The sequence below is a fragment of the Microbacterium halophytorum genome, from assembly GCF_002970975.1.
Taxonomy (GTDB): domain Bacteria; phylum Actinomycetota; class Actinomycetes; order Actinomycetales; family Microbacteriaceae; genus Microbacterium; species Microbacterium halophytorum.
Genome location: NZ_PNFA01000008.1, coordinates 171,317 through 215,227, shown reverse-complemented (window position 1 = coordinate 215,227; position 43,911 = coordinate 171,317). Strand labels below are relative to the sequence as shown.

38 protein-coding genes (1 of these 38 running past the window's edge) are annotated in these 43,911 nt (G+C 72.4%); 15 read left to right on the top strand and 23 right to left on the bottom strand.

Annotated elements, in window-relative coordinates:
• Positions 1-188: 188 nt before the first annotated feature.
• Positions 189-3,017, bottom strand: a complete 2,829-nt coding sequence (locus tag C0010_RS10295; RefSeq protein ID WP_105566986.1) for an FAD-binding and (Fe-S)-binding domain-containing protein — start codon at positions 3,015-3,017, stop codon at positions 189-191.
• 142 nt (positions 3,018-3,159) lie between these two features.
• Entirely contained in the window at positions 3,160-4,086 is a 927-nt protein-coding gene (locus C0010_RS10290; RefSeq protein WP_158685433.1) for a LysR family transcriptional regulator, read from the bottom strand.
• A gap of 76 nt (positions 4,087-4,162) precedes the next feature.
• On the opposite strand from C0010_RS10290, the gene C0010_RS10285 reads away from it, so the two are divergent.
• From C0010_RS10285 to C0010_RS10265, 5 genes are all read left to right on the top strand, one after another.
• Positions 4,163-5,230 (top strand): YeiH family protein, encoded by a 1,068-nt coding sequence (locus C0010_RS10285; RefSeq protein WP_105566984.1) that lies wholly within the window; start codon positions 4,163-4,165, stop codon positions 5,228-5,230.
• Between the two features lie 156 nt (positions 5,231-5,386).
• On the top strand, positions 5,387-6,403 hold the full coding sequence (locus tag C0010_RS10280) for a 2-keto-3-deoxygluconate permease (protein ID WP_105566983.1): 1,017 nt from the start codon (positions 5,387-5,389) through the stop codon (positions 6,401-6,403).
• The gene (locus C0010_RS10275; RefSeq protein ID WP_105566982.1) at positions 6,390-7,640 is read left to right on the top strand and encodes a four-carbon acid sugar kinase family protein; all 1,251 of its coding nucleotides are present in this window, start codon (positions 6,390-6,392) and stop codon (positions 7,638-7,640) included. Before C0010_RS10280 ends, C0010_RS10275 begins: the two co-directional genes overlap by 14 nt.
• Complete coding sequence (pdxA, locus tag C0010_RS10270) at positions 7,637-8,674, top strand: 4-hydroxythreonine-4-phosphate dehydrogenase PdxA (protein ID WP_105566981.1); 1,038 nt, start codon at positions 7,637-7,639, stop codon at positions 8,672-8,674. The genes C0010_RS10275 and pdxA overlap by 4 nt, the downstream gene beginning before the upstream one ends.
• 32 nt (positions 8,675-8,706) lie before the next feature.
• On the top strand, positions 8,707-9,594 hold the full coding sequence (locus C0010_RS10265) for a GntR family transcriptional regulator (protein WP_105566980.1): 888 nt from the start codon (positions 8,707-8,709) through the stop codon (positions 9,592-9,594).
• 37 nt (positions 9,595-9,631) lie between these two features.
• Here the strand turns inward: C0010_RS10265 and C0010_RS10260 are convergent, their stop codons facing one another.
• The 8 genes from C0010_RS10260 to C0010_RS10225 all read right to left on the bottom strand — a co-directional run bounded on the left by C0010_RS10260 (position 9,632) and on the right by C0010_RS10225 (position 19,769).
• Positions 9,632-10,267 carry a Maf family protein gene (locus tag C0010_RS10260; protein WP_105566979.1) on the bottom strand — a complete coding sequence of 212 codons (636 nt, stop codon included), beginning with the start codon at positions 10,265-10,267 and terminating at the stop codon, positions 9,632-9,634.
• A gap of 17 nt (positions 10,268-10,284) precedes the next feature.
• A complete protein-coding gene (gene ilvD / locus C0010_RS10255) occupies positions 10,285-12,021 on the bottom strand; it encodes a dihydroxy-acid dehydratase (protein ID WP_105566978.1) in 1,737 nt (578 codons plus the stop codon).
• Positions 12,022-12,091: 70 nt separating this feature from the next.
• Positions 12,092-13,615 carry a carboxyl transferase domain-containing protein gene (locus C0010_RS10250; RefSeq protein WP_199286024.1) on the bottom strand — a complete coding sequence of 508 codons (1,524 nt, stop codon included), beginning with the start codon at positions 13,613-13,615 and terminating at the stop codon, positions 12,092-12,094.
• Complete coding sequence (locus C0010_RS10245) at positions 13,612-14,814, bottom strand: CaiB/BaiF CoA transferase family protein (RefSeq protein ID WP_105566976.1); 1,203 nt, start codon at positions 14,812-14,814, stop codon at positions 13,612-13,614. Before C0010_RS10245 ends, C0010_RS10250 begins: the two co-directional genes overlap by 4 nt.
• Complete coding sequence (locus C0010_RS10240; protein WP_105566975.1) at positions 14,811-16,496, bottom strand: FAD-dependent monooxygenase; 1,686 nt, start codon at positions 16,494-16,496, stop codon at positions 14,811-14,813. The genes C0010_RS10245 and C0010_RS10240 overlap by 4 nt, the downstream gene beginning before the upstream one ends.
• Positions 16,493-17,812, bottom strand: a complete 1,320-nt coding sequence (locus C0010_RS10235; RefSeq protein WP_105566974.1) for an MFS transporter — start codon at positions 17,810-17,812, stop codon at positions 16,493-16,495. Before C0010_RS10235 ends, C0010_RS10240 begins: the two co-directional genes overlap by 4 nt.
• Positions 17,809-19,053, bottom strand: coding sequence for a DUF3500 domain-containing protein (locus tag C0010_RS10230; RefSeq protein ID WP_105566973.1), 1,245 nt, complete (start codon positions 19,051-19,053; stop codon positions 17,809-17,811). The genes C0010_RS10235 and C0010_RS10230 overlap by 4 nt, the downstream gene beginning before the upstream one ends.
• Entirely contained in the window at positions 19,050-19,769 is a 720-nt protein-coding gene (locus C0010_RS10225) for a FadR/GntR family transcriptional regulator (protein WP_105566972.1), read from the bottom strand. The genes C0010_RS10230 and C0010_RS10225 overlap by 4 nt, the downstream gene beginning before the upstream one ends.
• A 108-nt stretch (positions 19,770-19,877) precedes the next feature.
• Here C0010_RS10225 and C0010_RS10220 point away from each other — a divergent pair, with 108 nt between their 5' ends.
• Both C0010_RS10220 and C0010_RS10215 read left to right on the top strand, forming a co-directional pair.
• Entirely contained in the window at positions 19,878-20,735 is an 858-nt protein-coding gene (locus C0010_RS10220; protein ID WP_232531909.1) for a fumarylacetoacetate hydrolase family protein, read from the top strand.
• Positions 20,736-20,826: 91 nt separating this feature from the next.
• Positions 20,827-21,471, top strand: coding sequence for an NAD(P)-dependent oxidoreductase (locus tag C0010_RS10215; protein ID WP_105566970.1), 645 nt, complete (start codon positions 20,827-20,829; stop codon positions 21,469-21,471).
• Here C0010_RS10215 and C0010_RS10210 read toward each other — a convergent pair.
• On the bottom strand, positions 21,455-23,113 hold the full coding sequence (locus C0010_RS10210) for a helix-turn-helix domain-containing protein (protein WP_158685431.1): 1,659 nt from the start codon (positions 23,111-23,113) through the stop codon (positions 21,455-21,457). The two genes, C0010_RS10215 and C0010_RS10210, sit on opposite strands and share 17 nt — an antisense overlap.
• A 105-nt stretch (positions 23,114-23,218) precedes the next feature.
• On the opposite strand from C0010_RS10210, the gene C0010_RS10205 reads away from it, so the two are divergent.
• The 6 genes from C0010_RS10205 (at position 23,219) to C0010_RS10180 (ending at position 30,106) form a co-directional block, all read left to right on the top strand.
• Entirely contained in the window at positions 23,219-24,325 is a 1,107-nt protein-coding gene (locus C0010_RS10205; protein ID WP_105567003.1) for an alcohol dehydrogenase catalytic domain-containing protein, read from the top strand.
• 74 nt (positions 24,326-24,399) lie between these two features.
• Positions 24,400-25,770: a hypothetical protein gene (locus C0010_RS10200; protein ID WP_105566968.1), complete on the top strand. Its 1,371-nt coding sequence runs from the start codon at positions 24,400-24,402 to the stop codon at positions 25,768-25,770.
• An 81-nt stretch (positions 25,771-25,851) separates the two neighbouring features.
• On the top strand, positions 25,852-27,123 hold the full coding sequence (locus C0010_RS10195; RefSeq protein WP_105566967.1) for a class I SAM-dependent RNA methyltransferase: 1,272 nt from the start codon (positions 25,852-25,854) through the stop codon (positions 27,121-27,123).
• Between the two features lie 40 nt (positions 27,124-27,163).
• A complete protein-coding gene (locus C0010_RS10190) occupies positions 27,164-27,826 on the top strand; it encodes a response regulator (RefSeq protein WP_105566966.1) in 663 nt (220 codons plus the stop codon).
• Positions 27,816-29,093 carry a sensor histidine kinase gene (locus tag C0010_RS10185; protein ID WP_105566965.1) on the top strand — a complete coding sequence of 426 codons (1,278 nt, stop codon included), beginning with the start codon at positions 27,816-27,818 and terminating at the stop codon, positions 29,091-29,093. The genes C0010_RS10190 and C0010_RS10185 overlap by 11 nt, the downstream gene beginning before the upstream one ends.
• A complete protein-coding gene (locus tag C0010_RS10180; protein WP_105566964.1) occupies positions 29,090-30,106 on the top strand; it encodes a hypothetical protein in 1,017 nt (338 codons plus the stop codon). The genes C0010_RS10185 and C0010_RS10180 overlap by 4 nt, the downstream gene beginning before the upstream one ends.
• Before the next feature lie 40 nt (positions 30,107-30,146).
• Here C0010_RS10180 and fdxA read toward each other — a convergent pair whose 3' ends face one another.
• From fdxA to C0010_RS10120, 12 genes are all read right to left on the bottom strand, one after another.
• A complete protein-coding gene (fdxA, locus tag C0010_RS10175; protein WP_105566963.1) occupies positions 30,147-30,473 on the bottom strand; it encodes a ferredoxin in 327 nt (108 codons plus the stop codon).
• Positions 30,470-31,861 (bottom strand): FAD-dependent oxidoreductase, encoded by a 1,392-nt coding sequence (locus tag C0010_RS10170; protein WP_105566962.1) that lies wholly within the window; start codon positions 31,859-31,861, stop codon positions 30,470-30,472. Before C0010_RS10170 ends, fdxA begins: the two co-directional genes overlap by 4 nt.
• Before the next feature lie 12 nt (positions 31,862-31,873).
• Positions 31,874-32,629 (bottom strand): uroporphyrinogen-III C-methyltransferase, encoded by a 756-nt coding sequence (cobA, locus tag C0010_RS10165; RefSeq protein WP_105566961.1) that lies wholly within the window; start codon positions 32,627-32,629, stop codon positions 31,874-31,876.
• Entirely contained in the window at positions 32,626-33,555 is a 930-nt protein-coding gene (locus C0010_RS10160; protein WP_105566960.1) for an ABC transporter permease, read from the bottom strand. The genes cobA and C0010_RS10160 overlap by 4 nt, the downstream gene beginning before the upstream one ends.
• On the bottom strand, positions 33,545-34,366 hold the full coding sequence (locus tag C0010_RS10155; RefSeq protein WP_105566959.1) for an ABC transporter ATP-binding protein: 822 nt from the start codon (positions 34,364-34,366) through the stop codon (positions 33,545-33,547). Before C0010_RS10155 ends, C0010_RS10160 begins: the two co-directional genes overlap by 11 nt.
• Positions 34,363-35,418, bottom strand: a complete 1,056-nt coding sequence (locus C0010_RS10150; protein ID WP_232531908.1) for an ABC transporter substrate-binding protein — start codon at positions 35,416-35,418, stop codon at positions 34,363-34,365. Before C0010_RS10150 ends, C0010_RS10155 begins: the two co-directional genes overlap by 4 nt.
• A gap of 39 nt (positions 35,419-35,457) precedes the next feature.
• On the bottom strand, positions 35,458-36,765 hold the full coding sequence (locus tag C0010_RS10145; RefSeq protein WP_105566958.1) for a sulfate adenylyltransferase subunit 1: 1,308 nt from the start codon (positions 36,763-36,765) through the stop codon (positions 35,458-35,460).
• Positions 36,765-37,688 (bottom strand): sulfate adenylyltransferase subunit CysD, encoded by a 924-nt coding sequence (cysD, locus tag C0010_RS10140; protein ID WP_105566957.1) that lies wholly within the window; start codon positions 37,686-37,688, stop codon positions 36,765-36,767. The genes C0010_RS10145 and cysD overlap by 1 nt, the downstream gene beginning before the upstream one ends.
• On the bottom strand, positions 37,685-38,428 hold the full coding sequence (locus tag C0010_RS10135; protein WP_105566956.1) for a phosphoadenylyl-sulfate reductase: 744 nt from the start codon (positions 38,426-38,428) through the stop codon (positions 37,685-37,687). The genes cysD and C0010_RS10135 overlap by 4 nt, the downstream gene beginning before the upstream one ends.
• Complete coding sequence (locus C0010_RS10130) at positions 38,425-40,143, bottom strand: nitrite/sulfite reductase (protein ID WP_105566955.1); 1,719 nt, start codon at positions 40,141-40,143, stop codon at positions 38,425-38,427. The genes C0010_RS10135 and C0010_RS10130 overlap by 4 nt, the downstream gene beginning before the upstream one ends.
• Positions 40,144-40,549: 406 nt before the next feature.
• Complete coding sequence (locus C0010_RS10125; RefSeq protein WP_232531907.1) at positions 40,550-40,780, bottom strand: acyl-CoA carboxylase subunit epsilon; 231 nt, start codon at positions 40,778-40,780, stop codon at positions 40,550-40,552.
• Positions 40,777-42,369 carry an acyl-CoA carboxylase subunit beta gene (locus C0010_RS10120; RefSeq protein WP_232531906.1) on the bottom strand — a complete coding sequence of 531 codons (1,593 nt, stop codon included), beginning with the start codon at positions 42,367-42,369 and terminating at the stop codon, positions 40,777-40,779. The genes C0010_RS10125 and C0010_RS10120 overlap by 4 nt, the downstream gene beginning before the upstream one ends.
• Positions 42,370-42,469: 100 nt before the next feature.
• On the opposite strand from C0010_RS10120, the gene C0010_RS10115 reads away from it, so the two are divergent.
• Positions 42,470-43,243: a biotin--[acetyl-CoA-carboxylase] ligase gene (locus C0010_RS10115; protein WP_105566953.1), complete on the top strand. Its 774-nt coding sequence runs from the start codon at positions 42,470-42,472 to the stop codon at positions 43,241-43,243.
• A 93-nt stretch (positions 43,244-43,336) separates the two neighbouring features.
• Positions 43,337-43,911, top strand: partial view of a PH domain-containing protein gene (locus C0010_RS10110; RefSeq protein WP_105566952.1) — the 5' portion only. The gene runs 7 nt beyond the window's last position; the window shows 575 of its 582 coding nt (coding positions 1-575); the start codon lies at positions 43,337-43,339; the stop codon falls past the right edge of the window.

The following is a 43,911-nucleotide window of genomic DNA, read 5'->3' as shown; positions in this document are numbered from 1 at the left end:
ACCCTGATCGAAGGCGTCCCCGCGATCAACGCACGATACGCCGCCAACCGGACCGACCAATCAAACACGACACCCATCAACAACCCCATCCCCATCAGGAGCGTTGCACTAAGAATCTGAAACGGCCCCAGGTTATAGGGCAAAATCTGCGACTCGGGCGAGCTGTGGGGCGGCCGGAGCGGGCGCGGCTACAGGCGCGAGGCGAGCAGCTCCGCCAGGTGCATCGTCGGACGGCCGGCGAGGTCGTCGACCTGGATGCGGCAGCTCATGCCGTCGGCCAGCACCACGGCATCCGGATGCGCGCGGAGGCCGGGCAGCAGATTGGTCTCCGCGACGGCGACGCTGACCTCGTAGTGCCCCTTCTCGACGCCGAAGTTGCCCGCCAGGCCGCAGCAGCCGTCGACCTTGGTGACGGTCGCGCCTGCTTCGCGGAGCAGCTTCTCGTCGGCCGCCCATCCGAGTACGGCGCTCTGGTGGCAGTGCGGCTGGGCGACGACCTCGACGCCCGTGAGGTCGGGAACGGGAAGCCCGAGCCTCGCCACCAGCTCGGCGAACGTGAGCACGCCGTCGGCGACGCGGCGGGCATCCTCGGAGTCGGCGAGCTCGACGACGTCGGACCGGAGGGTCGCGGTGCAGGAGGGCTCGAGGCCGACAACCGGCACGCCGGACGCGACGTAGCCGGCCAGGCGCGCCACCGTCCGCTCGACCATGGGCTTCGCGCGGTCGAGCTGGCCCGTCGTGATCCACGTGAGGCCGCAGCAGGCGTCGTCCTGGATCACCCGCGCGTGAAGCCCCTGTGCCCGCAGGTACTCGAGCGCGGCCACCCCCGAGCTCGGGAAGAAGTGATCCGTGAACGAATCGGCCCAGATCCACACGTCGGGTGTCGGGCTCGTCGCATCGGCCGTGCTCCGCGCGGCGCCGCGGCGCCTGTCGCCGCGGCGCAGCGTCCTCGTCGCGAAGGTCGGCACCGAGCGGCGCCCGTCGATGCCGACGACCCACTTGCCGAGGGCCGCGAGCGGCGGGACCCTCATCGTCAGGTTCGCGACCGCCGCGAACGGCGCCGCGAGGCGGGCCCACATCGGCAGGCGGCCGAGCGAGAGGTGCGAGCGCGGGCGGCGCTCGCCCCGCACATCGTGCTTCTGGTGCAGCGCCTCCGACTTGTAGGTCGCCATGTCGACGCCGCTCGGGCAATCGGTCGAGCACCCCTTGCACGCGAGGCAGAGGTCGAGCGCATCCGTGACCGCGTCGTCGGCGAGCCCGCCGCGCAGGAGGCCGCCGTCGAGCGCCTCCTGCAGTACGCGGGCGCGACCGCGGGTCGAGTCCTTCTCGTCCTTGGTCGCCTGGTACGACGGGCACATCACGCCGGTCGGGTGCGGCGCGACGCACTTCCCGACGCCGGTGCAGCGGTGCACCGCGGCGCCCAGGTCGCCGTCGTCGTGGAGCAGCTTCAGCGCCGTGCGCGGCTTCGCGCGCGGGCGCACGGGGCGCAGGTCCTGCGTGATGTCGGCGGCTGCGTGAGCGGCGGGCGCCGTGATCACGCCGGGGCCCATCAGGTCGCGCGGGTCGCAGATCCGCTTGACCTGCGAGAACAGGGCGAGCGCATCCGGCTCGTACATGTGCTGCAGCAGCTCGCTCCTGGCGCGGCCGTCGCCGTGCTCGCCGGAGATCGTGCCGCCGTACCTCTTCAGCTCCTTCGCGGCGTGGTGCATGAAATCGCGGAAGGGCCGCGCCGAGGCCGCCCGCCCCGGCTCGAACGGGAAGTCGATGCGCACGTGGATGCAGCCGTCGCCGAAGTGGCCGTACGGGATGCCCTGCAGGTCGTGTTCGACGAGCAGTCGCTCGAAGTCGCGCAGCCACGAGCCGAGGTGCTCCGGCGGCACCGCGGAGTCCTCCCAGCCCGAGTGCGCCGGTCGCGCGAGGCTGCGCCCGGCCAGGCCGCCGCCGTCCTCCCGGATGCGCCAGAGCGTCTCCTGCTCGGCGACGGAGGTCACGACCCTGGCCCCGAGCGCGTCGGACGCGGCGATCAGTCGGGGCGCCGCGGCCTCGAGCTCGGCCGCGTCGTCGCCGACGAGCTCCGCGAACAGCCACCCGGACCCGCGCGGCAGCTCGGGCACGGGCTTGCCCTTCTGCCGCACCAGGTCGATGATCCGGTTGTCCATGCCCTCGAGCGCCGTCAGCCGCAACCCGGGGCCCTCGGCGCCTGCGAAGCCGCTCCGGATGCCGGGCACGGCATCCGCGGCGCCCGCCATATCGGCGTAGCCGAGCGCGACGAGGATCTTCGCCTTCGGGGTCGGCACCAGGTTCACCGTCGCCCGCGCGACCGTTGCGAGCGTGCCCTCCGTGCCGACGAGGAATTTCGACAGGTTTCGGCGCTCGGGCAGCAGGTGCTCCAGGGAGTAGCCGGAGACCTGGCGGCCGAAGCGGCCGAACTGCGTCCGGATCGTCGCCAGGCTCGCGTCGCCGACGGCGTGCAGCTGCCGGACGATCTCGTCGGGGTTCGCGTCCGATCCCCAGATCGGGTCGATGTCGACGACGTTGTCGACGGTGCGGCCGTAGCCGAGGGCACGGGAGCCGCAGGCGTTGTTGCCGATCATTCCGCCGATCGTGGCTCTGGTGTGCGACGAAGGGTCGGGCCCGAAGCGCAGGCCGAAGGGCGCGGCGGCCCGCTGCAGCGAAGCGTGGACGACGCCCGGCTCGACGACGGCGGTGCGCGATTCCGGATCGATCTCGATCACACGGTCGAGCCCGCGCGTGTCGACGACGATGCCGGGGCCGATCGCGTTCCCGGCGATCGACGTGCCGGCGCCGCGCAGCGTCAGCGGAACGCCGAGGCGGCGCGACGCCTCGTGCGCGGCCCGGAGCTCGTCGGCGCTGCGGGCGCGCACGACGGCTTCGGGGACGACACGGAACAGCGACGCATCCGAGGAGTACATCGCGCGGTCGACGTCGGTGATCGAGACGTCCCGGAGGCCCGAGGAGCGCAGCTCGGCGGCGATGTCCAGCGCGGTCTCGATCATGTCGGCGGCGGTCCCTTCGTTGCGGCGGCGCCCGTGAGCCGCGGCGGCCCTGCGCGGCCGGAGCGGGGCCGCCGAGAGGTGGAGCGCGCCGTCGGCAGTGACGTTCGCGGGTCACGATAGCACCGGTGCGCGGCGCCCCCGTTCACGCCGACGCGGCGACCGCGACCTCGACGAGCTCGCGGCTGGTGGCGCCCAGGTCGCGTGCTCCTCCCCGCCACAGCGCCGTGATCGGGCGGGCGATCGGCGGGCCGGCGAGCGGCACCTCGACGAGCCTGCCGAGCCGGATGTCGTCGGCCACGGCGAGGCGCGAGAGCACCGCGGGCGCGAGGCCGCCGGCGACGGCCGCCCTTACGGCGGCTGAGGTCGGGAGAACGGCCGCCGGGTCCGCGCTGCCGTGCCCGAGGCGCTCCCTGACGGCGTCCTCCCACGTCCGGCGCGTGCCGCTGCCCGCCTCGCGGACGACGAGCGGTGTGAGCGCCGCCTCATCCGGATGGACCTCGTCCTTTGTCGCCCAGTCGTGGTCGGGGGCGACGACGAGAACCAGGGGATCGACGCCGACGGTCGTGTGCGCCAGCCCGTCGGGCAGCGACGACGACTCGATGAACCCGAGGTCGGCCGGGCCGCTGCGCACCAGCTCGGCGACCTCGGCGCTGTTCGCGGTCATCAGATGCACGCTCGTCGGCGCCCTCCCCGCGAGCACCTGTCGCTCGCGCAGCGCGACGAGCCACATCGGCACCATGTGCGCGGCGACGGTCTGGCTGGCCGCGACCGAGAGCTCGCGCCGCCGCTCGTCGCGCAGAGTCTCGACGCCGGCGCGGAACCGCTCGGCGCCGGCCAGCACCTGCTCGGCCCACGACGAGACGATCTCGCCCTCGGGCGTGGGGGAGACCCCTCGCGGTGTGCGGCGGAGCAGCTCCATGCCGACCGTGCGCTCGATGCCGCGCAAGCGCGCCGACGCCGACTGCTGCGCAACGCCGCACTCGCGCGCGGCGGCCGAGATCGACCCGAGGCGCACGGCCGCGGCGAGCAGCTCCATCGCGTCGAGATCCGGGACCCCGTGCATCGCCATGCCCACAGTCTGCGCCTGTATCCCTATCGATCGCAACCGGCTACCGCGCCGGCCGCGCTCGGCCGACGCTGGAAGCATGCAGGTCACCCCCGTCGCCACGCTGCCGAGCCGCCTCGGCGCTCGTGCGGTCGGCGTCGCCCCCGGCGTCGCCCTCACGGCGGCGATCGCCGGGGTCGCGACCGCGATCGGGCACGTCGTCCCGCTCGCCGGCTCGGCCCTGCCCGCGATCGCGATCGGCGTGCTGCTCTCGCTCGTCCGGCCCCGGATGATGCGGGGGCGCGGCGCGATCGACGAGCGGCTCCGACCGGGCATCGGCTTCTCGGGCACGTTCCTGCTCCAGCTCGCCGTCGTGCTGCTGGGCGTCCAGCTGTCGCTCGGGAGCATCGTCCGGGTGGGTTGGGAGTCGTTGCCGATCATGCTCACGACCCTCGTCGCGTGCCTCGGCGGCGCATGGCTGTTCGGCCGGCTGCTGGGCACCGAGCGGAAGGTCACGACGCTGATCGGCGTCGGCACGGGGGTCTGCGGCGCTTCGGCCATCGCGGCCGTCTCTCCCGTGATCGGGGCGGCCGGCGCCGAGATCGCCTACGCCGTCTCGACGATCTTCCTGTTCAACATCGTCGCCGTCGTGGTGTTCCCGATGATCGGCCACGCGCTGAGCCTCGACCCCCACACGTTCGGCCTGTTCGCCGGAACGGCCGTCAACGACACCAGTTCGGTCGTCGCGGCGGCCGGCGTCTACAGCACGGCCGCGCTCGGCTTCGCGGTCGTCGTGAAACTCGTGCGCACGCTCATGATCATCCCGATCAGCGTGGGGCTGTCGATCATGGAGGCCAGGCGCAGCTCCGACGGGCGGCGCCTGACGGCGCGCGGCATCGCGAAGCTCGTGCCGTGGTTCCTGATCGGATTCATCGTCGTCGCGGTCGTGAACTCCGCGGGCGGGATCCCGGACGGGCCGCGCGACGCTCTCGTGCAGGCGAGCGTCTTCCTCATCGCGATGGCGCTCGCCGGCATCGGGCTCTCGACCGACATCGCCGGGTTCCGCAGGGCAGGGTGGCGGCCGCTGCTCCTCGGCGGCATCCTGTGGGCGCTCGTCACGACGACCTCGCTCGCCGTGATCGGCCTCTCGGGCGGTATCGGCTCCTGAGCCCCGCGCCTCATCGGCCTCCGCGGTGGGGCGTCATCGGCTCTCGAGCGGACCCGCTTCCGACGCGCGCGTGCGTTCGGGAGCAAAAGTAGGTACTCTAAGTACGTACATAAACCCCGCGAGCCGCGGGGCATGCGTCGAAGAGGAAGGTTCGCCATGGGTGTCGAATCGAAGAGGAAGTTCTCCGTGCCGTTGTTCGACGGGATGAATCGGATTCCCGGCGGGATCATGCTGATCCCGCTCGTGCTCGGATCGATCGTCGGGACGTTCTTCCCCGGCTTCCTCGAGATGGGGAACTTCACCACGGCGCTGTTCCGCGACAGCGCGCTCCCGCTGATCGCGCTGCTGATCTTCGCGACGGGGATGCAGATCACGCTGCGCTCCTCGGGAGCGGTGCTGGCGACGGCGGGAACGCTCCTGCTGACGAAGTCGATCATCCCGGCGACGCTGGTTGTGCTGCTGGGAACGCTCGTCGGCCTGGACGGCATCCTCGGTGTGTCGATCCTGGCCCTCATCGTGATGATGGACAACAGCAACGGCGGCCTGTGGCTCGCGTTCACCGGCCGCTACGGCGATGAGCGCGACCGCGGTGCGTACATCGCCTCGGCGGTCAACGACGGTCCCTTCTTCTCGATGCTGTTCCTCGGGGTCGCCGGGCTCGCCGACATCCCGTTCACGCTGCTCCTCGCGGCGGTGATCCCCCTCATCCTCGGAATCATCGTCGGCAACCTCGATCAGCGATGGACCGAGATCATGCGCCCCGTGCCGAACATCGTCATCCCCTTCTTCGCCTTCGCGCTGGGAACCGGCATCGACCTCGGCAACGTCGTCACGGGCGGTGCGACGGGTCTCGTCGTCGGCGCGATCGCCACGGTCGTCACGGGGACGTTCGCGTACTTCGGGTACCGCTGGATCCTCCGCCGCGGCAAGCAGTCGGGTGTGGGGATCGCGGCGGCGACCACGGCGGGCAACGCGATCGCGACTCCCGCGATCATCGCCGCCGCCGATCCGGCCTTCGAACCGTATGTCGAGGTCGCGACGGCGCAGGTCGCGTCGTCGGTCCTGGTCTCCGCCGTGCTCGCGCCCCTGCTCGCCGCGTGGGTGCTCAAGAAGCAGGGCGGGATGCCCGAGGACGTGGATCGGTCGGCCGTGAGCGACGATGTCGAGCTCTGAGGCCGCGCTGGGGATCGTCGCCGACGACCTGACGGGCGCACTCGACTCGGCCGTGAAGTTCGCGCGCAGCGGCTGGAACGCGGACCTCGTGCTGGGCCGGGTGCAGGACCTCGCCGTCCGCACCGGCAGCGCGTTCACCGTCACGACGGACGCGCGCACCCAGAGCGCCGACGTCGCGTCGGCGGCGACGGCGAACGCCGTGCGCGGGTTCGTGCAGGCCGGGGTCGAGCGCATCCTCGTCAAGATCGATTCGACGATCCGCGGGAGCGTCGCGGCGCAGATCGACGGCGCCCTCGCCGTGTGGCGGGCGCACCGGCCCAACGCGATCGCCGTCGTCTGCCCCGCCTATCCGGCGATGGGACGCACGGTCAGCGGCGGCATCGTGCACGTAGACGGGGTGAGGGTCGACCGGACCTGGATGGCGGACGATCCGGTCACGCCCGTGACGGACGCCGACCTGCGCGGACTCCTTCCGAATGCGGCCGTGCTGGGCGCCGGTCCTGAGGAGGAGCTCGCGGGGCGGATCACCCAAGCGCGGCTGAGCGGCCACGACGCGGTCGTCGTCGATGCGGCCGACGAAGCCGCGCTCGAGTCGATCGCCGCCGCGGCCCGTCGTCTCGGGCCGGACGCGGTGCTCGTCGGCGCGGCGGGGATCGCTCAGGCCTTCGCGGGCGAGGCGGCGCGGGGCGCGGGTGGTCAGCGGAACCCCGATGTGGCGCGTCCGCTGGTGATCGCCAGTTCGCTCCACGAACGCACCCATGAACAGCTCGATCGCCTCATTGCCGAGCGCGAGGTGCTGCAGGCGTACGAGCCCTCGCTGCCCGATCTGCGCACGGATTCCGACGTCGAGGCATGGGTCGCCGCCCTCCCGATCGCGGAAGTCGACGGGATCACGATCCTGCGCACGCCCACCACACGGACGTCGGATGACGGCGCCGCCGTCGCCGTCTCGGCGCGGCTGGCGCTCGCGGCCGACCTGATCGCCGCGAGGTCCGTCCCCGACCTGCTCCTGCTCATGGGCGGCGAGGGGGCGAGGGCGGTGCTGCGGCGCATCGGCGCGCAGCGGGTCCAGATCCAGCGCGAGATCCGCGAGGGCATGCCCCTCGGGCGCGTCGTCGGCGGTTTCCTCGACGGCGCACTCATCATCACGAAAGCGGGCGGCTTCGGCCGGCCGGAGGACATCTCGGACGTGCTCGCAGAGCTGACCGGGACGACACAGGAAAGGCACGCATCATGACGCTTCCCACTCTCGCCATCACCGTCGGCGACGTCGCGGGCATCGGCCCGGAGATCACGGTCAAGTCGCTCGTCGGCCACGACGAGCTTCGGGCGATCTGCCGCCCGGTCGTCATCGGCGACGCGGCGACGCTCCGCCGCGGTGCCGCCGCGGTCGGCGTCGACCCGGCGGTCGTGCGCGAGGTCGCGACGCCCGCGGACGCCACGGGTGAACCGGGCATCGTCGAAGTGATCCAGGTCGGCCCGTCGCTCGCCGACGTCCCCGTCGGAGAGCTGTCAGCGGCCGCAGGGGACGGAGCGTACCGATTCGTCGTCGAGGCCTGCCGCCTCGCGCGCGAAGGCGCGGTGGACGGCATCGTCACGGCACCGCTCAACAAGGCGGCGATGCACGCGGGCGGCCACGACTTCCCCGGCCACACGGAGCTCCTCGCCCACGAGTTCGGCGTCGACAACTTCTCGCTCGTTCTGTCGGCCGGCGAGCTGTACTTCTTCCACCTCACGACGCACGTGTCGATGCGCCGGGCGATCGAGGACATCACCTACGAGCGCACGCTCAACGTGCTCCGCCTCGCCGACTCGTTCGCGACGGCGATGGGGCGCTCCGGTGAGCGGGTCGCGCTCGCCGGGCTGAACCCCCACGCCGGGGAGAACCGCCTGTTCGGCGATGAGGACGCCGACGTGCTCGCGCCCGCCGTCGCCGCGGCGCGCGCCGAGGGGCTCAACGCGGACGGGCCGCTGCCCGGCGACGCGGTCATCCCCGCGGCGGTCAGGGGCAAGGTGAACCTCGTCGTCGCGTGCTACCACGACCAGGGGCACGCGCCGTTCAAGGCGGTGTACGGCGACGACGGCGTGAACATCACGGTCGGGCTTCCCGTCGTCCGCGTATCCGTCGACCACGGCACGGCCTTCGACATCGCAGGACAGGGCATCGCGCGCGAGGCGAGCCTCGTGCTGGCGATCGAGCGCGCCGCCGCGCTCGCCCCCGGCTGGGATCACGTGTGGCGCGTCGCGCAGGGGGACGCCGTCGCGAACTAGGCTGGGGCCGAGCGAGCAGAAGGGCGCACGGCATGTGGCTTGACACGATCGCCGCCGACAGCGTCAGCGCGGGCGGATCAGCGCCGCTGCACCGTCAGCTCAGCGATCTCCTGCGCCGCGCCGTCGTCGACGGCGATCTCGGTCCGAGAGATCGATTCCCGACCGAGACCGAGCTGCAGGGCCATTTCGGGGTCTCCCGTTCGGTCGTGCGCCAGGCGCTCGCGACCCTGGCGGCGGAGGGGCTGATCCAGCGCGGCCGCGGCCGGGGGACGGCTGTTGCCGTCGGCGTCGCCCAGCACCGCTCGCTGCAGCGCACCGCCGGGCTCCAGACGCAGTTCGCCGAACACCGCGTCGCTGTGGGCACGGAAGTGCTCGCGTTCGGGCGCGGCGCGGACCCCGTCGCCGCCTCGAGCCTCGGCACCATCGCCCTCGTCGAGATGGAGCGCCTGCGCCGCGTGGGCGGCGAGCCGATCGCGTACATCCGCACGTGGGTGAAGCAGGCCGACGTTCCGGGGCTCCGCGGCGACGAACTCGCGGACGCCTCGCTGCACGAGACCCTGCGCAGTCGCTACGGCATCGACGTCTCGGCGGGGCGCCGGCAGGTCCTCGCGGTCCGAGCGGACGACCGCATCGCCGCCCTCCTCGAGATCGAGCCGGGTTCCCCCTCGCTGCTCCTCGAGGGCACCAGCCTCGGCAACGACGGCCTTCCGTGCGAGTATTTCCGCACCTGGCACCGCGCCGATCGCGTCGTGTTCGACGTCGACGCGGCGGAGCCGTCGGCGATCGGCACTGAGGGCGGTCAGCACGCTCCGCCGGCGGCGCGGGAGCGGGAGAGCCTCGATGCGTGGGCGCTCCGCCTCGCGCACGAGATGGAGTCGCTGTCCGCCGCCCTGGCCGCGCGGGTCCCGCCCTCGGGCTGACTCCGCGCAACCGGCGCCGGCGCCGGAACCCTGCGCCTCACCTGTTCCAGAGGGCCGTCCAGTCCACGCCGAGGTCGCGGACCAGGCGCCGGATGGTCGACAGCGACATGCCGACGACCGTCGACGGGTCGCCCTCGACCGACTCGATGAAGGCCCCGCCCAGGCTGTCGACCGTGAAGGCTCCCGCGACGTGCAGCGGCTCGCCCGTCGCGACGTAGGCGTCGATCTCGTGGTCGGTGATGTCGGAGGCGAACCTCACGCGCGCCTCGGCGACGGCGTGCGCCTCGTACGAGCCGTCGGGCGTCACGTGGTACACGCTGTGCCCGGAGTGCAGCACGCCGGTGCGGCCGCGCATGTCGTGCCACCGCGCCGTCGCCCGCTCCGGGGTGTGCGGCTTGCCGTACACGACGCCCGCGAGCTCGAACATGGAGTCGCCCCCGATGACGAGCCCCGAGAAGCCCTCGTCCGCGAGGCGCCCCGCGACGTCCTCCGCCTTCCGCCTCGCCAGCAGGAGCACGTGCTCGCTGGGTGCCAGGGTGCGGCCCTCATCGGCCTCGACCGCGGCGACGACCGCCTCCTCGTCGACGCGGGGCGACTCGAGCCGCGGCTCGATGCCGGCCTGGCGCATGAGCATGAGGCGGGCGGGGGAGGTGGAGGCGAGGCAGACGTCCATGCCGTCAGCCTAGAACGTCAGCCGCACACGGCGCCGACGGAGGCCGACTGCACGAGCTTGCGGTACTTCGCCAGGACGCCCGTGGTGTACCGCGGCGGCAGCGGTTCCCAGCCCTCCGCGCGGGCGGCGAGCTCGGCGTCGTCGACCTGGAGGTCGAGGGTGCGCTTCTGTACGTCGACCCGGATGACGTCGCCGTCGCGGACGAAGGCGACGGGCCCGCCGTCGACGGCCTCGGGCGCGACGTGCCCGATGCACAGCCCCGTCGTGCCGCCGGAGAAGCGCCCGTCGGTCAACAGGAGCACGTCGGCGCCGAGGCCGGCGCCCTTGATGGCGCCCGTGATGGCCAGCATCTCGCGCATGCCCGGCCCGCCCTTCGGACCCTCGTACCGGATGACGATGACGTCGCCGGCCGTGATGTCGCCGGACAGCACCGCCGCCATGGCCGGCTGCTCCTGATCGAATACGCGCGCCGTGCCCTCGAAGACCGTCGAGTCGAAGCCCGCCGTCTTCACCACGGCGCCCTCTGGCGCGAGCGACCCGTGCAGGATCGTGATCCCGCCCGTCGGGTGGATCGGGTCGGCCACGGCGCGGAGGATCTTCCCGTCCGGATCCGGCGGCCTGACGTCCGCGAGGTTCTCGGCGATCGTCCTGCCCGTGACGGTGAGGCAGTCGCCGTGCAGCAGCCCGGCGTCCAGCAGCGCCTTCATCACGACCGGCACGCCGCCGATCCGGAACACGTCGTTCATCACGTATCGGCCGAACGGCTTGAGGTCGCCCAGGTGCGGGACCCTGTTGCCGATCCGGTCGAAGTCGGCCAGGCGCAGGTCGACCTCGGCCTCGTGCGCGATCGCCATCAGGTGCAGGACGGCGTTGGTGGAGCCTCCGAAGGCCATCACGACGGCGATGGCGTTCTCGAACGCCTCCTTCGTCATGATGTCGCGGGCCGTGTGTCCTCGCCGGAGCATGCCGACGACGGCCTTGCCGGATTCGACCGCGTACGCGTCGCGCGCGCTGTCGACGGCGGGAGGGGCGGCGGAGCCCGGCAACGACATGCCCATGGCCTCGGCGGCGGATGCCATGGTGTTGGCGGTGTACATGCCGCCGCACGCGCCCTCGCCGGGGCAGATGGCCTTCTCGATGCTGGTGAGGTCCTCGAGCGACATCCGCCCGGCGCGGCAGGCGCCCACGGCCTCGAAGGCGTCGATGATGGTGACCTCGCGCTCGGTGCCGTCGGAGAGCTTCGCGTATCCGGGCATGATCGAGCCGTTGTAGAGGAACACGCTGGCGAGGTCGAGCCGTGCCGCCGCCATGAGCATGCCGGGGATCGACTTGTCGCAGCCGGCCAGCAGCACGGAGCCGTCCATGCGCTCGGCGCTCATCACGGTCTCGACGGAGTCGGTGATCACCTCACGCGAGACCAGCGAGAAGTGCATGCCCTCGTGACCCATCGAGATGCCGTCCGACACGGAGATCGTGCCGAATTGCAGGGGGTAGCCGCCGGCGGCGTGCACGCCCTCCTTGACGCCCTTGGCCAGACGGTCGAGCGACAGGTTGCACGGGGTGATCTCGTTCCACGACGAACCAACGCCGATCTGCGGCTTCTCCCAGTCGTCGTCGCCCATGCCGACGGCGCGGAGCATGCCGCGCGCGGCGGTCCGCTCCAGGCCGTCGGTGACGTCGCGCGAACGCGGCTTGATATCGGGCGCGCCGCCGCTGGTCGTCGAGCCCTCCGGAGTCCCGCTGCCCTCGCTCATGGGCCGAGTCTAGGGCGGAGCGGCCCCGCAGGGGAGGGGGCAGGTCGGATCCGTGCGCTCCGCTCCGGGCTCAGCCCACCTCGCCGAGCCTCCGGTAGCGGTCGTGGCGGAGCACCCGGCGCCGCTCCGGCCGCACCAGCTGCAGGGCGGCGATCTCCTGTGCGATCGCATCGCCCATCCGGATGCAGAACGCCTCGCGCTCCTCCGCGGCGTCAGGGCGCTCAGCGACGATCCGGTCGACGATGGCGTTCTCGCGCAGGCGTGCCGAGGCGACGCCCTGCTGCTCCGCCAGCTCGGCGGCGTGCTCCGTGTCGCGGTGCACGATCGCCGATGCGCCCTCGGGCGGCAGCGGCGACAGCCAGGCGTGCTCGGCGGCGATCGTGCGGTCGGCGGGCAGCAGCGCGAGCGCCCCGCCGCCCGTGCCCTCGCCCAGGAGCACCGAAAGCGTCGCGCCGCGGTGCGTTGCGAGATCGGCGAGGCAGTGCGCGATCTCGCTCGCGAGCCCGCCCTCCTCGGCCGTCTGGGACAGGGCGGCGCCCGGCGTGTCGATCACGGTCACGAGCGGCAGCCTCAGCTCCTCCGCGAGCCGCATGGCGCGCCGCGCGGCGCGCAGCGCGCCGGGGCCCAGCGGCGCGAGGGCGCGCTGGGTGCGCCGGTCCTGGCCGACGACGACGCACGGGATGCCGCCGAATCGGGCGAGCCCGAGCGAGAGCCCAGGGTCGCGCTCGCCCTGGCCGGTCCCGGAGAGCGGCACGACGTCGGTGGCCGCGTGGCGCAGGAGCTGGCGCAGGCCGGGGCGGCGCGCGTCGCGCGTGCGGGTGATCGAGGCCCAGGCATCGGTCGCCCCCTCCGGATGCTCGGCCGCGGAGCCGGGATCTCCCGCACGCGCGGTCAGTTCCGCGTGCGTCGGCCGCTCCAGCAGGCGCAGGGTGCGGCGCACGACGTCGCGCAGCTGCTCGGGAGGCAGGACGCCGTCGATGATGCCGTGCGCGGCGAGGTTCTCGGCCGACTGCACGCCGTCGGGGAACTCCTGGCCGTAGAGCGCCTCGTACACGCGGGGCCCGAGGAAACCGACGAGAGCCCCCGGCTGCGCGACCGTCACCTGCCCGAGCGAACCGAACGAGGCCAGCGCGCCACCGGTGGACGGGTGGCGCAGGTAGGCGAGGTACGGCAGCCCGGCGTCCTGGTGCGCCGCGACGGCCGTGGCGATCTTCACCATCGCCACGAACGCCAGGGTTCCCTCCTGCATCCGGGTGCCCCCGGATGCCGTGGACGCGAGAACCGGCAGGCCCTCGGCGGTCGCCCGCTCCATCGCCGTCACGAAGCGGTCGGCCGCGGCCGTGCCGACCGAGCCGGCCAGGAACGCGAACTCGCACGCGATCAGGGCGACGCGGCGCCCGTCGACCATGGCCTCGCCCGTCACGATCGATTCGTCCGTCCCTGCCTTCTCCGCGGCGGCCGCGAGCTCCCGACGGTAGCCCTCGCCCAGGTCGGGCTCGCGGGGCGGTGCGTCCCACGAGCGGAACGTGCCCGCGTCAGCGATGAGCGCGATCAGCTCGCCCGCCGACACCCTGCGGCGCCCCGACGCGCTCACCGTCGGCCGCCGTCCGAGGTCGCGCCGGCGAGCCACGCACGGATGGCGTCCCCGTGCTGATCCAGCACGGGCGGGGCCTGGTGCGACGGCCGGACCCGCTCGTTGCCGCCGTCGGCGTCGAAGAAGCGCAGGACGGGGCCGGGCAGGCTGATGCTGCCGAGGGCCGAGTGCTCGGCATCGACGACGAGGCCCTGCGAGCGCACCTGGTCCCATTCGTAGACCTCGGCGAGGTCGCGCACCTTGCCCGCAGGCACGCCTGCGGCGGCAAGGCGCTCGAGCAGGGGCTCGGCATCCTGGTCGGCGAACGCTCCCTCGACGCACGAGATCGTCTCGCCGCGGTGCGCCACGCGCTCGGCGTTCGTCGCGAGCCCCTGCGCGTCCGGATCGAGGCCGAACTCCCGGCAGAACGCCTGCCACAGCCTGTCGCTGCCCACGCTGATCTGCACGGCGCCGTCGCGGCAGCGGAACAGCCCGTACGGCGCGATCGACGGATGGTGGTTCCCCTGAGCGCGGGGCGTCTCGCCGGCCACCGTGACGCGGGTGCCCTGGAACGCGTGCACGCCCACGATCGATGAGAGCAGCGAGGTGCGAACCACGCGCCCCTCGCCGGTCCGCTCGCGCTCGTACAGGGCCGCCAGGACGCCCACGACGCCGTGGATGCCGCCGAGCAGGTCGGCGATCGGCGTTCCGACGCGCTGCGGGTCGTCCGGCGCCGATCCGGTCAGGGACATCAGCCCCGCCTCGCCCTGCACGATCTGGTCATAGCCGGCGCGGCCCCCCTCGGGCCCGTCGTGGCCGAACCCCGTGATCGACAGCTGTACGAGGCGCGGGTTGAGCTCCGCGAGGGCCTCGGCACCGAAGCCGAGGCGATCCATCACCCCCGTGCGGAAGTTCTCGATCATGACGTCGGCCCGTGCGAGCAGCTCGGTCAGCACGGCCCGCCCGTCGTCGGACTTGAGGTCGAGCGCGATCGACTCCTTGTTGCGGTTGCACGACAGGAAGTAGGTCGAGTGCTCGGCCCCGTCGGAGCCGGCGACGAACGGCGGCCCCCAGGATCGGGTGTCGTCGCCGCTGCCCGGCGCCTCCACCTTGATCACGCGGGCGCCGAGGTCGCCGAGGAGCTGGCCGGCGTGTGGGCCGGCCAGGGCGCGGGACAGGTCGACGACCAGCACGCCGTCCAGAGAGCCCTCGTAAGTCATACCGATTCCTTCTTCCTGATCGCGAGCGCCCGTTTCAGAGCCGGCAGCGCCTGGTTCGGGTCGTCCCCGCGCCAGGCGACCATCTGATCTGGGCGGACGAGCACGAAGTCGGCGCCCCACAGCGAGCGCGCTCGCGCGCGGTCGGCTTCGCTGAGCACGAGGACCTGCAGCCGTTCGGCCGCCGCGTCCGGTGCTTCCTCAGGGAGCCGCTCGACATCTGCGAGAGCGACGAGCGTGAACTCGGGACCCAGTGCGTCGTATACGGCGCGCCCGTCGCTCAGCCACAGGTGGGGCAGCAGGTGCCCGGGGGCGGCCGAGGGCGTGTACGTGATGGCGTCCGGTTCCGGCCCACCGTCGTCCGGCGCATTCAGCGCGCTGTCCGGATACGAGTATCCGAGCACGAGCCCTTCGGCGTGGAACTCGGCGGCCTTGACCGCGAGTCTGTCGTGCGCTGTCGCTCTGGCGGCGTCGCCGTCAGGCCCGGGCTCCGCGAGCGCGGGGTCCGAGAAGGTGTACGCGAGGTGCTTCGTGTTGTGGGAAGCGACGTCGATCATGCGCCGGGCGGCCGGGCGGCGCTCGGCCTCGTAGGTGGCCAGCAGTTCCGGCCCCGCGGCGCCGTCGAGCACGGCGGCGAGCTTCCAGGAGAGGTTGAGGGCGTCGAGTACGCACGTGTTGAACCCGTGCCCGCCGAAGGGCGGATTCAGGTGGGCCGCGTCGCCGACGAGGAAGACGCGACCGGCGCCGTACGAATCCGCGAGCAGCATCTTCGCCGTCCACGGGTCGGTCGCGACCACGTCCACGTCGAGGTCGTCTCCGACACCGGCCAGCCGCCGCACGAGACCCGCAGGGTCGTCGCACTCGTCGGGGTCGACGCCCTGCGCGATCACCCACCACAGGTCGTCGCGGTCGAGCTGGCCGATCATGCCGGATACCTCGCCGACGACCCAGTACTGCACGGCGGTCGGGATGCTCGTCCGCTCGGCGAGCGCGCGAGAGCGGAAGACGACGTTGAAGTTCGGCCGCGGAGCTGAGGTGCCGCTGAGCCGGATGCCCAGCGACTTCCGCACGGCGGAAGACCCTCCGTCAGCGCCGACGACGGCGCCGGCGCTGACGGTCGCCGAGGGCTCGCGGTCGGCGAGGCTGATGACGGCCGTTCCCGGTTCCTCGTCGAGCGCTGGTGCGATCAGGGCGACCGGCTCGTGCGGCGTTCGGACCGAGACGACCCTGAGCCCGTAGGCGACCGTCACGAGGGGTTCGGCGTCGGCCGCCTCGCGCAGCACCCGCTCGACGGTCGGCTGCGGCACCTGCTGCCCGATCTCCGGCGAGTGCGCGAAGCCCTCGCGGTAGAGCTGGAAGGCATGGCGGAACCGGCGCAGCTCGTAGCCGTCCAGCCCCGTGCAGAAGGCGACGTCCTCGGAGTAGTCGACATCGAGCGGAGCTGCCGCCCTGAGCGCGTCGGCCAGGCCGAGGCCGCGCAGCAGCGTCATGGTGCGGGCGTTCGTGGTCTTCGCACGCGGGCGGTACGGGTACACCTCGGCGCGCGGTTCGATGACGAGGCTCCGGATGCCGCGGCGCGCCAGGTCGAGCGCCATCATCAGGCCGGACGGGCCGGCGCCCGCGATCAGGACGGGAACCTCACGGGGCAGCGCGTCGAGCGCGGCAGATGCCGAACGGGCGTTCATACGGTGGGGGCCTTTCTGCGGCGCGGCATCAGCAGCGCCACGACGACGCCGATCGCGGCGGGGACGCCGAACGCGAGCGCGGCGGCGCCGATGGCGCCGTCGGTGCCGATGACGAGAGAGCCGTAGTAGGGGCCGGCGATCGCCCCGACGCGGCCGACGCCGAGGGCCCAGCCGAGGCCCGTTGCGCGGACGTGGCCGGGGTAGTACTGGGCGACATGGTCGTTGAGCATGTTCTGCGTGCCCATTCCGCCGAAGCCGGCGAGCACGACGGCGACGATGAGGACCGGGCCGCTGACGCCGATCAGCAGGGAGCCGAGCGCGACGGCGGCCGCGACGAATCCGACCGTCATCACGAACTTGGGCGAGGTGCGCTGGCTCACGACCGAGCCGATGACGGTCCCGCCGATCGCGCCGACCGAGTACCAGATCAGGAAGGAGATCGAGGCGCTCGTGCCGAATCCCGATTCGCGCATGATCTGCGGCAGCCACGTTGTCAGGCCGAAGATCGTGAGCAGGCTGATGACGCAGGCGACCCAGATCAGCACCGTCGCGCTCGCCATGCCGTCGCGGAAGAGCCCGGCGAGCCCTCCGAGTGCGCTGCCGCGGGCGCCGCCGTCGCCGGATGCGCGGATCGCCCGGGTGGTCTGCGCCTCCTCTGGCAGGCCGTACTGCGCCGCGATCCGCGCCGCCTCGTCCTCGCGGCCCTGCGACCGCAGGAACGTCGGCGACTCCGGGATCGACCTCAGCAGGAAGGGGACGAGCAGGAGCGCCAGGCCGCCGATCGCGTAGACGGGACGCACGCCGAACTGCGGCAGCACGTTCATCGAGATCGTCGCGGCCAGCAGCAGCCCGACGGCGGGCGCGGTGAGCACGAGGCCGACGGCGATCGACTTCCGCTCGGGCGAGGCGAACTCGTTCGCGACGGAGACGGCCACGGGCAGCAGCCCGCCGATGCCGAGGCAGGCGAGCAGACGGAACGCTGCGAACCACGTGAAGTCGGGCGCAGCGGCGCAGGCGAGCATGAAGACGGAGAACGTGACGACGGCGATCGCGAGCATGCGCCGTCGGCCGATGCGGTCCGACAGCGTGCCGGCGACCAGCGAGCCGACCAGCATGCCGACGAGGGCGATCGAACCGACGACGCCGGCCTGCGTGGGGGTCACGCCCCAGTTCTCGGGCCCGAGGAATCCGGGCAGCGTGGCGCCGTAGACGGCGAGGTCGTAGCCGTCGCCGACGATGGCGAGCCAGCAGAGCAGGAAGATGCCCAGCGACGACTTCTTCGGCGTCGCCGTGCGGGCGGAGGATGCGGTGCTCATCGTTGAGCCTCTTTCTGTCGGTTTCTTCTGGCCAGGCGCACCAGTTCGCGGCCGTAGTCGTTGCCGTTCGGGGTGCGCATGACGGTGTGGATGTGGAACGGCTGCGGGGTGTCGTTCATCAGGAAGACCCCGCAGTGGTGGTCGAGCTCGACGATGACGACGGGGCTCTGCACGCGGCAGTAGTAGGGCTCGTCCGGGCCCGTCCCGCCGATCCACGAGAACCAGGTATCGCCGAGCTGGGCCCGGATCTCGGCCATGCGCAGCCGCGCAGGCCCCTCGGGCAGGATCGAGACGAAGTCGGCGACGAGGCCCCACACCAGCTCTTGCGCTCGCGCGGAGAGCTCGGCCACGCGGACGCCCTCGTAGCCGATCACGCGGTTGTCCTGGAACGCCCCCGCGAGGTGGCGCTCGTCTCCCGGATGCAGGCGACCGGCCGGCAGATCCGTCATGCTCGCGTGGGTGATCGCCGCGGCGCGCTGGGCGTCGTCGAGCTCCGCCATGATCCGGCGCCCGATCGCGATGCGCTCGGTGAAGGCGACGGCCCCGGCGTGCGGGCCCTCGTCGATCTCGTTCGGCTCGGCGCCGAGGAACACGGGCGAGACGACCATCTGGCCGTCGATCACGAGGCAGTTCACGGCGCAGTGGTGGCCGAACAGCTGCCAGCCCCAGGGCTCCGTGAGGCTCGGCCGGCCGAAGAGCGAGGCGTTGTACGAGTACTCGTTCATGATGCCCGGCAGGCCGACGACGTCGCCGAGGAAGCCGTTGATCCGCATCATCGTGCGGACGTCCCGCGCGCCGCGCGGGCTCAGGCTCGCGTCGACGACGGCGAGGAACGCGTCCCGCACCTCTTGAGGCTGGAACTCGAGCCGCAGGCCCGTGTCGAACTGCAGGAACTCGGGGTTCGCCCAGTGCTGCCACTCGGGCGATTCGATCGGGTACGAGACCCGCTCCCGGGCGTCATCGTCGAGCAGTTCGAGGAGGCGCTCGGCCGCACGCACCATCGCCGCGGTCGGTGCGGCGTCCTCGGCGGCGGGGCGCTCCAGCGCATACAGGCCCCCGATGAGGCCGCCGTCGTTCGTGACGCCGGCGAACGGTTCGTCGTAGAGCCGCTTCCATCCGTCGATCAGGTCGCCCGTGAAGTCGTCGTGCCGCGCGACCGGCGCGTAGGAGTAGGCGTCGAGCCCGCGCAGTTCGGCGATGCGCGGGTGGCCCTCGGGGAACAGGAAGTCGCGGAACGTCATCGCGGTTCCTCGTCGTCCGGGTGGTTGTGGCTGCGCACCGCGCGCCGGATGCGCTGCGCGTCGCCGGCGACGACCGCCTCGACGAGCTCGCGGTGCGCCGCTGCGCGGTCGGCGATGTACGCGGCCTCGCGGTCGGTGTCCCCGTAAGCCGGCTCGCTGCGCTCGAGGTAGCCGAGGCAGCTGATGTAGACGGCGCTCATCATGGTGTTGGGCGCCAGGCCGGCGATCAGCTCGTGCAGGTGCCAATTGCGGCGGATGAACTCCTCGTACCCGATGCCGGGTTCCGACATCGCGGCGACGGCGGCGCGCAGCTCCGCGGCCGCAACGGGCGTGCAGCTCTCCGCCGCGCCGATCGCGATGGGCTCCTCGAGCGCTTCGCGCAACCCGATCGCATCGCGCACGGAGCTCGCCGTGCCCTGTGCGGACAGCAGCGTGTGCCGCATCCGGACGACGGGGGTCTCCGCCGCGATGAAGAGGCCGCCTCCGCGGCCGGGGCGGATCTCGAGCACGCCGCGCTCGCGGAGCAGACGCACCGATTCGCTGACGGTCGTGCGCGCGAAACCTACCTCGTCGCGGATCTCGTCGAGGGTGCCCAGGCGGTCGCCCGGGCGCAGCTCGCGCTCCCGGATGTGGCCCAGCAGTGTGTCGGCCAGCTGTTCGGCGCGCGACCGGGGCGGGATCACCGAGAGCGCTTCGAGGTTCGACTTCCCTGTCATGGGGAACACTATAGACACATAAGGTATGAATGTTTAAGTTCTTAACGTGAGGTTCGCGCGAGCGTTCCCGAGTGACGAGGTGGTCCCATGCGGGTAATCGGAGTGGAAATGGCCGGCGAGACCGGGCCCGGCGAGGGTGGAGTCTGGGTCGCCGCCGTCGACGGGGTCGACACGCCCACGGTCGGGCGAGCGACGCTCGTCGCGCCGCTGCGGGAGTTCTGGTCCGACCCGAAGGCCGCGATGTCCGCACCGGACGGCCTGCCGATCGAGGTCGGCGGCGACGCCGGAGCGACGGTCGTGCCGCCCGTGCTCCCGGAGGCGCGCGTGATCTGCATCGGCCTGAACTACCGCGACCACATCGCGGAGGGCTCGTTCGCCGACGTCGAGCACCCTCCGTACCCCACGCTGTTCGCCCGCTGGACCCGCTCGCTGGTCGCGGGCGGCGTGAGCGCCCCCACCAACGCCAATGAGCGAGGGCTCGACTGGGAGGGCGAGATCGCCGCCTGGGTCGGCGCGGACCTGTGCGAAGCGACGGAGGAGGAGGCCCGCGAGGCGATCCTCGGCTATTCCACGTTCAACGACCTCACCTCGCGCATCGCGCAGAAGCTCACGTCGCAGTGGATCCTGGGCAAGAACGGCGACAGGTCGGGCCCGATCGGCCCGCTCGTCACGGCAGACGAGGCGGGCGACCTGCGCGACGGCCTGCGGGTGCAGACCCGCGTCAACGGCCAGGTCGTGCAGGAGTCGACCTCCGACATGCAGATCTACGAAGCGGGCGCGACACTCGCCCTCATCTCGCAGACGCTCACGCTGCGGGCGGGCGACATCCTGTGCACCGGCACGCCGTCCGGCGTCGGCTACGCGCGCGATCCCGAGTGGCTGCTCCACCACGGCGACGTCGTGGAGGTCGAGGTGGACCGGCTCGGCACGCTCCGCACGCCGATCACGGGGCCCGAGACGCGCTGAAGGCGGAGATCGGCGAACGGGAACACCGATCGCCCGTTCGCGGTTGCATCAGCCGGACGGCCCCGCACGGGGGCCGCGAAGCGGAGGAATCATGACGCGACTGGCCGTTATCGGAGGCACCGGATACGCCGGCGCCCACATCATCGAGCAGGCGAAGGCGCAGGGCATCGACGTCGTGTCGTACTCCCGTTCGACGCCGGAAGCGGCGATCGAGGGCGTCGAGTACCGCACGGGGGACTTCACGGATCGCGCGGTGGCATCGGAGATCGTGGCCGACGCCGACGTCGTCGTGATCACGGCAGCGCCGCGCGGCGACATGGTGGGCCGGGTCGAGACGGCCACCGCCCAGATCGCCGACCTCGCGGCCGCATCCGGCACGCGACTCGGCGTCGTGGGCGGCGCCGGCTCGCTGTACGCCTACGAGGGCGGCCCGCAGGTGTTCGACACCGACGGATTCCCCGACGCGATCCAGCCGGAGGCGCGCGAGGCTGCCCGGATGCTCGACGCGCTGCGCGAGCGCAGCGACGACTTGGACTGGTTCTACATCAGCCCTGCGGGCGGCTTCGGAGCCTTCGCGCCCGGCGAGGCCCTCGGCCGCTACCGCACGGGCGGCGACGTGCTCGTGACCGACGACGCGGGTGAGTCCTTCATCTCGGGCGCCGACTTCGGTCTCGCCGTCGCGGACGAGGTCGCCAGGCCCGCGCACCGCGGCACGCGGTTCACCGTCGCGTACTGACTGGGGCCGAGTCGCCGCTCGTGACGCGCGCGAGGTGCAGCGCGAGGTGGATCTCGAGGCGGCGGGGCGAGGCGTCCCATCCGGCGCCGAGAACGCGGCCGATGCGCTCGAGCCGCTGGCGGACGGTATTGCGGTGCACCCTCAGCGCGAGCGCGACGCGCTCGACGCTGCCGTCGCTCTCGAGGTAGAGGAAGGCCGTGCGCGCCAGCGCCGTGCCGTGCCCCTCGTCGTAGTCGAGCAGAGGATCGATCTGGGCGGTCATGCTTCCGGGGATTCCGCCGCGGCCCGCGAGATCGAGCAGCGCGCTCAGCATGCCGAGGTCGGCGGCGTCCACGACGCCGGCGCGGGAGAGCGCCGAGAGCGAGCCGTAGGCGAGCTGCGCGCGTGCGTGGGCGTCGGCGAGCCCCCCGACGTCGTCGATGGGGCCGGCGACGCCCGCGCGCAGCTCCCAGCCGTGCGAGCGGAACAGCTGCTCGGCCCGCGCGATCCAGTCCGAGTCCGGCGTCGCGAAGCACAGGTGGTCGTCGTGGGCGGCCATCACGACTCCGCCGAGCGCCCGCAGCACGCGCACGCGCTCGTCGCGGTCGCCGGTGCCGGGGTCGAGGACGACGACCCTGAGCGGGGCGCCGGGCGCGATGCCCCAGCGCCGCAGCCAGCGCTCGAGATGCTCGCGCGGCGCGTCGGGGCGATCGAGCAGGTCGCCGAGCACCTCCGTCTGCAGGCGGAGGTCGGCCTCGTCCTGTGCCCTGCGGACGACGAGCGCGAGGGCGACGTGGGCGGCGACGCGCTCGAGCAGGGACCGCTCGGCCGGCTCTCGCAGCTGCGAAGCGACGAGCGCGCCGAGCACTTCGCCGCGCGCCGAGACGCCCACCTCGTCGCCCGCAGGGATCGGGGTGCGGGCGGTCGTCGCGATCACCGTTCCGTCGCGGCCGCGCAGCTCGAGGTCGCTCGACAGCGCTCGAGCGCCGATGTCGAGGATCCGGGCGACGTCAGGGGCGTGGATGACCGCGTCGATCAGTTCGCCGTCGAGCGAGACCATGCGCGAGATCAGGTCGAGCTGCGCGGCGCCCCTGTCCTTCTCCTGCGCCAGGTCGTCGGCGGTGCGGGACAGCTCCGCGAATCGCATCGACTTGTCGAGCGCGACCGCGGCGTGCCGGCCCAGCGAGTCGACGTCTGAGACCTCGTCGGGGGTGAAGGTGCGCGTGTGCCGTTCCGCGACGACGAGCGCGCCCAGCGCCCGACCGCCGACGGTGAGGGGCACGCCCATGATCGCGCGCACCCCCTCGGCGCGCACGATCTCGTCGATGCGCGGCACGTGCGACAGCGCATCGTCGGCGAGGTAGTCGCTCGTCTGCGCCGGGGCGACGCCGGTCGCGATCTCGCCGAGCACACCGGTGTGCAGCGGCTGCCGCAGTGTGCGATACCCGTGCGTCGTCACCCCGTCCGACTGCCGGATGTACGTCTCCGCGTTCTCGAGGTCCGTGAAGCTGATGTACGCCATGTCGGTTCCCAGCAGTGAGCGCGTGCGCCGCACGATCGCCTGCAGCACGTCCTCGACATCGTCGAGCGCAGCGATGTCGGTCGCGGTGTCGAGCAGGATGCGCAGCAGCTCCTCGCGGGAGCGGGGGCTCATAGATGCCATGCACATGATCATTCCGCGAATATGTTCGCTTCGCCATGCGAATCGCGCCGGTCGGCGGATAGCGTCTCGTACCGGACCAGGACCGCGAACCGCGAGGGAGACACGATGCAGATCACGGGAGCCGTGCTCGAAGAGGTCGGTCGCGAGCGGCCGTACGCGCAGACCCGACCCCTCACGGTCGGTCGGCTCGAGCTCGCGCCCCCCGGGCCGACGGAAGTCCTCGTCCGCATCGAGGCCGCCGGCGTCTGCCACTCCGACCTGTCGGTCGTGGACGGCAATCGTTCCCGCCCGACCCCCATGCTCCTCGGCCACGAGGCGGCGGGCCGCGTCGTCGCGACGGGGGCCGCGGTGACTGACCTGGAGGAGGGCGCGCGCGTCACAATGGCGTTCCTGCCTAGGTGCGAGGAGTGCGAAGGGTGCCGCACGGGCGGGCGCCTGCCGTGCGAGCGCGGAACCGCCAGCAACAACGCGGGGACGCTGCTGAACGGCTCCCGGTTGCTGAGCCGCGGCGGAGAGGGCGTCTTCCACCACCTGGGCGTCTCCGGCTTCGCGACCCACGCTGTCGTCGACCGCGCGTCCGTCGTCCCCGTCGGGGACGACGTGCCCCCCGAGATCGCGGCCGTGCTCGGCTGCGCCGTGCTCACGGGAGGCGGCGCTCTGCTGAACGCGATCGAGCGCGGCGACGACGAATCGCTCGTCATCGTCGGCCTCGGCGGCGTCGGGGTATCCGCACTGCTGGCGGCGGTCGCGGAGCGCAAGGGCCCAGTCATCGCCGTGGACGCCCTGCGCGAGAAGCTCGACCTGGCGCTCGAACTCGGCGCGGACGAAGCGCTCACGCCCGACGAAGCCGCCGAGCGGGGCATCCGCGCGGATCACGCGCTCGAGTGCGCGGGCCACCCGCGCGCATTCGAAACGGCGTTCCGGGCGACGGCGCCGGGCGGGCGGACGGTCACGGTCGGCCTGCCGAGCCCGGAAGCGCTCGCGGAGATCTCGCCCCTGACGATCACGGCGGAGGCCAGGACGATCATCGGCAGCTACCTGGGGTCCGCGATCCCGAGCCGGGACATCCCTCGATTCGCCCAATGGTGGCGCGAAGGTCGGCTGCCGGTCGAGAAGCTGATCTCGCGGCGCATCCGGATCGACGACATCAACGAGGCGATGGACGAGCTCGCCGACGGGCGCGCCGTGCGCCAAGTGATCCTGTTCGACTGACCTGCCTCGGCGCCCACGGGGCGGCCGAGAACACCGCGGCGCGGACGCCGCTTCCGGCGAAGGAGACGGAGAAGATGACCCATACGTATGCGAGGCCCTGGAAGGCGGGGCCGTTCGATGTGCGACTGCCGTTCGTGCACTATCGCTTCGAGTGGCGGGACTACTCCCAGGGCCTGATCATGTGCGCGGTCGACCTCGGTGCGATCCCGCTGATGCAGGAGCTGCTCGGGATGCCGTTCGAGGCGGCGCTCGCGATCGTGGTGCTCAACGGCGTGCTCTACCTGCTGCACCACATGCTCGGCGATCCCGTGATCCCCGGATGGATCACGCCGGCGATCCCTCTGCTGACGCTGTACCTGAACGAGTTCCCCGTGGAACAGCGCGTGCACGCGCTCATCGCGTTCCAACTCCTGCTCGGGGCGTTCTCGATCGCGCTCGGTGCCACGGGGCTCGCCGCAAAGGTCGTGCGGGTCGTGCCGAACGCGCTGCGGGCCGGCATCGTGATCGGCGCGGGAATCGCGGCGGTTCAGGGCATCTTCGCCGCTGGAGGGCGCTTCGACACGTTCCCCTGGACGATCACGATCTCGGTCGGGCTCGCGTTCTTCCTGATGTACTCCAACGCCTTCAAGCGGCTGCAGCTGCGCAGCCGTGCAGCCGAGTTCATCGGCAGCCTCGGCATCCTGCCGGCGATCCTCATCGCGGTCGTCGTGGCACCGCTGTTCGGCGAGGCCCCGTGGCCGCAGATCGAGTGGGGGATCTCGACGCCGGACTTCGCCACGATGTTCTCGCAGTACACGGTGTTCGGCGTGGGGCTGCCTCCGCTGATGATGTTCGTCACAGCGATCCCGACCGTCCTCGCGGCGTACATCGTCGTGTTCGGCGACGTGCTGCAGGCCAGGGCCGTCCTCGCCGAGGCCGATGAGTTCCGGCCGGACGAGCGGGTCGTGTACGACCCGAACCGGGCGCACCTCATCTTCGGCGGGCGCAACGTGCTGATGAGCATCTTCGGCCCGGACAACGCGATGTGCGGCCCGCTCTGGGCCGCGATGCACGTGACGACGACGGAGCGCTACAAACGAGGGCCGAAGTCGATGCAGTCGATCTTCAGCGGTGCCGGCCGGTTCCGCTGGGGTACCAATACCGGCCTGTTCCTCCTGCCCATCGTGTCCCTGCTCGAACCGATCCTCGGGGTCGCCCTCGCACTCACGCTGCTCATCCAGGGCTTCGTGTCGATCAAAGTGGGGATCCTGGAGGCGGCGAGCCGGCTCGATCTCGGCGTCGCCGGCATCATCGCGGCGATCCTGGCGACGAAGGGCGCGGCATGGGGATTCGCCGCCGGAATCCTGCTCTGCGGTCTGATCTACACCGCCGACTTCTTCAAGAGCGACAGCGACGGCGTCTTCGCAGACAAGCCCGCGACGAAGGACGACGCGCGGGAGCGGTGATCGAGCGGGTGCCGCGGCGGCGCGGCACCCGCCTCGGCTCGATTCCGCCGCCTCGCAGGCGCGGCCTGACACGATAGGACCATGGAAACCGGCGACCTCGTCACCCTCGACATCACCGGCGTCGCGCATGGCGGCGTCTTCGTTGCGCGCGAACCGGGCGGCCGCGTCGTCTTCGTCAGCGACGCGATCCCCGGCGAGCGCGTCACGGCGCGCATCACCGAGGTCAAGAAGTCGTTCGCGCGCGCCGAGACCCTCGAGGTCGAGACGGCGTCGCCCGACCGCGTGCCGCACATCTGGCCGGGAGCAGGCGACGACCAGCCGGGCGGCGCCGACCTCGGGCACATCGCGCTCCCGCGCCAGCGCGAGCTGAAGGCGCAGGTGCTGCGGGAGGCGTTCGCGAAGTTCGCCGGGCTCGAGATCGACGTGCCGGTCGTCGGGCCGGAAGCGGTCCTCGGCGACGGGCATCCGGACGCGGTCGCGACCGCCGACGGGCTGCGCTACCGCACGCGGATCAGCCTGCACGTCGATCACGACGGCCGGATCGGGCCGTTCGCCGCGCGGAGCCACCGCGTCGTCGACGTCGAGGACTACCCCCTCGCGACGCCCGAGATCGCGGAGGTCGCCCTCGCGCTGCGCAGCGCCCCCGAGGGCCGCATCGACCTGGTGCAGCCGGCCGACGGCGGCATCCGGACGATCCGCCGGCCCGCCAGGAAACCGAGCCGCGGTCGCGGCCCGCGCGCTCCCCGGGAGCCGCGCGAGGAGCCGGAGGTCGTGATCGAGACGGCGGCCGGCAGGGACTTCCGGGTCGACGCCGGCGGCTTCTGGCAGGTGCATCGCGCCGCCGCCGAGGTGCTCAGCTCCGCCGTGCGCGGTGCTCTCGGCCCTCTCGAGTCCGACGCGTGGAACCTCGACCTGTACGGCGGCGTCGGCCTCTTCGCCGCCGCACTCGGGGAGCTGGCGGAGGGGGCGCGGCTGACCACGGTCGAGGCCTCGGAGCGCGCCTCCGTGCACGCCGAGGCCAACCTCGCCGACTTCGGCGCGGAGGCGCTCGACCTGCGGGTCGAGCACTTCCTCACGCAGCTCTCGCACCAGGCGAGCCTCTTCGACCGCGAGATGCTCACGCGCGGCGTCGCCCTGCTCGATCCGCCGCGCTCGGGCGCGGGGCGCCAGGTCGTGGAGACGCTCGCCGACCTCGGGCCGAGCCGCATCGCGTACGTCGCGTGCGACCCCGTCGCCCTCGCCAGAGACATCGGTACGTTCCGCCGGGTCGGGTACGAGCTGTCGTCGCTGTCGGCGTTCGACCTGTTCCCGCACTCGCACCACGTCGAGGCGCTCGCCATCCTCACCAGGTGACCGGTCCGCCCGGCGCACAGCGAACGGATAGGCTGGCCGGATGACGAGGGTGGCGCTCATCGATGACCACGAGTCCGTGCGGCTCGGTCTGGTCGCGGCGATCGGGCGCGCAGGCTGGGAGGCCGCGTACGCAGGGCCGACCGTGACCGACTACCTCGCGTGGCGCACCACGACGTCCGCGCCCGCGGCCGACGTCGTGCTGCTCGACCTGACGCTCGGCGACGGCACGACCGTGACCGAGAACGTCGTGCGCCTCGCCGTCGACTCATCTGTCATCATCCATTCGGTCGCCGACCGACCGGCCGCCGTGCGCGAGGCGCTCGCCGCGGGTGCCGTGGGCGTCGTCAGCAAGGCGTCGCCGATCGGAGACGTGATCGACGCCGTCGGCATCGTCGCGCGGGGGGAGCAGCTCAACAACATCGAGTGGGCGAGCGCCGTCGAGGGCGACAGGGACTTCGCCGACGCACAGCTCTCCGCGCGCGAGCGGGAGGTGCTCCGGCTCTACGCCGCCGGCCTTCCGCTGAAGGCCGTCGCCGATCAGCTGGGGGTCGCGTACTCCACGGCGAAGGAGAACATCACCCGCGTGCGGGTGAAGTACACCGACGTCGGGCGCCCCGCGCCGACCAAGGTCGACCTGCTCCGGCGCGCCGTGGAGGACGGCATCGTCGACCCGCTCGCCGAGGAACGGCCGGGTGTCGGATAAGCCGTCGCTGATCGACGACGCCTGGTTCCGCGTCCCGCGGATCTTCGCGTCGTCGTCATCCGGGCCCGGCCACTTCACGAGGGGCCGGTTCGAGCGCATCGTGCAGGGGCTCGTCGCCCTGAGCGCGCTCGTGCTCGGCGCGCAGGCCGTCGTGATCGCGGTCACGAGCGGCCAGCATGCGGAGCATCCCGTTCCTGTGATCGTCACGTTCGCGGCGCTGGCCGTGATGGTCGTCGCGTGCGCGGCCGGGCGGTTCGCCCGCCTCGCGGCGGGCACGTTCGCCGTCGCGTACGTCGCCATGATGGTGTGGTGGGCGCTCGCCGACTCCGAGGCCGTCGACCCGACCCAGCAGCCGTGGCCGTACTACCTCCTCACCGTCGTCGTCGGCGCCTCGGTGGTCGCGTTCCCGTTCGGCCTGCAGGTGGTCTGGGCCTACGTGCCGCCGCTCGCGTTCGGGATCGCGCAGCTGCTGCGCGCCGCGTTCGCGCCTGAGGCCTGGCAGGTCCTCGTCTGGGACGTCTCGATGGCGATCCTCCTCAACCTGCTCGTCGTGACGCTCGGATGGATGTTCCGCGCGATCTCCGACGGCGTCGACAGCGCACGCGTGCGGGCCGTCGAGGCGTACACGCAGGCACAGGCGGAGGAGGCGGCGGAGCAGGAGCGCGTCGAGGTGGCGATGCTGATGCACGACAGCGTGCTGGCGGCGCTCATCGCGGCGGCGCGCGCCGAATCGCAGCGCGAGCGCGACCTCGCCGTCGAGATGTCGCGGGAAGCGCTCACCCGGCTGGCAGACGCGGGCAGCGCCGCACCGGAGGGCAGCGACGAGCCCCGCACGGCGTGCGAGATCGCCTCGGCGATCGAGCGCGCCGCCGGCGAGCTCGGGGTCGAGCTCGATGTGCCGGCCGAAGCCCCGGATGACGCGGGCAGCAGCGTCGGCGTGGTCCCGGGCCGCGTCGCCCGCGCGCTCGTGCTCGCCGCGAAGCAGGCGATCGCGAACGCCGTGCAGCACGCGGATGGCGCGGGGCTCGCCGCGCGCGTCAGCGCCGAACCCGCGGGGGTGCGCGTCGAGATCTCGGACAGGGGACCAGGGCTCGATGTCGAAGCGATCCCGGCGGACAGGATCGGGATCCGGGGGTCGATCGTCGCACGGATGGGCGCCATCGGCGGCGCGGCCGCCGTCGAATCGGGGCCCAAGGGCACGATCGTGCGCCTCGAATGGCGGGCGGTCGCATCCGTGCACGACCGCGGCGAAGGAGGCGAGTCGTGACCATCCGGCGCATGCTGATGGCGATCGCTCTCGCGTTCGCCTGCTACTTCCTCATCCGGGGCATCGTGATCGTCTTCATCGTGCCCCACCCGGCTCTCCACGTCGCCGCCGTCGTGATCTGGGCGGCGGCGCTCGCCGCGGCGCTCTGGCTGCCGGGCGAAGAGCGCGACGGCGTGCCCGCCGAGAAGCACTCGCCGTCGAGGCTGCCGCTGTGGGCGGCGATCGCGGTCGTCGTCGCGGTCGTGGCGGCTCAGCTGCTCGCCGTGGCGGCGAGCGGAGAGAAGATCCACGAACCCATCGTCGCGACGATGTTCGGGGCCGCCGGTCAGGCGTTCACCGTTGTCGCGGTGCGGCGGCGGCCGGGTTGGGCGTGGGGCGGGGTCTGCGCGACGGCCGTCATCGGCGTCAGCGCGATGGGCATCGCCCACGCACAGGGGAGGGGCCTGCTCGGCACGTTCCTCTGGGTCGCCGTCGCGCAGCTTCTCGTGTGGGCCGTCGACAGGGCGCGCCACGACACAGCGGAGCTGATGCGCCTGCAGCAGACGGCCGCCTCGTGGCAGGCGGCCCAGGAAGCGCGGCGCACCGAGCGACGCGAGCGCGTGCGCTTCGCGCTCGCCGAAGCGGGGCCCGTGCTGACGAAGGTCGTCTCCTCGGGCGGGATGCTCGACGAGGAAGAGCGCGACGAGGCGCTCATCGCCGAAGGAACGCTGCGCGACGAGCTGCGCGCGCACCGGCTGCTCGACGCCGAGGTGCGCGGCGCGATCCGGCGCGCCCGGATGCAGGGCGTGAGCGTGACGGTCACCGACGACGACGCGCTGACCGACCTCGACGCCGCCGAGCTGCGAAAGGTCAGGCACGCGCTCTCGGAGGCGCTGCGCGGCACCGACGCCGACCGCATCATCATCCGCACGAGCGCCACGCCGACGACAGCTGTCACGATCGTCGGCCGGAGCGCGTCGCCGACGCCGGACGACGACGGCATCGCGATGTGGCAGGAGATCCCCCGGCCGTGAGCGCCGACGGGGGCGGGACGGCGCGCCTCGACCGCGCCCGTCAGCCCTCACCCTCCTGCGGCGGCAGCGCCGCGACGATGGGGTGGTCGAACGCGTACGTGCCGACCTTCGCCGCGCCGCCGGGCGAGCCGAGCTCCTCGAAGAAGCCGACGTTCGCGGTGTAGTAGTCCTGCCACTCATCGGGCAGGTCGTCCTCGTAGTAGATCGCCTCGACGGGGCAGACGGGCTCGCAGGCGCCGCAGTCGACGCACTCGTCGGGGTGGATGTAGAGCGAGCGCTCGCCCTCGTAGATGCAGTCGACGGGGCACTCGTCGATGCAGGCGCGGTCCTTCACATCGACGCACGGGAGCGCGATGACGTACGTCATTCGACCAGAGCCCCCTCGCGTGAGACCGCCACCTGCTCCTCGCGCGGCACGACCTTGACGCGCTCGCGCGCGTGCTCGTGCGTCTCGCCGAGGTGGCGCTCGTAGGCGTCCAGGGCGAGCCAGCCGTCCCACGTGGTGTACTCCGTGTCGCGCTCGTCCAGCAGGTCGAGGACGTCGGCGGAATCGACAGCGGAGAGCGCCCCCGCCTCGGCATCGGCGACGAGGTTCGTGATCGTCTCGAGCGCGTCGGACTTGGTGTGGCCGATCAGGCCGACGGGACCGCGCTTGATCCACCCGGTCGCGTACAGGCCCTGCTCGCCGTCGACGCGCCCCGCCTCGTTCGGGATGACGCCGCGCGCCTCGTCGAAGGGGGCCCCGATCACGCGCGAGCCGTAGTAGCCCACGGCGCGGTAGACGGCCTGCACGGGGTACTCCCGGATCTCGTCGGTCACCACGAGGGCGCCGTCGGCGCCGGTCTCGGTCCGCGCGAAGCGGATCGACTCGACGCGCCCTTCGCCCTCGATCGACACCGGCGCGTGCCGGAAGTGCAGGTGCAGCCGCCGCGACGCGGTGCCCTCGGGGCGCTCGCGCCACTTGTTCAGCGTGCGCAGCATCACCTTCAGCTGGTTGTTCGCCGCGGCGGCCGGGTCGACGCCGTCGAAGTCCTCGTCGTGCAGCACGATGTCGACGCCCGGCACCTCGCCCAGCTCGCGCAGCTCGATCGGCGTGAACTTGATGTCGGCGGGCCCGCGGCGACCGAACACGTGCACGTCCGTGACAGCGGAGGCCTCGAGACCGGTGAGCACGTTGTCGGGGACCTCGGTCGAGCGCAGGTCGACGGCGTGCTTGGCGAGCACCCTGGCGACGTCGAGCGCCACGTTGCCGTTGCCGATCACGGCGACCTCGCGGGCCTCCAGCGGCCAGGTGCGCGCGACATCCGGGTGCCCGTCGAACCAGGCGACGAAGTCGGCGGCCCCGTACGAGCCCGGCAGGTCGACGCCGGGCACATCGAGCGCCGCGTCCTGGATCGCGCCCGTGGCGAGGATGACGGCGCTGTAGCGCTCCCGCAGCTCGTCGAGGTCGATGTCCTTGCCCACCTCGACGTTGCCGATGAACCGGATGTTGCGCCGGGCCGCCTCGCCCTCGGGCACCTCGGCCTGCGCGTCGAGCATCTCGTGCAGCGAGTTCACGATGCCCTTGATGCGGGGGTGGTCGGGTGCGACGCCGTACCGGATGAGGCCGTAGGGGGCCGGCAGCGACTCGAACAGGTCGATCTCGACGCGGCCGCCGCGCTCGGCGACGGCGTTCGTCAGCAGGTTGCCGGCGTAGATGCCGGCGGGGCCGGCGCCGACGATCGCGACGCGCAGGGCGAGAGGTGCAGAGGTCATGGACAGGGCCTTTCAATCGGAAGCTGTGGGGGATGCCGCGTGCGGGCTGAGGCGCACGACGTCGCCGACGACGATCACGGCGGGGGAGCGCACCCGGCGGGCGGCCGCGAGCTGCGTGATCGTGCCGAGCGTGCCGATCGTGACGCGCTGGTTCTCGCCGTAGCCGTCCTCGACGATCGCGACGGGGCAGTCGGCGCCCCTCCCGCCGGAGGCGAGCACGTGCGCCGAGTGGCCGAGGGTGTTCACTCCCATCAGCAGCACGACCGTGTGCTCTCCGCCGGCGCGGGCGACGGCGCCGCCCGGCTCGAGCTGGTCGTGCGCGCTCGTGACGGTGAAGGTCGTCGCGACCCCGCGGTGGGTCAGGGGGATCCCCGCGATCGCGGGGACGGACACGGCGCTCGTGACGCCGGGAACGACGTCGACGACGATGCCGGCCGTCTCGCAGTGGATCTGCTCCTCGCGGCCGCGGCCGAAGACGAAGGGATCGCCGCCCTTGAGGCGCACGACGCGCCTGCCGGCGGACGCGTGCCGGACGAGGAGGTCGTTGATCTCGTCCTGCGGTACCTGGTGGTGGCCGGGGAGCTTGCCGACGTCGATGACCTCGCCGCCGAGTTCGACGCCGTCTGCGGCGAGCTGCTCCAGCACGGCGCGGGCGCCGAGCCGGTCGGCGACGATCACGTCGGCCGCCTGCAGGGCGCGCAGACCGCCCAGGGTCAGCAGCCCGGCGTCGCCCGGCCCCGCGCCGACGAGGGTGACGGACCCGCTCATCGCCCGTCTCCCTGGGCGAGGCCCCGGCCGCGCAGCAGCCTGCGCTCGAGCGGGCCGAACACGAGCAGCTCGATGAGCACGCCGATCGCGAGGATCAGGAGGATCGTGCCGAGCACGCCCGCCAGGTCGGCGAGCTCGCGGGACTGCTGCAGCATCGAGCCGAGGCCGAAGCCGATGGAGCCGCCGACGGCGATGATCTCGGCTGCCATCAGCGAGCGCCAGGAGAAGGCCCAGCCCTGCTTCAGGCCCGCGACGTAGCCGGGCAGAGCGGCGGGCAGCACGACGGCGCTCGCCAACTGCCAGCGGCTCGCGCCGAGCACGACGCCGGCCCGGCGCAGCTGCGGCGGCACCTGGTCGATGCCCGACAGCAGGCCGTTGATGATCGAGGGGATCGCTCCCATCAGGATCACGAAGTACACGGTGGCGTCGGAGAGGCCGAACCAGATGATCGCCGCGGGAACCCAGGCGACCGACGGCAGCACCTGCAGGCCGGAGATCAGCGGCCCGGCCGCGCGGCGGAGCCAGCGCCATTCCGCCAGCAGCAGGCCCAACGGCGTGCCGACGACGATCGCGATGACGAAGCCGATGATGCCGCGCTCGAGGCTGGTCAGCAGGGCCTCCTGCAGGCGCCCCTGTCCCCACGCGTCGCCGAGCGCGCCGAGCACCCGGAGCGGCCCCGGCGAGATGTCGGGGCGCGGCTGGGCGATCACGACGTACAGCTGCCAGGCGGCCAGCAGCGCGACGAGGAGGACGACGGGGGGAAGCGCCTTGGCCAGCACGCCGCGCCACGCGGGGGTGCGCAGCGCGTCGTCGCTCTGCAGGCGGTCGAGGCCGGCCGCCAGCGCGTCGACGTCGCCCTTCGGGTCGGCGCTGCGGCGCCCGCGCTCACCGGCGGAGCGCGCCGCGGTGCTCTGCTCAGCGGGCATTGCGGCGGATCTCCCCTCGCAGCTCTGCGGTGATCTCGGCGGCGAGCGCCGCGGAATCCGGGGTGTCCGTGCGGCGCCCGCCCCTGCCGCCGAGGCGCCATTCGCGGGCGATGCGGCCGGGGCGGCTGGAGAGCAGGACGACGCGCTGCCCGAGCCGGACGGCCTCGAGCACGTTGTGCGTGACGAACACGATCGTGCGCCCCGTCGCGCGCCACACTCGCTCGAGCTCCTCGTGCAGGAGGTCGCGCGTGATGGCATCGAGGGCGGCGAACGGCTCGTCCATCAGCAGAACCGGTCGGTCCTGTGCGAGCGCCCTCGCGAGCGCGACGCGCTGCCGCATCCCGCCCGAGAGCTCGTGCGGCCTCTTGTCGCCCGCGTCCGCGAGGTTCACGGTCGCGAGCAGGCGCTGCGCCTCCTCGGTGCGCTGCGCGCGCGGCATGCCGCGCAGCCGCAGCGCGAGCTCGACGTTGCGCCGGGCGCTCAGCCACGGCATCAGCGCCGACTCCTGGAACATCACGGCCGCGCCCTCGCCGGGGACGTCGATCGAGCCGGCCGTCGCGGGTTCGAGCCCGGCGATCAGGTTGAGCAGGGTCGATTTGCCGCATCCGGATGCCCCGAGCAGGCAGACGAACTCGCCCGGCGCGATATCGAGGGAGACGTCGTCGAGCACGACGGGGCCCGTGCCGTAGCGCTTGCTCGCGCTCCGCACGCGCACGATCGGCTCGGCGGGCGGCGCGGACGGCGGCGGCGCGAAGCCGTCGAAGCTCGGAGCGAAGACGGGAGGGGCGGGCGTCCCGGCCGGCACGGTCATCGGTCCGCCCCCAGTCCGCCCGCCGAGACCGGCTCCCGGCCAGCCCGATCGAGCTGCGCGTTCAGGGCGGCCAGGTCGAAGATCCCGTCGATCGGCCCCTCTTTCTGCGTGCCGGCGGCGATGCCGTCCGCCACGAGCGCCTCGAAGGCACCGGCGTGCGGGTCGACCGAGAAGGTGACGTTCCCGAGGGCGCGGTGCAGGACCTCGTCCGTCAGGCCCTGGCCGGTGGCGTCCGTCAGCGCTCGGTTCACGGCATCCGGAGCGGCCTCGTCGTTGTCGTTCAACCAGTCGACCGCGTCGACGTGCCCCGCGATGAGCTTTTCGACGAGGTCGGGGCGCTCGTCGGCGAAGTCGGCCCGCACGAGCAGCACCGTCGTCGGGAACGCGCCGTCGGGCCAGAGGTCGGCCTCGTCGACGAGCACGTCGGCGCCGGCGTCGACCACCAGGCGCGACGCCCACGGTTCGGGAAGCCAGGCGCCGTCGAGCTCGCCTTTCTGAAACAGCGTCAGCGCGAGCGCACCGCTCGTCGGTGTGATCGTGACGTCCCCGCCGCTCGTGATCGAGGTCTCGTAGCCGGAGTCCGCCAGCCAGGCCCGCAGCGCCACGTCCTGCGTGTTGCCGAGCTGCGGGCTGGCGAGGTCCGCACCGGCCAGGTCGGCCGCTGAATCGATGCCGTCCCGCACCACGAGGGACGCGCCGCCGGATGTCGCGCCCGCGATGATCCTCGCCGAGCGTCCGCCCGATTGGATGTACGTGTTGATCGCCGGGTTCGGCCCGACGTACGCCGCATCGATAGATCCAGCCGTCAGCGCTTCGATGGCCGCGGGGCCCGCGCCCAAGAGCTCCGGCTTCAGCTCGGTGTCGCCGAGCGCGTCCTGCAACAGCCCCCGCTGTACGCCGATGAGGGCCGGGGCGTGCGTGACGTTGGCGAAGTATCCGAGGCGCACCTCGTCGGCGGCCTCGGCCCCGCTCGCCCCGGAGGCGCAGCCGGCGAGCATCATGGCCCCGATTCCCAGGGTGCCGACGGTCGCTGCGGCGCGGCTGACGTTCACGGTTCGCCTCCTCTGGCGGTCTCTGCGGCGGTGCGGGGGTCAGTCGACGACGGTGGCGGCGGCGAGCGTCGCCCCGTCGACGGGGTGGATCAGCAGCAGCGAGCCGGCGGAGCGGTTCTCGGCGTAGCGCTCGAGCGGGAGGTCGACGGCGAAGCGCAGGCGCACGCGGCCGATCTCGTTCACGGCGAGCCGATCGGCGTCGTCGTGCGCGAGCGTCTCGAGGTCGCGGCGGTCGATGATCTCCGACACGAGGGCCTGCACCGTGGCCGTGCCGTGCTTGACGAGCACCTTGGCACCCGCGACGACGTCGCGCGGGTCGAGCTGGAAGAGCTCGACGACGGCCTCGCGGCGCGGTTCGGGTGCGGTGCCGGCGGCCACGATGACGGCGCCGCGGGCCGCATCGACGTCGTCGGCGAGCGTCACGGCGATCGACTGACCGGTGCCGGCGGCGCCCGCCTCGGCGCCGGCGACGCTGATGCCCGTGACGACGGTCTCGTGCGCGCCGGGGACGACCTGCACGCGGTCGCCCACGCGGAGCGATCCGGACGACACGCGGCCGGCGAAGCCGCGGTAGTCGCGGTACCCCTCCGCCTCTTCGGCGGGGATGCGCGGGTCGAGCCCGCCCTGGGGGCGCAGCACGACCTGCACCGGCAGGCGGAACGGCTCGCGCGCCTCCTCCGCCTCGTCCTGGGTCGGCAGCGATTCGAGCAGCTCGATGAGCGTCGGGCCCGTGTACCACGGCGTGCGCGGCGACCGGTCGACGACATTGTCGCCCTCCAGCGCCGACACGGGGAGCACGTGCACGCCCGACAGGCCGAGCTGTTCGGCGACGCGTTCGGTCTCGAGCTCGATCTCGACGAAGCGGTCCTCGTCGAACCCCGTGAGGTCGATCTTGTTGACCGCGACGATGACGTGCTGCACGCGCAGGAGCGACACGACGGCGAGGTGCCGGCGGGTCTGCTCGACGACGCCCTTGCGCGCGTCGACGAGCACGATCACGGCGTCGGCAGTGGCCGAACCGGTGACCATGTTGCGGGTGTACTGCACGTGGCCGGGGCAGTCGGCGAGGACGAAGCTGCGTCGGTCGGTCGCGAAGTAGCGGTACGCGACGTCGATCGTGATGCCCTGTTCGCGTTCGGCGCGCAGGCCGTCGGTGAGGAGGGCGAAGTCGAACTCGCCGTGCGCGAAGCCGCGGGCCCGCGAGGTCGTCGCGACCTGGTCGAGCTGGTCGGCGAGGATCGCCTTCGCGTCGTGCAGCAGCCGGCCGACGAGGGTCGACTTGCCGTCGTCGACCGAGCCCGCCGTCGCGAACCGGAACAGCGTGGTGTCGGTGATCGTCGCGGTCATCAGAAGTATCCGTCCTTCTTGCGGTCCTCCATGGCGGCTTCGCTGATGCGATCGTCCGCCCGGGTGGCACCGCGCTCGGTGAGGGTGGAGGCGGCGACCTCGGCCACGACGGCGACCGTGTCCGACGCGCCCGATTCGACCGCGCCGGTGCAGCTCATGTCGCCCACCGTGCGGTAGCGCACGACCCGCGTCTCGATCTGCTCGCCCTCGCGCGGCTGCGAGAACTCGCCGACCGCCCACCACATGCCGTCGCGGCGGAACACGTCGCGCTCCGCCGCGTAGTACAGCGGCGGCAGGGCGATGCCCTCGCGCTCGATGTAGCGCCAGACGTCGAGCTCGGTCCAGTTCGAGATCGGGAAGGCGCGCACGTGCTGGCCCGGCGTGTGGCGGCCGTTGTACAGGCTCCACAGCTCGGGGCGCTGGTTGCGCGGGTCCCACTGGCCGAACTCGTCGCGCAGCGAGATGATCCGCTCCTTGGCGCGCGCCTTGTCCTCGTCGCGGCGCGCGCCGCCGAAGACGGCGTCGTGCCTGCCCGCGGCGATCGCGTCCAGCAGCGGCTGCGTCTGCAGCGTGTTCCTGGTGCCGTCGCGGCGTTCGGCGAGGCGGCCGTCGTCGATGTACTCCTGCACGCTCGCGACCTCGAGCGTGAGCCCGAGGCGCTCGACCGTCTCGTCGCGGAACGCGATGACCTCGGGGAAGTTGTGACCCGTGTCGACGTGCAGCACGGGGAAGGGCACGCGGCCAGGAGCGAACGCCTTGGTGGCCAGGTGCAGCACCAGCACGGAGTCCTTGCCGCCCGAGAACAGCAGCACAGGGCGCTCGAACTCGGCGACGACCTCCCGGATGATGTGGATCGCCTCGGCCTCGAGCTGGTCGAGTGCGGACAGCGACGTCGCAGGGGCGAGGGTCTTCTCGATGGTCATACGTGCAGCCCGCATTCTGTCTTCGCCTGCCCGGCCCAGCGGCCGGAGCGGGGGTCTTCGCCGGGTGCGACCGGCTTGGTGCACGGCTCGCAGCCGATGGAGGGGTAGCCGAAATCGACGAGGAGGTTGACGGGGGCCTTGTGCTCGGCGGCGTACTCGAGCACGTCGTCGAAGCTCCACGCCGCGACGGGGTTGACCTTGACGAGCCCGTTGCGCTCGTCGAACGTGACGAGCGGGGTGTTCGTGCGGGTCGGGGCCTCGTTGCGCCGCACGCCCGTGAACCACACTTCGTAGCCCCCGAGCGCCTCGCGCAGGGGAGCGACCTTGCGGCGGGCGCAGCACAGCGCGGCGTCGCGCTCGAACAGCTTCGCGCCGTACTCGGCGTCCTGTTCTGCGACCGTCTGCTCGGGCGTCACGTCGACGATGCGCACGTCGAGCACCCGGGCGACCTCGTCGCGCGTCGCGTACGTCTCGACGAAGTGGTACCCCGTGTCGAGGAACAGGACGTCGACGCCCGACAGCTGCTCGGCGACGAGGTGAGGCAGGGCGGCGTCCGCCATCGAGCAGGCCACGGCGGCGGCGCCCACGCCGAAGTTGCGGGCGACCCACGCGACGACCTCGGCGGGGGACGCCTCGTGGTCGGTCAGGCTGCCGAGCTCGGCGTTGCCGCTCTCGGCGAGCGCCTTCAGCTCCTCCGCGGTGCGCTTGGTCCGGATGCGGGGTGCGAGACTGACGCTCACTGCAGAGCCTCCTCATCGGCGCGGTGCGCCCAGTGGGCGAACGTCTCGCCCTCCGAGCGGTCGGCGAGGTATCGCCGGATGACCCGCTCCGCGTAGTCGGCGATGCCGTCGGCCGGGACCTTCAGGCCGCGGACGGTGCGGCCGAGGCCCGCCTCGTCACGGTCGACGCCGGCGAGGCCGCCGCCGAGGTGCACCTGGTAGCCGGGTACCTGCTCGCCGTCGATCATGACGAGCTGGCCCTTCAGGCCGATATCGGCGACCTGGATTCGGGCGCACGAGTTCGGGCAGCCGTTCACGTGCAGTGTGATGGGGCGGCCGATCTCGGGCTCGAGCTCGCCGAGGCGCTCCTCCAGCTGCGTGATGGCGTTCGCCGCGTTGGCCTTGGTCTCGACGATCGCGAGCTTGCAGTACTCGATGCCCGTGCAGGCGATCGTGCCGCGGCGGAACAGGCTCGGCCGGGCCGAGAGCCCGATCGCGTCGAGGCCGGCGACGAGGCCGTCGACCTCGCCCTCCGGCACGTCCAGCACGAGCAGCTTCTGGTGGGGCGTCGTGCGGATGCGGCGCGAGCCGTGGACTTCGGCGAGGTCGGCGAGCGCCGTCAGGGCGCTGCCCGAGACCCGGCCGACGAGCGGGGCGGCGCCGACGTAGAACCGCCCGTCCTTCTGGCGGTGCACGCCGACGTGGTCGCCGATCGTCGTGGGGGTCGGTGCGGCGGGGCCGTCGGGCAGGGGAGCGTCGAGGTACTCGGTCTCGAGCACCTCGCGGAACTTCTCGACGCCCCAGTCTGCGAGCAGGAACTTCAGTCGTGCCTTGTTGCGCAGCCGGCGGTAGCCGTAATCGCGGAAGATCTGGGTGACGCCGTGCCACACCTCGCCGACCCTGTCGGGCGCGACGAAGGCGCCGAGTCGCTCGCCGAGGCGCGGAACGGCGGCCAGCGCCCCGCCGACCCAGATGTCGTATCCGATGCCGAGCTCGGGGTGCTCGACCGCCACGAACGCGCAGTCGTTGATCTCGTGCACCACGTCCTGGCTGGGGTGCCCCGTGATGGCGGTCTTGTACTTGCGCGGCAGGTTCGCGAGGGTCTCGTCGCCGAGGAAGCGGTCGGCGATCTCCCGGATCTGCGGGGTCGGGTCGATGATCTCGTCGGCGGCGATGCCCGCGACGGGGGAGCCGAGGATGACGCGCGGCACGTCGCCGCATGCCTCGGTCGTGCTCAGGCCCACGGCCTCGAGGCGCCGCCAGATCTCCGGCACGTCCTCGACCTGCACCCAGTGCAGCTGCACGTTCTGGCGGTCGGTCATGTCGGCGCTGTCGCGGGCGAACTCCGTGGAGATCTCGCCGATGACGCGGAGCTGCTCCGTCGTGAGCTGGCCGCCGTCGATGCGCACGCGCAGCATGAAGTACTCGTCCTCGAGCTCGTGCGGCTCGAGCTGGGCCGTGCGGCCGCCGTCGATCCCCGGCTTGCGCTGCGTGTACAGGCCCCACCAGCGGAAGCGCCCGTGCAGGTCCGTCGGGTCGATCGACGAGAAGCCGCCCTTCGCGTAGACCTGCTCGATGCGCTCGCGCACGTTCAGCCCGCCGTCGGCGAGCTTGAACTCCTCGTTCGCGTTCAGGGGTTCGCGGCCGTCGACGGCCCACTGCCCATGGGGCTTCGACGGCTTGCGCGCCGTGCGGGTCCTCGCACCCCGCACGGGCGTGGGCTGTTCGACGGTCATGATCTCGCTCTCCCATGTGCGGCGATCTGCCGCTGAGAGGCCAGGCTATGGAAGTTCCGACGCCGATCGGTACTGCGCGACGACACATGACGCCACGTGTCGTCACGCCGGGAAACGGAGTGAAACGAAGCCCTGCGCGCGGTCGGATGGTGCTATCTTCGGCGCCCGCGTTCGCGGCGGTGTGCGCTCGGCGGGCACGGAGAAGGCCCCGGGCGAGAGATCATCGCCCGGGGCCTGGATGCGGCCTGGTTACCCGAAAACCATCCGCGAGGGATTCGGTCTGCGCCGCCATCCCTGGGGCGGCGTGCCGAAGCGCTGATGCGCGTTTCCGGATCCAGTATCGCAACCCCGCAAGGGGTCTGTCTGTAGGAACTTTGGGGGACAAATCGGGAGGATTCGACCCGAATCAGCCCGAGAAGCGCCCCCAGCGGGCATCGCCGGGCACGCGGCGCATCCGGCGCGCCGTGCTCCACGTGGTGCGGTGCGACGGCTCGTCGGCCGTCGCCTGGCGCGACTCCTGCGCGTACGCGGCGGGGAGCACGCCCGCGAGGGCCGCGAGGTCCTCGTCGGTGGCGTTCCCCCTCGTGATCTGCACGCTCGGCAGCTCGCCGCCCTGCCGCATGACGCCGTCGCTCACAGCGGGATGTTCCCGTGCTTCTTGGGCGGCAGCTCCGCGCGCTTGCCGCGGAGGGAGCGCAGCGCCTTCGCGATCGAGACGCGGGTCTGCGCCGGCTCGATGATGCCGTCGAGCTCGCCGCGCTCCGCCGCGAGGAAGGGCGAGGCCACGTTGTAGGTGTACTCGTTGGCGAGCCGCGTGCGCACCTCGGTGACGTCCTCGCCGGCTTCCGCCGCCTTCTTCAGCTCGCCCCTGTACAGGATGTTGACGGCGCCCTGGCCGCCCATAACGGCGATCTCGGCCGTCGGCCACGCGAGGTTGACGTCGGCGCCGAGCTGCTTCGAGCCCATCACGATGTAGGCGCCGCCATAGGCCTTGCGCAGGATGACCGTGACGAGCGGAACCGTCGCCTCGGCGTACGCGTACAGCAGCTTGGCGCCGCGGCGGATGACACCCGTCCACTCCTGGTCGGTGCCAGGCAGGTATCCGGGCACGTCGACGAGCGTGACGATCGGGATCGAGAAGGCGTCGCAGAACCGCACGAACCGGGAGGCCTTCTCGCCGGCCTCGATGTTCAGCGTGCCGGCCATCTGCTGCGGCTGGTTCGCGATGATGCCGACCGAGCGGCCCTCGACGCGGCCGAAGCCGATCACGATGTTCGGCGCGAACAGCGGCTGCACCTCGAGGAACTCGTCGTCGACGACCTGATCGATGACCGACTTGACGTCGTACGGCTGATTCGGCGAATCCGGGATGACCGTGTTCAGCGAGCGGTCGCCGTCGGTCGTCTCGAACTCGAACGGAGCGTCGTAGGCGGGCGGGTCCGCCATGTTGTTGTCGGGCAGGAAGCCGATCAGCCCGCGCGCGTAGTCGAGCGCGTCGTCCTCGTCCTCGGCCAGGTAGTGCGCGACGCCCGAGCGGGTGTTGTGCGTGTGCGCACCGCCGAGCTCCTCCATGCCGACGTCCTCGCCGGTGACCGTTTTGATGACATCAGGGCCCGTGACGAACATCTGGCTGGTCTTGTCGACCATGATGACGAAGTCGGTGAGGGCGGGGGAGTAGACAGCACCGCCGGCGGCGGGGCCCATCACGATCGAGATCTGCGGGATGACGCCGGAGGCCTGCGTGTTGAGGCGGAAGATCTCGGCGTACTTGCCGAGCGCGAGCACGCCCTCCTGGATGCGGGCGCCGCCCGAGTCGAGGATGCCGATGACGGGCATGCCCCCGCGCAGCGCGAACTCCATGATCTTGATGATCTTGTTGCCGGCGACCTCGCCGAGCGAGCCGCCGAAGGTCGAGAAGTCCTGCGAGTAGACCGCGACGTTGCGGCCGTGGATCGTCGCGGTGCCCGTGACGACCGAGTCGCCGTAGGGGCGGGACTTGTCCATCCCGAACGCGGTCGTGCGGTGGCGCACGTACTCGTCGAACTCGACGAAGCTGCCGGGGTCGACCAACAGCTCGATGCGCTCGCGGGCGGTCATCTTGCCCTTGGCGTGCTGCTTTTCGACGGCCTTCGCCTCCGCCTGCGTCACGGCGTCGGCGTAGCGCTCGCGGAGGTCGTCGATCTTGCCTGCGGTCGTAGAGAGATCGGGTTCGGTCACGCGTTCCACCCTAACCGCGACACCCCGGATGGATTTGGTGGCCACGCACAACGACATCCGGAATCGTGTGTGAGATCCGGATGGTCCGTGAGATGCGTAGGCTGGCCGGGTGACGTGGGAGAAGACGACAGCCATCGGCGCCGACGTGGCCGAGGTCGCCTCGGCGGGTTCGACGAACGCCGACCTGGCGGCCCTCGCGGCGGATCGGGAGCTGCCGCACCTGAGCACGCTGCTCACCCGCGACCAGCGGGCGGGCCGCGGCAGGCTCGACCGGCAGTGGCGGGCGCCGGCCGGTGCGTCCCTGGCCGTTTCGGTGCTGCTGCGGGTCGGCGACGTTCCCGCGGCCTCCCGCGGCTGGGTGCCGCTCGCGGCGGGGAGGGCGATGGCCCGCGCCGTCGCCGCGCAGCTGCCGGGGCGCCGGGTGGGGGCGAAGTGGCCGAACGACGTGCTCGTCGACCGCCGGAAGATCTGCGGAATCCTCGCGGAGGGCACGGCCGACCCCGGCACCGTCATCGTCGGCAGCGGCGTGAACACCCGGATGACCGAGGCCGAGCTGCCGGTGCCGACCGCGACGTCGTTCGCGGCGCTCGGTGCGGAATGCGACGAGGATCGCCTGTTGGCCGACTACCTCGCGGAGCTCGACCGGATGCTTGCGGCGCTCGCCGCCGCATCCGGAGACGCCGACGCGTCGCGCGTGCGGGTGGACGTGTTGGAGACCTGCGTGACCCTCGGCCAGGAGGTGCGGGTGATGATGCCGGCGGGCGACGACATCGTCGGTACCGCGGTCACGCTGTCGGGAGACGGGCGCCTCGTCGTCGGCACGGCATCCGGGCTCGTCGATGTCGCCGCCGGCGACGTCGTGCACGTGCGCCCCGACGCCTGAGCCGCGCGAACCGCGCGCATCCCGCGCGCCCCGGCGAATTCCGAGGCGTGGCGCGGCACACTGGTGGGGACGCGCGAGAAGAGGAGGGGCGACATGACGGTGCCGAGCATGCCCGACCGCCCCGACCTGCCGCCGCCCGGTTCGCCCCGCCCCGAGGAGCTCCTCGTGGCACGGTTCCGCCCGCAGGCCCGCTCGCTGACTTGGTCGGCGCTCGCCCTGATCGCGATCTCCGCCGCGGCGGGGTACGGCTGGGACAACCTGCCTGGCGGGGTCGGGGACTGGGCCATCCTCGCGGCGGCCGCGGGGCTCGTGCTGCTGCTCGTCGTCGTGCCGTGGCTCGTCTGGCGGTCTCGCGTCTACACGCTGACGACCCGGCGCGTCATCGCGCGGCGCGGCCTGTTCGGTCAGCACTCCGTCGAGGTGACGCACGCGAGCGGATACACCGTTGAAACGCGGCGCGGCCTCTGGCAGCGCATGTGGGGCACGGGAACCCTCACGCTCTCGGTCGGCGCCGGCGGCCCGGACGACGGCGACGACGCGGGTCGGGTCGTGCTGACGAACGTGCCGCGACCCCGGCTGGTCGCCGAGGCGCTCGCCGATCAGGTCGAGATCAACCAGATCCTCGATCACCGAGAGGCCGAGACGGCGGCGTACGCCGCGACCCCCGC

Excerpts from the sequence above, each read along its gene's own strand:
- C0010_RS10295 (WP_105566986.1), bottom strand. The coding sequence starts at position 3,017 with ATGATCGAGACCGCGCTGGACATCGCCGCCGAGCTGCGCTCCTCGGGC.
- C0010_RS10290 (WP_158685433.1), bottom strand. The coding sequence starts at position 4,086 with ATGGCGATGCACGGGGTCCCGGATCTCGACGCGATGGAGCTGCTCGCC.
- C0010_RS10285 (WP_105566984.1), top strand. The coding sequence starts at position 4,163 with ATGCAGGTCACCCCCGTCGCCACGCTGCCGAGCCGCCTCGGCGCTCGT.
- C0010_RS10280 (WP_105566983.1), top strand. The coding sequence starts at position 5,387 with ATGGGTGTCGAATCGAAGAGGAAGTTCTCCGTGCCGTTGTTCGACGGG.
- C0010_RS10275 (WP_105566982.1), top strand. The coding sequence starts at position 6,390 with ATGTCGAGCTCTGAGGCCGCGCTGGGGATCGTCGCCGACGACCTGACG.
- pdxA (WP_105566981.1), top strand. The coding sequence starts at position 7,637 with ATGACGCTTCCCACTCTCGCCATCACCGTCGGCGACGTCGCGGGCATC.
- C0010_RS10265 (WP_105566980.1), top strand. The coding sequence starts at position 8,707 with ATGTGGCTTGACACGATCGCCGCCGACAGCGTCAGCGCGGGCGGATCA.
- C0010_RS10260 (WP_105566979.1), bottom strand. The coding sequence starts at position 10,267 with ATGGACGTCTGCCTCGCCTCCACCTCCCCCGCCCGCCTCATGCTCATG.
- ilvD (WP_105566978.1), bottom strand. The coding sequence starts at position 12,021 with ATGAGCGAGGGCAGCGGGACTCCGGAGGGCTCGACGACCAGCGGCGGC.
- C0010_RS10245 (WP_105566976.1), bottom strand. The coding sequence starts at position 14,814 with ATGACTTACGAGGGCTCTCTGGACGGCGTGCTGGTCGTCGACCTGTCC.
- C0010_RS10240 (WP_105566975.1), bottom strand. The coding sequence starts at position 16,496 with ATGAACGCCCGTTCGGCATCTGCCGCGCTCGACGCGCTGCCCCGTGAG.
- C0010_RS10235 (WP_105566974.1), bottom strand. The coding sequence starts at position 17,812 with ATGAGCACCGCATCCTCCGCCCGCACGGCGACGCCGAAGAAGTCGTCG.
- C0010_RS10230 (WP_105566973.1), bottom strand. The coding sequence starts at position 19,053 with ATGACGTTCCGCGACTTCCTGTTCCCCGAGGGCCACCCGCGCATCGCC.
- C0010_RS10225 (WP_105566972.1), bottom strand. The coding sequence starts at position 19,769 with ATGACAGGGAAGTCGAACCTCGAAGCGCTCTCGGTGATCCCGCCCCGG.
- C0010_RS10220 (WP_232531909.1), top strand. The coding sequence starts at position 19,878 with ATGGCCGGCGAGACCGGGCCCGGCGAGGGTGGAGTCTGGGTCGCCGCC.
- C0010_RS10215 (WP_105566970.1), top strand. The coding sequence starts at position 20,827 with ATGACGCGACTGGCCGTTATCGGAGGCACCGGATACGCCGGCGCCCAC.
- C0010_RS10210 (WP_158685431.1), bottom strand. The coding sequence starts at position 23,113 with ATGGCATCTATGAGCCCCCGCTCCCGCGAGGAGCTGCTGCGCATCCTG.
- C0010_RS10205 (WP_105567003.1), top strand. The coding sequence starts at position 23,219 with ATGCAGATCACGGGAGCCGTGCTCGAAGAGGTCGGTCGCGAGCGGCCG.
- C0010_RS10200 (WP_105566968.1), top strand. The coding sequence starts at position 24,400 with ATGACCCATACGTATGCGAGGCCCTGGAAGGCGGGGCCGTTCGATGTG.
- C0010_RS10195 (WP_105566967.1), top strand. The coding sequence starts at position 25,852 with ATGGAAACCGGCGACCTCGTCACCCTCGACATCACCGGCGTCGCGCAT.
- C0010_RS10190 (WP_105566966.1), top strand. The coding sequence starts at position 27,164 with ATGACGAGGGTGGCGCTCATCGATGACCACGAGTCCGTGCGGCTCGGT.
- fdxA (WP_105566963.1), bottom strand. The coding sequence starts at position 30,473 with ATGACGTACGTCATCGCGCTCCCGTGCGTCGATGTGAAGGACCGCGCC.
- C0010_RS10170 (WP_105566962.1), bottom strand. The coding sequence starts at position 31,861 with ATGACCTCTGCACCTCTCGCCCTGCGCGTCGCGATCGTCGGCGCCGGC.
- cobA (WP_105566961.1), bottom strand. The coding sequence starts at position 32,629 with ATGAGCGGGTCCGTCACCCTCGTCGGCGCGGGGCCGGGCGACGCCGGG.
- C0010_RS10160 (WP_105566960.1), bottom strand. The coding sequence starts at position 33,555 with ATGCCCGCTGAGCAGAGCACCGCGGCGCGCTCCGCCGGTGAGCGCGGG.
- C0010_RS10155 (WP_105566959.1), bottom strand. The coding sequence starts at position 34,366 with ATGACCGTGCCGGCCGGGACGCCCGCCCCTCCCGTCTTCGCTCCGAGC.
- C0010_RS10145 (WP_105566958.1), bottom strand. The coding sequence starts at position 36,765 with ATGACCGCGACGATCACCGACACCACGCTGTTCCGGTTCGCGACGGCG.
- cysD (WP_105566957.1), bottom strand. The coding sequence starts at position 37,688 with ATGACCATCGAGAAGACCCTCGCCCCTGCGACGTCGCTGTCCGCACTC.
- C0010_RS10130 (WP_105566955.1), bottom strand. The coding sequence starts at position 40,143 with ATGACCGTCGAACAGCCCACGCCCGTGCGGGGTGCGAGGACCCGCACG.